Source organism: Rhizobium skierniewicense Ch11, assembly GCF_023757665.1.
In the GTDB taxonomy this organism is placed as follows: Bacteria; Pseudomonadota; Alphaproteobacteria; order Rhizobiales; family Rhizobiaceae; genus Agrobacterium; species Agrobacterium skierniewicense.
The window spans coordinates 170,044-226,379 of record NZ_RXPG01000029.1 but is presented as its reverse complement, the minus strand read 5'-3'; the positions used below and the strand labels follow the sequence as shown (position 1 = coordinate 226,379).

Genomic DNA, 56,336 nt, shown 5'->3' with positions numbered 1-56,336 from the left:
CCAACCTTCTGGAAGGGCTCGCCGGCGAAGAAGATATCGACCGTGTGAGGCTGCTGTTCGATGATCTCGAGCGCAAGGACAATCTGATCGAGGTCCTCAACCTGGCTGAAACCGGTTCGGGCGTCAGAATTTTCATCGGCTCGGAGAACAAGCTGTTTTCGCTGTCAGGTTCCTCGCTGATCGTTGCGCCCTACCGGGACGATGAAAACCGTGTCGTCGGTGCCGTCGGCGTGATCGGGCCGACGCGGCTCAATTACTCGCGCATCGTGCCGATGGTCGATTATACGGCCCAGATCATGGCCCGGCTGGCCGGCAAACGGCGCTGATCTCGAAAACCTGCTACCGAATAGGAGATGGTTTGCCCGCAAGCCTTGATTTTTGCATGGTAAACCTCGATATCGGGCTCAACCCATAACAGATGTAGAGCTGGAGAACGTCATGACCGACGATACCAAGAAAAACGGACCTGACGCAGACGTCGTAGACGAGGCACTCGAGGCAATGGCTGTCGAAGATGATGCGCCTGAAACGTCCGAGCCCGATCCGATCGACGTGCTGAAGGCTGAAAATGCTGATCTGCGCGACAAATTCCTGCGTCTTGCTGCCGAGATGGACAACCTGCGTCGCCGCACCGAGCGAGAGGTGAAGGATGCCAAGGCCTATTCCGTCGCAGGCTTTGCCCGCGACATGCTGGCCGTATCCGACAATCTTCGCCGCGCGCTCGACACGATCCCCGAAGAGCTGAAGACAAATTCGGAAGCAGGCATCGCGGGTCTCATCGAAGGTGTCGATATGACCGAACGTTCGATGCTGTCGGCGCTGGAGCGCCACGGCGTGCGCAAGATGGATGCGGAAGGCGAGAAGTTCGACCCGAACTTCCATCAGGCGATGTTTGAAATTCCCAACACGGCTGTTCCCAACAATACTGTCGTGCAGGTGGTTCAGGCCGGTTTCACGATCGGTGACCGTGTGCTGCGGCCCGCAATGGTGGGTGTTGCCAAGGGTGGACCGAAGGGTGATGCACCGGCCACAGCCGAGCCAGGCACGAGCAGCGTCAACGAAAAAGACGCATGATGGAGGCACTTCGGGTCACCTGAACGGCGGGTGACCCCAACACCTCCAGAGCGCTTCATCGTCTGACGGGTACGCCTCGCGCATAAGACGGGGCTTTGCTCTAAGACACGAAAAATAGCTATTTCCCCTCAGTACAACTTTCGCTATGGTTGCAGCGAGACCGGGCGTAACGGACCGGTCTTGGGGCATAGAAACCCCTCAAGTGACGGCCGGTGTCGGCCGTAATGACACCCCTCAGCCATAGTTTTGTGGCTGAGGCGGTCTATTGTTGCTATACGCAATTCCTCTGCCTTTCCTATGGCTGGGGAGGTCCTGACGTATGTCCAAGGCGCGAGCCTAAAGGTCAGGGCGGTCGTTCACTTGCGGCTTTCTAACTCCCCGGCCACCAGAGGTCCGTTTCCTCCGGTGGTCGATCTCCCGTTTCGACAGAATGGCCGGTTGCTGCGCGTTTTTCCGCGTGAGCACCATGTACGATGGGGAAATGTGATGGAATCCTACAGCTTCTTTGCCGATCTCTTACACACCTTCCGCATGATGTCCGATCAGGTGAAGGTGCTCGCGATCTATATGCCCTGCGTCTTCGCGCTGGGCTTTGCAGCGCTCTACCTCTATCATCTGCGCAAGACCAATCCGCCCGTGTGGAAGGAGCCGCAGCCTTACACACTTATGCCGCCCGACAACACGCCGCGCCACGAACTGGGTCTTCCAAGCCTTGAGCGGTTGCGCAGGCTGGATGACCGGATGGCCGAGATGAAAATCGAGCGGGACGTCGGGCAATAGACCGATTGTAGAGAAAGTCGGAACCGGTTTCGCATCCGCAATTGCGGAAAAACAAACAGATGGAGCGTTGCAGGTGATCCATGGATCGCCGGAAATGCTCTAGCCGAACGGCAAGACCAACGGACATGTCAGGCGGCGTTGGCCTGTTCCTGGTTGAGGAAGGTAAAGATCGCGGTGTCGGATTCGGTCGCGCGCAGTTTGGCGACCAGCTCGGGATCGCGCAGCACCCGCGCAATGCGCGACAGCGCCTTCAGGTGATCGGCACCGGCGCCTTCCGGTGCGAGCAGCAGAAACACCAGGTCGACGGGCTGATCGTCCAGGGCTTCGAAATCGACGGCATTTTCGAGACGTGCGAAAACGCCGACGATGTGGTCGATGCTGGCAAGCTTTCCGTGGGGAATGGCGATACCGTGACCGACGCCGGTCGAACCCAGCCGCTCACGTTGCAAGATGACGTCAAACACTTCCCGCTCGGCCACGCCTGTGATTCGTGAGGCTCGGGCCGCCAATTCCTGAAGAAGCTGCTTTTTGGAATTCACTCTGAGGGCGGGAATAATCGCATCCTGTTGCAGCAAATCTGCCAACGCCATTCTCTATATCCTTCATGCGATCGAAACGGGCCGGAGGTGCCGCCATGCGGCCGCACCCCCGGTGCCTTGTCAGACTGTTCAGTTCTTTATCGTCGCTGCATCGATCCAGCCGATGTTTCCATCGGTCCGACGGTAGACGATATTCAGTTCCTTGGCTGGGCTGCGAAACAGCAGCACCGGCTCATCTGTCATGTCGAGCGCCATGACGGCGCTTGCAACGGTCATGGTTTTGACCTGCTTGGAGGTTTCAGCAACGATGGTCGGAGCGAAATCTTCCGGCAGTTCGTCATCCTCATCCGGGACGGCATCCATGACGGTATAGGGAAACTCTTCCAGAATGCCGTTGGCCGACGCACCGTTGTGATGGTGGTCCTTCAATTTTCTCTTGTATCTGCGAAGCCGCTTTTCTATCCGCTGGGCTGCCGCATCGAAACTCGCCTGTGGATCATTGGCTTGTCCCGCTGCGTGCAAGACGACACCCGTATCGAGATGTATCTTGCAATCGGCTGCGAAACCCGCGCCGGATTTCTCCACGGTTACTTGACCAGAATACCCCCCATCAAAGTACTTGGTAATCGCCAGGCTAATGTTGTCCTCGATCCGCTGACGGAACGATTCGCCGATATCCATATGTTTACCAGATACACGCACACTCATGGAATTTTTCCTTTTTCAGTGATTTGCGTGTAACAGCTTACGTTAAGCCAGACGCTCATCCAAGCGTTTCGAGAGACTTTCAGTCTCATTCCTGTTTGGCGCCTCAGCGTGGCGTACACTTTTGCGTTGATCGGCATCCTGCCGTCTGTGCGGCGAGCTTCTAACGCTGGAGGGGTCAAGAGTCAAACGGGATTATTAACAAATTGAAATATATAAAGAATTCGTTACGCCGTCGCAACTTTTGCGATGGCTTTCTTTTCCCGGCGTCGTTGTACGGACGACGGAATATTCATCGCCTCACGATATTTTGCGACCGTTCGACGCGCCAGTTCGACACCGCTTTTCTTCAGATTATTGACGATATCGTCATCCGATAGAACGTCGTCGGGCGCTTCCTGCGCGATCATGATCTTGATGCGATGACGCACCGCTTCGGCCGAGTGGCTATCGCCGCCTTCGACAGCGCCAATCGAAACGCTGAAGAAATATTTCAGCTCGAAAAGTCCGCGTGGCGTCAGCATGTATTTTCGCGATGTGACCCGACTGACGGTCGATTCATGCATCTTGATCGCATCCGCCACCTGCTTGAGATTGAGCGGGCGCAAATGATCGACGCCATGGAGAAGAAACGCGTCCTGCTGGCGCACGATCTCGTTTGCGACCTTCATGATCGTTCTGGCGCGCTGGTCCAGGCTGCGGGTCAGCCAGCTGGCGGTCTGCATGCACTCGGACAGGAACTCTCCATCCTCGCCGTTGCGCGTCTTGACTTTGGACACTTCTGAAAAATAGGTCTGATTGACCAGAACACGTGGCAACGTCTCCGGGTTGAGCTCGATCAACCAGCCACCATCGATGGAGGGCCGCACGACGATGTCAGGGACAATGGTTTCCGAAATACCCGTCTCGAAACCAGCGCCCGGGCGTGGATTGAGAGCGCGGATCTCGGCCAGCATATCCAGAAGATCGTCCTCGCCAACACCGCAGAGCCGCTTGAGAGAGGCGAAATCACGCTTTGCCAGAAGCTCCAGATGACCGACAAACGCCTTCATCGCCGGATCGAGACGATCTTTCTGTGCAAGCTGAATGGAAAGGCACTCACTCAAGCTGCGCGCAAAAATGCCCGGGGGGTCAAGGGTCTGCAGCGCGTGAAGCACGCGTTCGATGTCGGCTTTCGAGGCGCTCAGACGGTCAGAAATATCGTCTATCGCATCGACAGGGAGATAGCCCGTCTCATCAAGGTGATCGAGCAAGGCATCCGCAATCATCCTGTCCTGCGGCACGGGCACGGTAAAGGGAAGTTGCTGGCCGATATGGTCTCGAAGGCTGGGTTTGCTCGCAACGAAATCGTCGAGATCGTAGGACTCGCCCGCCTCCGCTCCCGGCATGGACTTCCATTGCCCGACAAGCTCCGGCGCGTCGGCCTTTGCCGGCGCGGTATCATCCTGAAAGACGTTTTCGAAATTGGTGTCCAGCTGTTCGTTCAGCGTGCTTGCGCGGTCACCGTACCACTCGTCCGCCTCCTGTGACGGGTCCGAATTCGGCTCTGGCGGTTCGCTGTGCCGATCAAAGCCATCGTCCAGCGGGGCGGTGCCCAAATCGATATCGTTTGCCACTATTTCAAGCAGCGGGTTCTTCTCGACTTCCTGGGCGATGAATTGCGTCAGCTCAATATGCGTCATCTGAAGCAGCTGAATGGACTGCATCAGTTGTGGGGTCATGACCAGAGACTGGTTTTGACGCAACAAAAGACTGGCGGACAAGGCCATGGCGGACGCTAAACTCCCATAAACCCCTTTAGCGCCGCTTTTTTCACGATGTTTCGGCGCCAAAGTCTGACTTGGCCCAAAAATTGCTTTTTATTGAGGTTTGGTCAAGCTCACTTGCGGGCGGGGAGGCAGAATCTTTTCGGGGAAAGAGGCGCCCACGTCACTTTTATCGTGCATTCGTCACAGGCTGAAATTATTGCCCAGATAAAGGCGACGAACTTCGGCGTTGTTGACGATCTCCGATGCCCTGCCATGGGTCAGAACTTCACCCGCGTGGATAATATAGGCGCGGTCGATCAGGCCCAACGTTTCACGCACATTGTGGTCGGTGATCAACACACCGATGCCGCGGGCCGTCAGGTGACGCACGAGATTCTGGATGTCGCTGACCGAGATCGGGTCGACGCCGGCAAAAGGCTCGTCCAGCAGCATGAAGGTCGGATCTGTTGCCAGCGCTCTCGCGATTTCGAGACGACGACGCTCACCGCCCGAAAGGGCAACGGCAGGCGACTTGCGCAGGGCCGAAATGTGGAATTCTTCCAGCAGCTCATCGAGCTTGCGATTGCGCTTCTTTTCGTCGCGTTCATGAACTTCCAGAACAGCTCGAATATTGTCTTCCACGGTCAGTCCGCGAAAGATCGATGCTTCCTGGGGAAGGTAGCCCACGCCCAGCCGCGACCGGCGATACATCGGCATGTTGGTCACATCATTGCCGTTTATGGCGATCTTGCCGGCATCGACGGGTACGAGACCGGTAATCATGTAAAAACAGGTGGTCTTGCCAGCACCGTTCGGTCCCAGAAGTCCGACCGCTTCACCACGGCGCACGACAAGCGACACGCCATTGACAACGCGACGCGTATTGTAGGTCTTGGTCAGGCCCTGAGCGATCAGGGTACCCTCATAGCGCGCCTTGTCTTCGGACAGATTGTCCGTTTCCGATGCGCGCGACGAGCCTGCGCCAAACAGTTTTGAAATGGATTGGATTTTCACGGGCTAAAGACTACTGCTTTTTCTGCGATTTCGGGTCGAGCATGATGCGAACCGGTCCGCCACAGCTTTCCAGCTTTGCCTGACCCGTCGTCATGAAAACCGTCAGTTTGCAACCGGTGAAAACATTCGTGTCCTGCGACAGGACCACCTGTTTTCCCGAGAGAATGAAGGTCTGCGCCGCCATGTCGAACTCACCCTTGTCGGCTGTCGCCTTTTGCGTTCCGGACGTGAGGTAAACGGAGTTGTCGACGAAAATCTTTTCGATGTCGGCATTTCCGCCGGTGATCGAGGCATTTTCGGCTGTGTTCCCGTCCTTGCTCTTATAGAGCACGGTCATCTTGCCTGCCTGCAGGGTCGTCGTCCCCTGCACCACCTTCACATTGCCGGTGAAGTAAGCCTTGTGCTCCTGGTCGCGCACTTCCAGCTGATCACTTTCGATGGCAATAGGCTGGTCATTGGAAAGTTTGAGGCCTTCCATGTTGCTCGTGGTGGATTGCGCGGCTGCGGTGCCCGCAAGACATGCAATTGCAACGGCGGCAAAACAGGCGGCGTTGGTATGACGGGCTGTGCGCAAAATCTGCATCATCTGGGTCGGGCTCTCACTTGCCAGCGTTCTGGCCGGCGTTCTGAATGGTCGATGCAGCGATACGAGCTCGTACCTGCCCCGAAAATGTAATCGTTTTACCATTATCTGCAATGCGTAAACTTTCCGCATTGATCGAGCCTTCCTGGGTCTTCACGAAAACAGGCTTGTCCGTTTCCATCGTTCCCGCTTTCATATCGACATTTGCAGACTGGAACTTTGCTTGTAATCCATTGCTGAGATTGATGTCAAAGGGTGCCATCATTTGCAACTTATTTGTTGCACGGTCAAACAGACCTTCCTGCGCTACAACCTGCGCCACGATGTCGTTCATGGGCAATGCAGCCAAAACCTTCTCCAGCGTCATCAGGTTGGGGCTGGCGATATCCTGGAGCGCCCGCTCCGCATTCATCGAATAGTCGAAACCACTGTTGTTGCGCCCGGCAAGCGCGGGTTTTTCCATGACGAGCTTGCCGTTTTCCACCTTCGAACTTTCGAGCGTGACCTCGTCCGGTACCCATGTCCGCACGAGCGAAACCGCGATGAAGGACAGCGATATGATGGCGGCGCCCAGCGGAAGGATGACCTTGAGTTTTCGCACCCGGCCGGAATGGCGCAACGCCATGGCATAGGTATCGGCGTGTCCATGGGACGACGCGAAACTGGGACTTGGTTGGCTTAGTCGCTCAAGCATGTGCTAAAAATCCGGGTGTCGATACGGTACCATTCAATAAAATCGGGCGCCATCATTCGCTGCAACGTCGGGTGTGGCACGCGTGGCGTGCTCTGCCAATATGGTTTTTCTCGGAAACATCGCAAGGGCCACGATATTTTTATCAAAACGATGCTTTCCCGTTTGTTTCCTTGCAAGAGGTGGCTACAAGGCTCATATGGCGAACTTCAGACGCTGTGAACACTCTATAGCGAAGGCGGGTAAATGGATCAGATGGCAATCGCAGACCGCAGGCAGTTGCGACGCAAGCTGACCTTCTGGCGTGTCACGGTCGTCCTTCTTCTGGTTGTGGGTCTTTTTGCGCTCTACCGCTTCGCTTTGACGCCGCCACAGCAAAGCACTCGCCCGCACATTGCGCGTATCGAGATCACCGGTCTGATCCAGGACGATACCGAACTTCTGGAGCGGTTGCAAAAGATTGCCGATAGCGACAGCGCCAAGGGCCTGATCGTCTCGATTTCCTCGCCCGGTGGCACCACCTATGGCGGCGAGCGTATTTTCAAGGCCATCCGCGCCGTTGCCGAAAAGAAACCGGTTGTTTCAGATGTGCGCACCCTGGCTGCTTCCGCCGGTTACATGATCGCGACCGCAGCCGATACGATCGTTGCAGGCGACACCTCGATCACCGGTTCCATCGGCGTCATCTTCCAGTATCCGCAAGTCGGCCCGCTGCTGGACAAGCTCGGCGTATCGCTGCAGGAAATCAAATCATCGCCGATGAAGGCTGAACCGTCGCCCTTCCATGAGCCGCCGGAAGAGTCCAAAACCATGATCCGCAACATGATCATGGACAGCTACGGCTGGTTCGTCGATCTGGTGGCCGACCGTCGCAAGCTGCCGCGCGAGGACGTCTTGAAGCTTGCCGATGGCTCGATCTTCACTGGCCGCCAGGCGCTTGCGGTGAAATTGATCGATACCCTGGGCGGCGAAAAGGAAATTCGCGCCTATTTCGACAGCCGCAAGGTTGCCAAGGATCTCCCGATCGTGGAGTGGACCGCGCCGTCACAAAGATCGCCATTATCGCTCCTGAGCATTGCCGGTATCGCCAAGGTGCTCGGATATGACCAATTCCTGCCATTTAACGTGCCGCACCAGCTGGGCGCCGACAAGTTGTTTCTTGACGGTCTTGTTTCGGTTTGGCAGGTTGGCGAACGATAAAAATCCAATCCTTTCAGGGGGCAACCGTGATTAAGTCTGAACTGGTGCAGATCGTGGCTGCGCATAACCCGCACCTCTACCATCGCGACGTTGAAAATATCGTCAACGCCGTGCTCGATGAGATCACCGATGCACTGGCTGCCGGCAACCGCGTGGAGCTGCGCGGCTTCGGGGCCTTTTCGGTCAAGAACCGCCCTTCGCGCTCCGGTCGTAACCCGCGCACGGGAGAATCGGTTTTCGTTGAAGAGAAGTGGGTCCCCTTTTTCAAGACCGGCAAGGAACTGCGCGAGCGGCTCAATCCGGGCATGAGCGACGTCGAAGACGAAGACTGAGCGCACCGTGCGACGTGGTTTTGACCTTATGCGCTTTCAACAACGGTTGAGACTGAGCAATCGGCCTCCTATCTGACGTCCATGCAGGTTTGTCTGAAGGCCCCTAAAGACGGAGTATCGTTGGATGCCAAAAAAGATCATCAACCTCCTGGTCCTCGTGCCGCTCGCCATTATTCTGGTGGTGTTGTGCGTGGCCAACCGGCAGGCCGTGACGCTCGCGCTCAATCCGTTCAGACCTGATGACAGTCTTTTGTCGTTTTCCGCGCCATTCTTCGTCTTCATCTTCCTCTCGCTTATCCTGGGCATCGTTTTGGGGTCCATGGTCACCTGGTTTTCGCAGGGCAAATACCGCAAGCGGGCGCGCACCGAAGCCAAGGAAGCCGTACGCTGGCACGATGAGGCCAATCGCCACAAGGCCGCTGCCAATGCTGTTGTCGCCACAACGCCAACCACAACGCAGATCGCCTCCAAGTAAAATTCCGCGTGAAGCGATAGGTGTTTGAGGCGCAGCCCTTTGATAATGGCGCGCCTTGATGATATTCGCTGTCGCAACAGATGCGGTCAGACTTGGAAAGAACCCCGTTGAAGAAAAAAGACAATCGCCCGGGTGCCAAGCCGCGCGCAGGGCAGGAGCCCCGAAACAAGAGCGCTGGCAAACCGCCGAGGCCAAAAAATGCCGAAGCCCGCGGCCGCGCTGCCGACCATGTCCGCGCGCCGACGGCCGCACCGGTCAGGACCGGTTCCAGAGACAGCGTGAAGGATGCCGCCAAGGCAAAGACCAACGGGCCTGCCGCTGAGACGGAACAGGTTGCGCCACGCCCCTTGAAGGAGCGTACGGGCGCCCTGCCGAGTGAACGGGTGCCGGTCATCCTGGAATCGCTCGGGGCTGGCGACTTTCACCTGATCGACAGCGGGAATGCCTTGAAGCTGGAGCAATACGGTGATTACCGCATCGTTCGACCGGAAGCGCAGGCTCTGTGGCGACCCACTCTGCCGCAGCGTGTCTGGGACAATGCCGATTCCGTCTTTTCCGGCGATACGGACGAGGATGGCATGGGCCGCTGGCGCTTTCCCAAGGAGCCGCTGGGTGAAACCTGGCCGCTTTCTCTTCTAGGTGTCAACTTTCTCGGTCGTTTCACCGCCTTTCGCCATGTCGGTGTCTTTCCGGAACAGATCGTGCATTGGGAATGGCTTAAAGAAACCATCGAGGCTTCGGATCGTCCTTTGAAGGTGCTGAACCTCTTCGGTTATACCGGGGTCGCTTCGCTGGTGGCGGCTGCTGCCGGTGCGGAAGTAACCCATGTGGATGCCTCCAAGAAGGCCATTGGCTGGGCACGCGAAAATCAGGCACTGGCAGGTCTGGACAACGCGCCTATCCGCTGGATCTGCGAAGATGCGATGAAGTTTATTCTGCGGGAAGAACGGCGTGGCAACACCTACGACATCATTCTGACCGATCCGCCGAAATTCGGGCGTGGCACCCATGGCGAAATCTGGGAGCTGTTCGATCACCTGCCGCTGATGCTGGATGTCTGCCGCGATATTCTGTCGCCAAATGCGCTAGGGCTTGTGCTGACGGCCTATTCGATCCGCGCCAGTTTTTATTCGATGCATGAATTGATGCGTGAAACCATGCGTGGCGCAGGCGGCGAGGTTGCCTCCGGTGAACTCGTGATCCGCGAAGCTGGCCTTGATGGCAAGACCCAGGGGCGCGCCCTTTCCACCTCACTCTTCAGCCGCTGGGTGCCGAAATGACCGATGACCGCCGTGAAAACAGACCGGGCCGGGTAGGGCAGGTCAAGGAGGTCACCAGCCTCGCCAACCCCATCATCAAGGACATCAAGAATCTCACCCAGAAGAAGGGTCGGGAAGAGACCGGCACCTTCATGGCCGAGGGTCTGAAGCTGGTCATCGATGCGCTGGAGCTGGGCTGGACGATCCGCACGCTGGTCTACGCCAAGAATGCCAAGGGCAAATCGCTGGTCGAGCAGGTGGCCGCAAAGACGGTCGCCTCTGGCGGTCTTGTTCTGGAAGTCACCGAAAAAATTCTGTCCTCCATCACCCGTCGTGACAATCCGCAGATGGTCGTGGGAATTTTCGATCAGAAATGGACTGACCTCAACGATATCCGCCCCGACAGTGGCCAGACCTATATTGCGCTGGACAGGGTGCGCGATCCCGGCAATCTCGGCACCATCATCCGCACCGCCGATGCGGCTGGCGCATCCGGTGTCATCCTTCTGGGTGACTGCACAGACCCGTTTTCGCTGGAAACCGTGCGCGCCACCATGGGGTCGGTCTTTGCCATCGCCGTTGCGCACGCAACCGTGGACGCGTTCCTGAGCTGGAAAAAATCGGCAGGTGTCAGCGTCGTCGCCACCCATCTGGCCGGTTCGGTGGACTACAGGACCGTCGATTACAAAAAGAAGCCGACCGTGCTGTTGATGGGCAACGAGCAGGGCGGTCTGCCGCCGGAGCTTGCGTCCAAGGCAGACCAGCTGGCGCGCATTCCCCAGCAGGGCCGTGCCGACTCGCTCAATCTGGCGATTGCAACCGGTGTCATGCTGTTTGAAGCCCGCCGCCATCTTCTCGAACTTTCCCCGGTGACATGATGGCCAAGCCTGCCCTGTTTTCCAAACTCGCCCCCGCTGTTGCCCTGATCGTCATCGCACTGATTACCGACCAGGTCGTCAAGCTTCTGGTGGAAGCCTATCTGCCTCTTCAGGAAATGGTGCCCGTCGTGCCGTATCTGGCGCTCTACCGCACCTATAATCTCGGCGTGGCGTTTTCGATGCTGTCGGGAATGGAAGGCTGGTTCATTGTGACCATGCGGCTGCTCATCGTCTGTTTCGTCATCTGGCTGTGGCGAAAGACCGATTCCGATCGCACCTTTGCGCATCTGGGTTTCGCGCTGATCATTGCCGGTGCCGCCGGCAACATCTTCGACCGATTTTTGTATGGCCATGTCATCGATTACATTCTGTTTCACACGCAGACATGGTCGTTCGCGGTATTCAACCTGGCGGATTCCTTCATCACCATCGGTGCGGGCTGCGTCATTCTGGATGAAATTCTTCACGCCAAGGCGAAGAAAAGCTAAATTTTTAGCGTATTCGCCAAGTCAATCAAAACGGCTGCCATGCTAAGGCTGGCACCATGAGCGAACTGGCGAAACTGCAACACCGGCTGTCCGAAACGTTCGACCCTGTTGCGAAGGACGCAGCTCTGGTTGCGCCGCCCGCCGTCGAAGCGACGGCAGGGCAGCAGACGGCACGTTTTTACCTCCGCCTGCTTCGAGCCATGACGCTGTTTACGGCAGGGTGCGGGTTTGCCTTTGCGAGTGCCGTCTATCTGGGTGGAAACGTCGCGCTCTACATGGCGGCGCTCTCGGTCACGATCTGCGTGTCCTGCGGCTTTTACATGATGGTCCGGTCGTCCATGCTGCGTCAGGCCTCCCTGCGCGACGTGAAGATCGTTGATGCCCGCTACCGCCAGAACGTGGCCCTGATGGCGGAAATTCATGAGGCGATGGGCGATATCGTCGTCACGCGCGACATGGACCGGCGCATCCTCCACACCAATGCCGCCTTTTGCGAAATGACCGGCTGTACGGAGCCGCAGGGCAAAACCTGCGAAGAAATCGGCATCGCGTTCCGCCCCGGCGGCAAGGCGCATTGCTACGATGTCGAGATCGCCACACCCTATGGCCAGCGCATCTTTACCTGGCATGACGTGGTGGCAAACGACGCGGCCAGCAGCCGTCTGGTCATCAGCAGCCTCGCCCGCGATGTGACCGATGAGCGCGCCGCACTCAGAACCCGCGAGGATGCCAGACTGCGGGCGGAAAATGCCAACGCCGCCAAGGGCAGACTTCTGGCCACTGTCAGCCACGAAATTCGTCTGCCGCTATCAGGCATTCTGGGCATGAACCATCTTCTGTCGCAGACCAAACTCACACAGGAGCAGCACAACTATCTCGACGGAATGCGCCAGTCGGGGCAATCACTGGTGCAGCTCGTCGAGGATCTGCTCGATTTTTCCACGATGGAAGCCGGGCGGTTCAGGCTCAATCCGAGAGCCGAGAACCTGCGCCAGCTCATCGAAAGTGTGGTGGAAATGCTGGCCCATCGCGCCCACGAAAAGGGCATCGAAATCGCGTCCATCGTTTCGGCCGATGTTCCTGACTGTCTCGATTTCGATCCCGCACGTCTGCGCCAGGTGCTGTTCAACCTCATCGGCAATGCGGTGAAGTTCACGACCAGGGGCGGTGTGCTGGTGCGAGCATCCATGCTCGGCGACACGCTTTCGATTGCCGTGAACGACACCGGTCCCGGGATCGGGAAAGCAGAACAGGCCCGCATTTTCGGTGAGTTCGAACAGGCAGGCTCCGCATCGCACAGACATGCAGGCACGGGCCTTGGCCTTGCCATCTCCGCCCGCATCATCCGCGAATTCGGTGGGGCGCTGACGGTGGCGAGCAAGAAGGGAGAGGGCAGCGTCTTTACGGCAACCTTCAAGCCGGGCGCAGCACCGACCTCCAACGGGGTGTCCAGCCGCGCGGGCGCGCTCTGCAAGTCGAACGTCCTGTTGCTGGCACCGGCAGGCGTTGCTGCAACCGCCACCGGCGATATCATCCGGGGTCTGGGTGGCACTTGCACTTTGGTTTCGACACCGAGACAATTGAAGGCGGCGAGGCTTAACACCCCCAATAGTCTGGCTGACATCACCGACATCATCGTCGATCACCGGGTTGCCCCGCAGTTTCGCGAGGCGTTGGAAGGCTGGTCATCAAGATCTGACCGCACTGTCCGCCAGATTTTGCTGGTCAACCCGGAAGAGCGCGGCGCGCAGTCGCAGGAGGCGTTCGACGCCTGGCTGATCCGTCCCTTGCGTGAAAAGTCGCTGACCGACGTTCTGTGCGGTCGTCTGCGCGGGCTTGAGCGTCGCGATGCCATCAATGACAATCAGCATCCCGGTTTTGGTTTTTCCACGGCTCTGAATGAGGCGCCCTATGACCTTGATGTTCTCGTGGCCGAGGACGATCCTGTCAACGCCCGCATCTTGCGTGCCGTGCTGGAGAAATCCGGCTGTCAGGTGCGTATGGTCCACGACTTCGAAGCTCTGACGAAGGCTCTTTCGGTGGCTGGTGGACCTTTGCCGGATCTCGTTATTTCCGATCTCCATATGCCCCTTGGTGATGGGCTGGAGGTACTGCCACGCCTCAACGCGTTGCTGAAGGGTCGTAAAAACCTACCGATCATGGTGCTGAGCGGCGATACGACGCCTGAGACGAAATCCGTTCTGCTCAAGGCGGGCATCAGCACGGTGCTCGTCAAACCGGTGGAGCCGAAGCGTCTGATCGAGGATGTGTTGCGTCTGTTTCCACAAAAACGCACCGGCGCGTTTTGAATTGATCTCCTGCCCGTTACGCGGCTAACTGTCACTGTTGTGTCGTCAAGAAGTGATTTATGACAGCCAGAACGAAACGGTGGTGGGGCGATTCTCCATGGTCACGGAAACTCTTGAACATGACATTCGCGAGCGCAATGTCATTGCACATATCGCGCCCGTTTCGCCGCCGCGCAACGACGATGTGTTCGGTCGCATCGGCCCGCTGGAAACCCGGCTGGCCAGAAACGACCGTGAAATCGACGCGGCACAGCATGTCCGCTTCCGGGTCTTTGTGGAGGAGATGGGCGCGCGGCTTCCCGCCGACGCCATGCGCCGCAATCGTGATATCGATGCATTCGATGCCGTCTGCGACCATCTGCTGGTTCTGGACAATTCCATCGAAGGCGATCCGGAAGACCAGATCGTCGGCACCTACCGCCTGCTGCGCCAGGAAACGGCTTTTGCCTACAATGGTTTTTACTCGGCCAGCGAGTTCGATGTCGACGGGCTGATCGCCCGCCATCCGGGCAAGCGCTTCATGGAACTCGGCCGCTCCTGCGTTCTGCCGCAATATCGCACGAAAAGAACGGTCGAACTTCTGTGGCAGGGCAACTGGGCCTATGCCGTCCGCCACCGTATGGATGCCATGATCGGCTGCGCTTCGTTTCCCGGTGTGCAGCCGGAGGCGCATGCTCTGGCGCTTTCCTTCCTCCATCACAATTGCGGTGCGAAAGGCGAATGGTCTGCATCTGCCCTGCCCGAGCTTTACCGCGAGATGGACATGATGCCCACCGAAGCCATCAACCCGCGCCGTGCGCTTGTCGGTATGCCGCCGCTCATCAAGGCCTATATGCGCATCGGCGCCACATTCGGTTCCGGCGCCGTGGTCGACCATGCCTTCAACACGACGGATGTGCTGGTCATTCTACCGGTGTCATCCATCGCCGGACGATACATCACCTATTACGGCGGCGAAGGCTATCGTTTCAACGGTTAAGTCTGAAGCTTCCTGTGGGCAGGCGGGTCGACTGTGTTGTGGTAAAGGCGAGGGGCCGTTAGTCTGACGCTCGTTTCCCGCAACATACAACGATATTGAAAAGCCATTGACGGACGTTCATTCCACCGCCTCGCTCATTTCTGAACAGAGCCGCGCGTCGGCCACGCCGATGATGGAGCAATATATCGAGATCAAGGCGAACAACCCCGGTTCGCTGCTGTTCTATCGCATGGGCGATTTCTACGAACTGTTTTTCGACGATGCCGCAGAAGCCTCGCGTGCGCTCGGCATCACGCTGACGAAACGCGGCCAGCATCTGGGTCAGGACATTCCCATGTGCGGCGTCCCAGTGCATGCGGCGGATGATTACCTTCAAAAGCTGATCCTGCGCGGGTATCGCGTCGCCGTCTGCGAACAGACGGAAGACCCGGCGGAAGCCAAGAAGCGCGGCTCGAAATCGGTGGTGCGGCGCGATGTGGTGCGGCTCGTGACGCCGGGAACGCTGACCGAAGAAAAGCTGCTGTCGCCGGAGGAATCCAATTATCTGATGGCGCTCGCGCGGATCAGGGGCAGCGCCGAGGCGCAGTTCGCGCTCGCCTGGATCGATATTTCAACCGGCGTTTTTCGTCTGGCAGAGACGACGCTGACACGGCTTCTGGCCGATATCTGGCGCATCGATCCGCGCGAGCTGATCGTTGCCGACAGCCTGTTCCACGACGAGGAATTGAAGGCAGTTTTCGACGTACTGGGTCGCGTGACCGTGCCGCAGCCTGCCGTCCTGTTTGACAGCGCAACGGCAGAAGGCCGTGTTGCCCGCTATTTCGGTGTCACCACGCTGGATGGTTTTGGCACGTTCTCCCGCGTCGAGATGGCGGCGGCCGCCGCCGCGGTCGCCTATGTCGAGAAAACCCAGATTGCCGAACGCCCGCCCTTGGCGGCACCCGAGCGCGAAAGTGCCGCCTCCACGCTCTTCATCGATCCTGCCACGCGCGCCAATCTGGAGCTGACGAAGACGCTGTCGGGTGAACGCGACGGCTCGCTGCTGCACGCCATCAACCGCACGGTGACGGGCGGCGGGGCGCGACTTCTGGCAGAGCGGCTGATGTCGCCGCTGACCGATGCGGACAAGATCAATGCGCGGCTGGATGCGGTTGCCTATCTGCTGGACGATGTATCGCTCTCCGATGGCTTGCGCGATGCGCTGAAGCAGGTGGCCGACATGCCGCGCGCGCTATCGCGCCTGGCGCTCGATCGCGGCGGGCCACGCGACATCGGCGCCATCAGGCTGGGGCTTTCCGCCGCCGCCAATGTTGCGGAATTGCTCGATCAGGGCCTGTTGCCGGATGAGCTGGCCGACGCGCTTGCTGCGCTCAAAGCGCTTCCGACACCGCTGGAAGCGATGCTGAGCGCGACGCTTGCCGACGAATTGCCCTTGCTGAAACGGGATGGTGGATTCGTGCGGGAGGGTTCCAACACCGAGTTGGACGAGATCCGGGCGCTGCGGGACCAATCGCGCCGTGTCATCGCCGGGCTGCAACTGCAATATAGCGAAGAGACCGGCATCAAGTCTCTGAAGATCAAGCACAACAACGTGCTCGGCTATTTCATCGAGGTAACCGCGGGCAATGCCGATGTGATGATGACGGGCGACGAGGCCAAAGCCCGCTTCATCCACCGCCAGACCATGGCGGGTGCCATGCGCTTTACCACGACCGAACTCGCCGATCTGGAAAGCCGCATTGCCAACGCGGCCTCGCAGGCGCTGTCGATCGAGTTGCAGGCTTTCGAGCAGATGGTCCGGGCCATCGTTTCCCATGCCGAAGCCATCAAGGCTGGCGCCCTGGCACTCGCAAAGATCGACGTTGCCACAAGTCTTGCCCATCTTGCTGCGGAACAGGCCTATTGCCGCCCCGTCATCGACGGTTCGATGATGTTCAGCATCAAGGGCGGGCGGCATCCGGTGGTGGAGCAGGCGCTGCGCCGCCAGTCTTCCGGACCTTTCATCGCCAATCATTGCGATCTCTCGGCGGTCAACGGCAACCGCAACGGCGCTATCTGGCTGCTGACCGGCCCGAATATGGGCGGTAAATCGACCTTCCTGCGCCAGAACGCGTTGATTGCCATTCTGGGTCAGATCGGCTCCTTCGTTCCGGCGGATGCTGCCCATATCGGCATCGTCGACCGGCTGTTTTCCCGCGTCGGCGCGTCGGACGATCTGGCGCGGGGCCGCTCGACCTTCATGGTGGAGATGGTGGAGACGGCAGCGATCCTCAATCAGGCGACGGATCGCTCGCTCGTCATTCTGGACGAGATCGGTCGCGGTACGGCGACCTTCGACGGCCTTTCGATCGCATGGGCGGCGGTCGAACACCTGCACGAGGTCAACCGCTGCCGGGGCCTGTTTGCCACCCACTTCCACGAATTGACGGTGCTGTCCGAAAAGCTCGGTCGCTTGTCTAATGCCACCATGAAAGTGCGCGAGTGGGAAGGCGACGTGATCTTCTTGCACGAGGTCGGGCCGGGTGCTGCCGATCGTTCCTACGGTATCCAGGTCGCCAAGCTTGCGGGTCTTCCGGCCTCTGTGGTCGAGCGCGCGCGGGCGGTTCTGACCCAGCTCGAAGATGCCGACCGCAAGAACCCGGCGAGCCAGTTGATCGACGATCTGCCGCTGTTCCAGATCGCGGTGCGGCGCGAGGAAAGCCGCAACCATGGAAATTCGAAGGTGGATGAGGCACTGAAGGCACTGAACCCGGATGAAATGACCCCGCGTGAGGCGCTGGACGCGCTATACGCGCTCAAGAAACAACTTGGCAAGGCTTGAGCCCTATAGTGTCCTTGTGAAGGGGCACTGTCCTTTTTAGATGCGCATCGTGCCTGTCCTTCACGCCCGAAAATCGCTATAGGGCTATGCCAAAAGCAGAGCCCATATGAAATGGATAACGGCATCAATGGCCACAAAAGACCTGGATTTCTCAGCGATACTGGATGTCGACGCACTGAAACGGGAATGCGAATTCGTCTTTCAGGGTGATGAGCAGCGCGTTTCCGATCTGCGGGCCGATCTGTTGCCGATCTTCAAGAAGGCCAGTGCACAGGGCCGCGACAAGGCGCGCGAACTGCTGGATACGGAAGGCGGCGGTATCGATTGCGCACGCCGGATTTCCTGGCTTCAGGACCGCCTGATCGAGGTGCTCTACCAACTGGCCTGCCGCCATGTCTACCCCAACGACGCCCAGCAGATCGCAATCACCGCGGTTGGCGGGTACGGTCGCGGCACGCTGGCGCCAGGCTCCGACATTGATCTCCTGTTCCTGCTGCCCACCAAAAATACGCCTGACATGAACAAGGCCATCGAGTTCATCCTCTATATTCTGTGGGATATCGGCTTCAAGGTCGGCCATGCCACGCGCACGGTGGACGAGTGCATTCGCCTGTCGAAGGCGGATATGACGATCCGCACCGCCATTCTCGAAATGCGCTCCATCTGCGGCAAGCAGACGCTGGCCGATGAGCTTGAGCGTCGTTTCGAGACGGAAGTCGTGACCGGCAGTGGTCCGGAATTCATTGCCGCCAAACTGGCCGAGCGCGACCAGCGCCACCGCAAGGCAGGGGATACACGCTATCTGGTGGAGCCCAACGTCAAGGAAGGCAAGGGTGGCCTGCGTGACCTGCACACGCTGTTCTGGATCGCCAAATATTACTACCATGTTCGCGATACCGCCGAACTGGTAAAGCTTGGCGTACTCTCGAAACGCGAACTGAAGCTGTTCGAAAAGGCCGACGATTTCCTCTGGACCGTGCGGTGCCAGATGCATTTCATCACCGGCAAGGCGGAAGAGCGGCTGTCCTTCGACATACAGCGGGACATCGCCGCGGCCTTGAACTACCAGCCGCGCCCCGGCCTGTCCGCCGTCGAGCGCTTCATGAAACACTATTTCCTCGTCGCCAAGGATGTGGGAGATCTCACCCGCATTCTCTGCGCCGCATTGGAAGACAGGCAGGCCAAGGACGTCCCCGGTCTGTCGGGCGTGTTCAGCCGTTTTGCCCACCGTCTGCGCAAGATACCCGGCTCCGACGAATTCGTGGAAGATCGCGGCCGCATTGCGCTGGCCAATGCCGACGTGTTCCGCAACGATCCCGTCAGCATCATCAGGCTGTTTCATGTGGCCGACATCAACAATCTCGAACTGCACCCGGATGCGCTGCGCGTCGTCACACGATCCATGGCGCTGATCAACCACGACCTGCGCGAGAACGAAGAGGCCAACCGTCTCTTCCTCGCCATTCTCACATCCAGGCGTGATCCCGCGCTGACCTTGCGGCGCATGAACGAGGCGGGTGTGCTGGGCAAGTTCATTCCGGAATTCGGCAAGATCGTCGCGATGATGCAGTTCAACATGTACCACCACTACACGGTGGATGAGCATCTGATCCGCTCCATTGCGGTGCTTGCGGAAATCGAAAAGGGACAGGCGGTCGACACCCATCCGCTTGTCAATCAGCTGATACCCGGAGTGGAGGATCGCGAGGCTCTTTATGTGGCTGTGCTGCTGCATGATGTGGCCAAGGGTCGGCAGGAGGATCATTCGATTGCCGGTGCCCGCGTTGCGCGCAAGCTGTGCCAGCGTTTCCGGCTGAGCAGCAAGCAGACCGAGACCGTGTTCTGGCTGATCGAACAGCATTTGCTGATGTCGATGGTGGCGCAGACGCGCGATCTGCACGACCGCAAGACGATCACCGACTTTGCGGCCAAAGTGCAGTCGATGGAACGGCTGAAAATGCTGCTCATCCTCACCGTCTGCGACATCAGGGCGGTAGGCCCGGATGTGTGGAACGGCTGGAAAGGCCAGCTTCTGCGCACGCTCTATTACGAAACCGAGCTTCTTCTATCGGGTGGTTTCTCGGAGACGTCTCGCAAGGAACGCGCAAAGATCGCCCGTCAGGCGCTGTATGACGCGCTGACGGACTGGGGCCAGAAGGCACGGCGCAAATATACCGGCCTGCACTATGAGCCCTATCTTCTGTCGGTCGATCTGGACGATCAAATCCGCCACACGCGGTTTTTGCGCGAGGCCGACAAGCAGGAAAAAGCGCTGTCGACGATGGTGCGGACCCATTCCTTCCACGCCATCACCGAAATCACCGTGCTGGCCCCAGACCATCCGCGCCTCCTGTCGATCATCACCGGCGCCTGTGCGGCTGCCGGTGCCAACATTGCCGATGCGCAAATCTTCACCACGTCGGATGGCCGCGCGCTCGATACCATCCTCATCAATCGCGAGTTCCCCATCGACGAGGATGAGACGCGGCGCGCCAACAATATCGGCAAGATGATAGAGGAGGTGCTGGCGGGCAAAAAGCGGATCCCGGAAATCATCGCGACGCGCACCAAGAGCCGCAAGAAGAGCAAAACCTTCAACATTCCGCCCTCCGTGACCATCTCGAACGGCTTGTCCAACAAGTTTTCGGTGATCGAGGTGGAATGCCTCGACCGTACCGGCCTGCTCGCGGATATGACGGCGGTCCTGGCCGATCTCTCCCTCGACATCACCTCGGCGCGTATCACGACGTTCGGCGAAAAGGTCATCGATACCTTCTATGTGACCGATCTCTTCGGCCAGAAGGTCATGACCGACAACCGCCAGGCCAGCATCGCATCCCGTTTGAAAGCGGTGATGGCCGAACAGGAAGACGAATTGCGCGACCGAATGCCGTCGGGCATCATCGCCCATCCCGATGTCGCGGCTCTGCCCGCTGCACGCACCGCGAAGGCTTGACGAAACCATGGGTCTGATCGCGAAATTCGCAACCGTCGGCACCGCGACGCTGGGGAGCCGGCTTTTCGGCTTCGTTCGTGAAATGCTGATGGCGGCTGCCGTGGGAACTGGGCCGGTGGCCGACGCCTTCAACGCCGCCTTCCGGTTTCCCAATACCTTCCGCCGCCTGTTTGCCGAAGGTGCCTTCAACTCGGCCTTCGTGCCGCTGTTTGCCAAGGAAATCGAGGCCAACGGCATGGAGGGCGCGAAACGGTTTTCGGAGGAGGTCTTCGGTGTCCTCTTCACGGTGCTGATGGCGCTGACGATCCTCATGGAGCTGTCGATGCCGTTCATCGTCAGAACCGTCATTGCGCCGGGTTTTGTCGAGGACCCGACCAAGTTCGACAACACCGTGCGTCTCGCGACCATCATGTTTCCCTATCTCGCCTGCATGTCGCTGGCGGCCATGATGGGCGGCATGCTGAATTCGCTGCATCGTTACTTTGCAGCGGCTATCGCGCCCGTGTTCCTCAACATCATTCTCATCGGCGTGCTGGGTTTTGCCTGGTGGAAGAGCTTCGATCCGCTTCAGGTGGGCTATGCCTTGTCCTGGGGTGTGATGGCGGCCGGTTTCGTCCAGCTTGCCATCGTCTGGATTGCGGTGCGCAATGCCGGCATCAAGATCGGCTTTCGGCGCCCGCGCATGACCGGCAACGTCAAACGCCTGCTGGTGCTGGCGCTGCCCGCCGCCATTACCGGTGGCATTACCCAGATCAACCTGCTGATCAACACCAATATCGCATCCGGCAAGGAAGGCGTCATCTCGTCTCTCGCCTATGCGGACCGTATCTATCAGCTACCCCTTGGCGTCGTCGGCATTGCCGTGGCGACCGTGCTGTTGCCGGAGCTCGCCCGCGCGCTGCGTGGTGGACATCAGGTGGAAGCGGCCAATCTGCAGAACCGCTCGGTCGAATTCGTCATGTTTCTGACGCTGCCTGCCGCCGCCGCTCTTCTGGTGATGGCAGAACCTATCGTGCGGTTTCTGTATGAGCGCGGCAACTTCTCCGCGTCCGCCACTGGCACCGTGGCTGAAATTCTCGGCATCTACGGTCTCGGCCTGCCCGCCTTCGTGCTGATCAAGGCGTTCATTCCGGGCTTTTTCGCACGGGAAGACACCCGCACACCGATGATCTTTGCGGCCATTTCGGTTGTCGTCAACATATCGATGGCGCTCACGCTGTTTCCGACCCACGGCGGCCCGGGCATCGCGACAGCTGAAATCACAGCTGGTTGGGTCAATGCCGCGCTGCTGTTCGGCATGCTGCTCTGGCGAGGCCACTGGAAGCTCGATATTCCGCTTCTGACCCGCATTCCACGGCTTCTGTTTGCAGCAGCTGTCATGGCCATCGCCATCCACTATGCGCTCGCCTATCTCGCCTATGAGCTGTCGTCTGCGTCCTCCATCGCGGTCAGGGCCGGAACGCTGCTTGCTCTCGTCTTTGCGGCCATGGTGCTTTATTTCGGTCTGGCGTTTCTGTCAGGCGGTGCCAGTCTCGGCATGGTCAAAAGGGGATTGAAGCGAAAGTCGAAACCTGCGGAAAAAGAGCAGGAGGGCTGATGTCGGATTTTTCTTCTTCCAGACGCATCGCATTGGTAACGCTTGTCATCGACGATTATGACAGGGCGAAATCCTTTTACTGCGACCTGCTGGGCTTCGATTGCGTTTCCGACACGCCGCTTCCCGATGGAAAACGGTGGGTCGTGGTTGCGCCCAAGGCAAGTCAGGGCGCGGGTCTTTTGCTGGCGCAGGCAGATGGTCCGCAGCAAAACGACGTCATCGGAAAACAGACAGGAGGACGCGTTGGCTTCTTTCTCCATACGGATGATTTTGCCGGTGATTTTGCAGCGATGACCGCAAAGGGCATCCGGTTTCTGGAGGAGCCGCGTCACGAGGCCTATGGCTCGGTCGCGGTTTTTGAAGACTCCTATGGTAACAAATGGGATCTGTTGCAACCTGCGCGTTGAATTCATGCAAACCCCTTGATCGGATAGTTTTGCAGGTGCATAAGCGCGGCCAATTTGAAACAAGAGGCAAGGCCCTCCACAAGCCTTTTCGAGGATGATCATGGATACATTCAAGCCGCTGGTTTTCTCGGGCGTCCAGCCCACCGGAAACCTCCATCTGGGCAACTATCTTGGTGCCATCCGCAAGTTCGTCGCTTTGCAGGACAACAATGACTGCATCTATTGCGTCGTGGACATGCACGCCATTACCGCCCAGCTGGTCCATGCTGATCTGAAGGCGCAGACGCGCTCGATTGCGGCGGCCTTCATCGCGGCGGGCATCGATCCGGTCAAGCATATCGTCTTCAACCAGTCAGCCGTGCCGCAACATGCGGAGCTGGCCTGGGTGTTCAACTGCGTGGCGCGCATCGGCTGGATGGAGCGCATGACGCAGTTCAAGGACAAGTCCGGCAAGAATGCCGAGCAGGTCTCGCTGGGACTGCTGGCCTATCCAAGCCTCATGGCCGCCGACATACTGGTCTATCGTGCGACCCATGTTCCGGTTGGCGACGACCAGAAGCAGCATCTGGAACTGGCGCGCGACATCGCCCAGAAGTTCAACATCGATTTCAGCGACAATATTCGCAATGCCGGTCTCGGCATTGACATCACCGTCGGCAATGAACCGGTTCACGCCTACTTCCCGATGGTGGAACCGTTGATCGGCGGCCCTGCGCCGCGTGTCATGTCGTTGAAGGACGGCACCAAGAAGATGTCGAAATCCGACCCTTCCGATCTGTCGCGCATCAACCTGATGGACGATGTCGACACGCTGTCGCGCAAGATCAAGAAGGCCAAGACCGACCCGGACGCGCTGCCAGGTGAAATCGAGGGATTGAAAGGCCGCGCGGAAGCCGAAAATCTGGTCGGCATCTATGCGGCTCTGTCGGACAAGACCAAGGCGGACGTGCTGGCGGAATTCGGCGGCCAGCAGTTCTCGGCCTTCAAGCCCGCACTCGTCGATCTCGCGGTCAATGTTCTCGCTCCCATCAATAGCGAGATGCGCCGCCTGCTGGATGATGTCAGCCATATCGACGCGATCCTGAAACAGGGTGGCGAGCGAGCACGCGCAATCGCCGAAAAGACCATGAACGAGGTGCGCGACATCATCGGTTTCCTGCGCTGAGGCGACGAGATTTTCCTGCGCGCAAGAGCATGTTTTAATCCTGGAATTTGATATAAAGTCCGCCCGAGCCGTCGGGCGGCTTTGGCTATGACGGCGAAGACAGGAGAACGCAATGGTATCGAAACGGCTTTCGCGTCTCGAAGGACACCGCCGTAAGTTTCTGGTGGTCATCGATGGGACGCCCGAATGCGAAAGGGCCGTTCATTATGCCGGTCGCCGCGCAAAGAATTCCAATGGCGCGCTCGTGCTTCTCTATGTGATCCCGGACGGCGATTTCCAGCAATGGCTGGGTGTCGAGCAGATCATGCGTGCCGAAGCGCGTGAGGAAGCGGAGGCATCGCTGGCGAAGGTCGCACAAAAGGTGCGTGAAAATGTGGGGTCGGAGCCGGAAATGGTGATCCGCGAAGGCAATGCCGCCGAGCAGATTCACGGGCTGATCGAGGAAGACCGCGATATCGCCATTCTCGTTCTGGCAGCCGGTTCCACCAAGGAAGGTCCCGGCCCGCTGGTGTCGTCCATCGCCGGACGCGGTACGGCGTTTCCCATTCCGGTGACGGTTCTGCCGGATAGCTTGACCGACGAGGAAATCGACGCGCTGTGCTGAGGCCGACGATATCGGCTTGAACAGGATATGCTTATTTCTTGAATGGGTTTATCATGTCAGGACTTGAAGTCAGGCTTCGTCCGGCATACTTTGGAAGTATTCTAAATTCCGGGATGGCTCGTGCTCGTCCCGAGGGAGATCACTATGTTCATTCAGACGGAATCCACACCGAACCCGGCCACCCTGAAATTTCTTCCGGGCAAGGTCGTTCTGGAAAGCGGGACGGCGGAATTCCTGAACGCCGCGCAAGCGCAGGCCTCGCCGCTGGCCTCTGTGCTTTTTGAAATTCCGGGCGTCACCGGCGTCTATTACGGTTTCGATTTCATCACCGTGAGCAAGGACGGCGCCGAATGGCAGCACCTCAAGCCTGCGATTCTCGGTTCGATCATGGAGCACTTCATGTCCGGGCGCCCGTTGATGGGAACGGCGGTCTCGGCTGAGATATCGGATGAGGAAGAAGAGTTCTTCGAGGCTGGTGACGAAACAATCGTCGCCACCATCAAGGAACTTCTGGAAACGCGTGTGCGTCCCGCCGTTGCGCAGGATGGCGGCGATATCACCTTCCGCGGTTTTCGCGACGGTACGGTGTTCCTCAACATGAAGGGCGCCTGTTCGGGTTGCCCGTCTTCTACGGCGACGTTGAAGCACGGCGTTCAGAACCTGCTGCGCCACTTCGTTCCTGAAGTGCAAGAGGTCGAGGCTGTCTGATCAAGGGCAGCTTTCCTCATGCTGATTCTCTCCATCGATACATCCGGCGTGGATTGTTCTGCCTGTGTTTATGACAGTGCGGCGGACGCGGTGCTGGGTGAGGTGACAGAACACATCGGCAAGGGCCATGCGGAGCTTCTGATGGGCATCATCGACGGTGCCTTGAACGAGGCATCCGTGACGCTCGATGCCATAGAGCGGATCGCTGTGACCATTGGGCCCGGTTCCTTCACGGGCATCCGCGTCGGTGTTGCCGCAGCACGCGGCTTTGCGCTGTCTTTGGGTGTCGAGGCAGTGGGCATCACCACGCTGGAAACGCTCGCCGCCCATCACCTGTCTCAAAATCCCGGTCTGCCGGTTGCGGTCGGCCTCGATGCTAAGCGCGGTGAGGTCTATCTCCAGACGTTCGCGGCAGATGGCGCGCCCTCAAGCGATGCGGCATTGCTGTCTCTGGAGGACGCGAAAGCAGCCCTTTCAGGGTTCGCTGGCACTATCATCGGCTCGGCTCACCCGCTTTTGGCCGGTGGCGAGACCGGGTCAGGGCCGGATCGGTTCGCGATTGCGACCGTAGCCCGCGTGGCTGCGACAAAGCCGGTGGGCGTGCCCAAACCCGCGCCGCTCTACCTGCGCGGACCCGACGCCAAACCGCAGACAGGATTTGCACTGGAACGTCGCCCGGTAGCCTGATACGGGCAATTCATACCCTGATGCGGATGATTCCCTGACATGTTTGACGATTATCTCAGCTGGAAACCCTTTTTCGAAGTTCTTGCCATGGAGCACGCTGATTGCGCCGATGTGGCCACGCTCCACCATGAGCGGTTTCCGCGTCCATGGAGTGACGCAGAATTTGCCGGCCTGCTGGGACAATCGAGTGTGTTTGGTGCTGTCGCGCGCCAGACCAATGCATTCTTCAGCAAACCGATGGGCGGGTTCGTGCTGTCACGGGAGGCGGGCGGGGAGGCGGAAATCCTGACCCTTGCCGTTAGCCACAAGTTCGGTCGCTCCGGTCTGGGCTGGCGGCTGATGCAGTCGGTCATGCGCGAAGCGATGATGCGTGGCGCTGAAACCATGTTTCTGGAGGTGGATGGCGGCAACGCTGGTGCCATCGGTCTGTATAGAAAACTGGGCTTCGAAACGGTCGCCGAACGGCAGGCCTACTACACAGCCAAGGATGGCACGAAGTCGACGGCGCTTGTCATGCGGCGTGATCTTCGCTAGGTCGTGTAGAGACCAAGCACAGCGCCTCAGGGCGACCCAACGGAAGCAGTTGAAAGCCTAAACGACGTGATAGATATCTCGAAAACCCTGGAAGAACTGTGTGCCGAGCGCGGTATGCGCATGACCGACCAGCGTCGCGTGATTGCCCGCGTCATCCAGGAATCCGTTGATCATCCCGATGTCGAAGAGCTCTATCGCCGGTCTTCCGCAGTCGATCCGCGCATTTCCATTTCCACGGTCTATCGCACGGTCAAGCTGTTTGAGGATGCCGGTATCATCGAGCGGCACGATTTCCGCGATGGCCGCTCGCGCTACGAAACGATGCCGGAAGAACACCACGATCACCTGATCGACCTCAAGCATGGCGTGGTGATCGAGTTTCATTCGCCCGAGATCGAAGCCTTGCAGGAAAAAATCGCGCGTGAACATGGCTTCAGGCTGGTTGATCACCGTCTTGAGCTCTATGGTGTGCCTCTAAAGCCTGAAGACAATTGAAGCAGACAAGGCCACAAAGCGGATGAAGCGATGATGTGGTTGCGGGTGATCTATCTGACCGTCGTCCTGACGGTGGCGACACTTGTTCTTTTACCCGTGCAACTGATTGGTCTCTGCTTCGATCTCCCGCTCAGACGCCGCTTGCCACGATACTGGCACCGGATTGCGTGCCACGCGCTGGGCATCAAGGTGCATGTCCATGACAGGCTGGAAACCGCCAAGCCTCTTCTCCTGGTGGTCAACCATGTCTCATGGACCGATATCATGGTGTTGGGCAGCGTTGCCGATGTGGCGTTCATCGCCAAGACGGAAGTGCGCGACTGGCCGGTCTTCGGTGTTCTGGCGCGATTGCAGAAAACCATCTTCATTGCGCGGGAGCAGAAACGAAGCGCGGGCGCGCAGGTCAACGAGATTGCGCAACGTCTGGCGGACGGTGAAATCGTCGTGCTTTTTCCCGAGGGAACGACCTCTGACGGCAACCGGATTTTGCCCGTCAAATCCTCCCTCTTCGGCGCAGCGTCGAGTGCGGCCGAGCAGGTGCCGGGGGAGCTGGTACATGTCCAGCCGGTCACGATCGCCTATACCGGCATTTACGGCATGGCGATGGGTCGCTACCACCGCCCGGTCGCGGCCTGGCCGGGAACGGTCGGGCTGGTGCCGTCGCTGCTTGGCCTGTTGAAAGCCGGGGCCATCGATGTCGATGTGTCCTTTGGCGAGACGATCCCCTTTCGTCGTGGGGATAATCGAAAGGCATTGAGCGTTCAAGCGACGATGTCTCTTCGTGCGATGCTGGGCTTCAGCTTGCGCGGCGGCTGGCGAAAGCCACGTTGAGACCGGGATTTTCCGATGCTGCGATCCGGTTTTCGCTCAGACGTTCGCGATCGCGCATTTTTCTGTTTAATGTGGCGCTTAAAATCATTAGATAACGGCCATGACCCAGGAAACGATCGGCCTCGAGGCCGCCCCGACTGCTCTTCGCGAAGGTGCAAACAGCCGCAAGGTCTTTATCAAGACCTATGGCTGTCAGATGAATGTCTATGACAGCGTGCGCATGAGCGACGCGCTGGCCAAGGACGGCTATGTGCCGACCGAGGATATGGGTGAGGCGGATCTGGTTCTGCTCAACACCTGTCATATCAGGGAAAAGGCCGCCGAGAAGGTCTACTCCGCGCTTGGACGCCTGCGGGATATGAAGAAGTCCCGCGAAGAGCAGGGTCGCGAATTCGTGATCGGCGTTGCCGGTTGCGTGGCCCAGGCCGAGGGCGAGGAAATTCTGCGCCGTGCGCCGGCAGTCGACGTGGTGATCGGCCCACAGACTTACCATCGTCTGCCCGAAGCGCTGCGGCGGGTGCGCGGCGGCGAGCGCGTGATCGAGACCGAATATGCCGTCGAAGACAAGTTCGAGCACCTGCCGGTCGCCGAAACTGCGAAGATCCGGGCGCGTGGCGTCACCGCTTTTCTGACGGTTCAGGAAGGCTGCGACAAGTTCTGTACCTTCTGCGTGGTGCCCTACACGCGTGGTTCGGAAGTTTCGCGGCCCGTACAGCAGATTGTCGATGAAGCGACGCGGCTGGCGCAGTCCGGTGTGCGCGAAATCACGCTGCTGGGCCAGAACGTCAATGCGTGGCGCTCGACGGGACCGAAGGGCGAGCAATGGGGCCTTGCCGAATTGCTCTACCGGTTGGCCGAGATCCCCGGTATCGCCCGCCTGCGTTATACGACCAGCCACCCGCGCGACATGGACGACCGGCTCATCGAGGCGCATCGCGATCTGCGCGTTTTGATGCCTTATCTTCACCTTCCGGTGCAATCCGGCTCCGACCGGATCCTCAAGGCCATGAACCGCCGACACACCGGCGAGGAGTATATTAGGCTGATCGAAAAAATTCGCAGTGCCCGCCCTGATATTGCCATGTCCGGAGACTTTATTGTTGGTTTCCCCGGCGAGACGGATCGTGATTTCGACGATACGCTGGCGCTGGTGGAAGAGGTGAAATACGCGCAGGCCTTTTCGTTCAAATATTCGACACGTCCCGGCACGCCGGGAGCGGATCTGACCGATCAGGTACCCGAAGACGTGAAGGCCGAAAGGCTGGAGCGACTACAGGCTCTCCTGCTGAAACAGCAGCACGAATTTGCCGGATCGCTGGTCGGCAAGACCATGGATGTGCTGCTGGAAAAGCCGGGTCGGATGCCCGGCCAGTTGATTGGACGATCTCCTTGGCTGCAATCTGTGAATCTTGATGCAAATGACATGAAAATCGGCGACATTATTCATGTACGAATCACCGCAACGGGTCCAAACAGCTTGTTTGCCGAGGTGGCATAAAGCTAGAGTGAGGAACCGACACTGATTAGGACGGGAGCCTGACCGCTTGAACGCACACGAATTGGTATCACCCTCATCGCGCCAGCCACGCCCAGCCGCGACCGACGCCAATCACTTCGTCCTCACGTTCGAGAATAACAGGATAGCCGGAGAGCTATTCGGTCAGTTCGATCAGAACCTCAAATTGCTGGAACAGCGTCTGAAGATTGACGCGCGCCCTCGCGGCAACTCCGTTGCCATCACCGGTGAACTCGTCGCCACCAATCAGGCGCGCCGCGCACTCGACACCCTTTACGAGCGCCTGCAAAAAGGCGGGACGGTCGAGGTGTCTGACGTGGAAGGGGCCATTCGGATGGCCATGGCAGCCGACGACCAGCTGATCTTGCCAACCATGGAGCGCAAGGCCAAGGTCTCCATGGCGCAGATCTCCACCCGCAAGAAGACAATCGCTGCCCGCACGCCGACGCAGGATGTCTATATGCGGGCGCTGGAACAGTCGGAGCTCGTCTTCGGCGTTGGACCGGCCGGTACCGGCAAGACCTATCTGGCTGTGGCGCACGCGGCGCAATTGCTGGAGCGCGGTGTCGTGGATCGGATCATCCTGTCACGTCCGGCGGTCGAAGCCGGTGAGCGCCTGGGCTTCTTGCCCGGCGACATGAAGGAGAAGGTCGATCCTTACCTGCGTCCACTTTACGACGCCCTTTACGACATGATGCCCGGTGACAAGGTGGAGCGTGCCATTCAGGCGGGCGTCATCGAAATCGCGCCGCTGGCCTTCATGCGCGGACGCACGCTGGCCAATTCGGTCGTCATTCTCGACGAAGCGCAGAACACCACGACGATGCAGATGAAGATGTTTTTGACGCGTCTGGGTGAAAACGGCCGCATGATCGTGACGGGCGACCCGAGCCAGGTGGATTTGCCGCGCGGCATGAAGTCCGGCCTTGTGGACGCGTTGCAAATCCTCACGGATGTCGAAGGCGTGTCCGTGGTGCGCTTCAAGGACGTGGACGTCGTTCGCCACCCGATGGTCGCACGGATCGTCCGCGCCTATGAAGCCCAGACGGCGGTACCGGACGAGAGCCTGCCAAGAGGCATTTGACGCAAGACATGACCGCACTGGATATACAGATCAGCGTCGAGGCTGAGGCCTGGCCATCGGAAGACGAGCTGTTCGCCTTTGTCAGCCGGGTCCTGGACCCGGCTGTCGATTTTTTGAAAGCGGAAGAACAGCAGCCGTTTCCCAAGGATACCACAGAGCTGTCGCTGGTCTTTACCGACGACGCGTCGATCCGGGAAATCAATGCGGAGTGGCGCGAAAAGGACAAGCCAACGAATGTGCTGTCCTTCCCGGCCTATCCGCTGGAGCCCGGCGGCATGCCGGGGCCGATGCTGGGTGATATCGTCATCGCGCGTGAAACCGTGGAGCGTGAAGCGCTTGATCTCGAGAAGAGTTTCGATGATCATCTGACCCATCTTCTGGTGCATGGATTTCTGCATCTTTTCGGTTACGATCACATCGACGCCGAGGATGCCGAAGAAATGGAAGAGCTTGAGACTCGCATTTTGGCCAAGCTTGGTCTATCTGATCCCTATGCGGGACAGGAACCGCTTTGATTAAACAGTCTGGGACCATGAACGAACATTCGGCACGACCGCCCCTCGAGGGCAAAGATACCGGGGAACAATCCTCATCGGAGGAAGGCAGTAGTCCCTCACGATCCGAGTATCATTTTAAACCCAGGGCATCCCTCTGGTCTCGAATCTCGCGGCTCTTGAAGCCGTCGCAAGGCGAGCGTCTCCGGGAAGACATTACCGACGCGCTGATGACGGACACCGAAATCGGTGCAGCCTTCACGCCCGAAGAGCGGGCGATGCTCAACAATATCCTGCGGTTCCGCGAAGTTCACGTCGAAGACATCATGATTCCGCGTGTCGATATCGACGGGCTGGATCAGGATATGACGGTCGGCGAAGCGATGATTCTCTTTGAAGAGACGGGCCGCTCGCGCATGCCGGTTTATGACGAGACGCTGGACAACCCCAAAGGCATGATCCACATCCGCGACCTGCTGGCCTTCATTGGCAAGCAGGCCCGCAACAAGCGTCGCGCCGGCTCGCGCGCTGCGGCGGTCGAGGGAACGCGGGCGGCAAAATCCCCACGGGCGAATTTTGATCTGGCTCGCGTCGATCTGGAGCAGACGCTTGCAGATGCCGGTCTCGTCCGCAAAATCCTCTTCGTGCCGTCATCCATGCTCGCGTCGACCCTGTTGAAGACCATGCAGGCACAGCGCACGCAGCTTGCTCTCGTCATCGACGAATATGGCGGGACGGATGGCCTCGTCAGCCACGAAGACATCGTTGAAATGGTGGTGGGCGACATTGACGACGAGCATGACAAGGACGAGACGATGTTCTCGCGCCTGTCGGATGATGTTCTGATAGCCGATGCGCGCGCCGAATTGACCGAGCTTGCCGATGTCATCGGGCATGATTTCGATGTTCGCGAACATATAGAGGAAATCGATACGCTGGGCGGACTGATCTTCTTTGCGCTGGGCCGCATTCCGGTCAAGGGCGAAGTGGTTCGTGCCGTCCCGGGTTTCGAGTTCCATATTCTCGACGCCGATTCCCGACGCATCAAGGGTGTCCGCATCGTGCGCAACCAGTCTTCCGAGGGCGAGGACGACCAGGCACCCGCCGATGCGGCGAGCCAGGTGGTGCTGGCGCTGCCATCTCCGAGCCGTGCGGATAACGCGCCGGTCTAAGCGGATCACGGCCATTTGAAACGACGAAGACCGCAGGGCAAATCACCTGCGGTCTTCGTTGTTTCAGGCCTTGCGCATCTGCATCGAGCGCAGTGGACGCGCGGCGTCTTTTGCAGTAAGTCCCGTTGGGCACACGGTGTCGTTTCCCCGGTCATGAGTGTTAGACGGTACCTCTTTATAAGGTGGAAACTGCATGGAACGACTGGCGGGCAAGATCATGTTGGGCAGTGGTTTTGGCCGGATCTGCGTCGCAGTTCTTGCGGGCGCATTCGGTGCGCTCGCCCTGCCGCCCATCGGTTTTTTTGCCGCCCTTTTCGTATCCTTCACGCTGCTCGTCTGGCTGATCGACGGCACCACCGGTCATCCCGAGGGCGGTGGCTGGTCGCGTGGCTGGAAAACCTTCATCGTCGGCTGGCTGTTCGGTTTCGGGTATTTCGTGGCCGGTCTCTGGTGGCTCGGCAATGCCTTGTTGCTGGAAGCCGACGAATTCGCCTGGGCGTTACCCCTCGCCATTTTCGGACTGCCCGCCTGCCTTGCCATTTTCTACGGCGTGGCCACCATGCTGGCCAACCTGTTGTGGTCCGATGGCTGGGGCCGCATCGCAGCGCTGGCCGCCGCGTTCGGGCTGATGGAATGGCTGCGCAGCTTCATTTTGACCGGTTTTCCGTGGAATGCCGTCGGCTATGGCATCATGCCGATCCCGATCATGATGCAGACGTCCAATCTCATCGGTATTTTCGGCATGTCGATGTTGGCAGTCTTTGTGTTTTCCAGTCCAGCATTGCTGGGCACGAAAAAAGGACTTCTCCCAGGACTGTCGATTGCAGCCACCATGATGGCGTTGCACCTGGGCTATGGCGCTTACCGCCTGAACCAGCCACCGCCGCCTGTCACCGACGACCTGACGGTCAGGATCGTCCAGCCGGGGATCGACCAGTCGGTGAAGATGCTCAACACCGATCGGACGGAAATCTTCAACGCGCATTTGCGCCTATCTTCCTTGCCGCCATCGCCGGGCCACAAGCGGCCCGATATCATCGTCTGGCCGGAAACATCCGTTCCCTTTATCCTGACGCAAAACCCCGACGCCTTGGCCGAAATCGCCAAGACGCTGGAAGACGGCCAGATCCTGTTGACGGGTGCCGTGCGAATGGAAGATGCTGGGACGGGGCTCGCACCACGCTATTACAACTCCGTCTATGCCATCGACAGCGAAGGCCAGATCATCGGTGCGACCGACAAGGTCCATCTCGTCCCGTTCGGGGAATACGTGCCGTTCGAGGACGTGCTGCGCAAGATCGGGATCAACAATCTCATCAGCCTGCCGGGCGGTTTTTCGCCTGCCGTGACCAGAAACCCGATTACGCTTCCCTCGGGCAAGAAGCTTCATTCTTTCATCTGCTACGAAATCATCTTCCCTGGCGACGTGCCTGATGATATCGCGACATCCGCAGCGATCGTCAACGTGACCAACGACGGCTGGTTCGGCAACACGCCCGGTCCCTATCAGCATCTTCAGCAGGCCAGAATCCGTGCCGTCGAGACCGGCATCCCTGTGATTCGCGCAGCCAATACCGGCATTTCGGCCTTCATAAACCCCATGGGACAAATTGTCGCAGGTCTGGACTACGGTCAAAAAGGAATAATCGATTCTACTTTAGGTCGTGCCGCTACTGGCGCAATCACCACAGATATGAGACAACTTCACTTTTGGTTGTTCTTTTTCACGTTACTCGTTATCGCGATAATTGCGCGGCTCGGTTTGTTTGATCGTAAGAATTGACCAAAAACCCCTAAAATTGCATAGTGCTTGTGTTAGGTTACACAACGCACATGATATGTTGCTAATAATGACAATCCTGTGGTTCAGGACCGCAAGGCTGTGTGATCGTTAACCCCGCAGATTTTTTTGAATGTCAGGACAACAACATGACAGAAAACAAGAAAAAGCCGAACCCGATTGACATTCATGTCGGGAGCCGAATTCGCCTCCGCCGTACGATGCTGGGGATGAGCCAGGAGAAGCTGGGCGAAAGCCTTGGCATCACCTTCCAGCAGATCCAGAAGTACGAAAAAGGGACGAACCGCGTCGGTGCCAGCCGCTTGCAGAACATCTCCAGCATCCTGAACGTCCCCGTCTCCTTCTTCTTTGAAGATGCGCCAGGCGACCAAGGTGTCAGCGTCACCGGCATGGCGGAAGCCAACAGCTCCAACTATGTCGTTGACTTCCTGTCCTCTTCCGAAGGTTTGCAGCTCAACCGCGCATTCGTGAAGATCAACGATCCCAAGGTTCGCCGTCGGATCGTCGATCTGGTCAAGGCGCTCGCCGCCGAAGGCGACGCGGAATAAACGATCGAAACAGTTTCGAGAAGCGACAAACGGTCCTTCGGGGCCGTTTTTTGTTGCGTAAGGATGATTTAGGAATTCCGATATAAAGATATATTTATGTCGTTGTGTCCTTGTTTTTTTCGAGCAATGTGACTAACAACGATGACCATTTTTTTGAGGGGAATCCCGCATGCGTGCCAATTACCTATTCACCAGCGAGTCCGTTGCTGAAGGTCACCCTGACAAGGTTTGTGACCGCATTTCCGATGAAATCGTTGATCTGATCTACCGCGAAGCCGCCAAGACCGGGGTCGATCCCTGGACGGTGCGCATCGCCTGCGAGACGCTTGCAACAACGAATCGCGTGGTTATCGCTGGCGAAGTACGGGTTCCCGACACGCTTTTGAAGAAGGCCAAGGACGGTTCAGTGTTCAAGGATGCGAGCGGCCATCCCGTCATCAACCCTGCCAAGTTCAAGGCCGCCGCCCGCAAGGCCATCCGCGACATCGGCTACGAGCAGGACGGTTTCCACTGGAAGACGGCCAGGATCGACGTGCTGCTTCACCCACAGTCTGCCGACATTGCACAGGGCGTCGATAACGCCTCCGACAAGCAGGGCGACGAAGGTGCTGGCGACCAGGGCATCATGTTCGGTTACGCCTGCAAGGAAACGCCGGACCTGATGCCGGCTCCGATCTATTATTCACACCGCATTCTCCAGCTTCTGGCCACCGCCCGCAAAAGCGGCGAAGGCGAAGCCGCCAAGCTCGGTCCCGATGCCAAGAGCCAGGTGACCGTGCGTTACGTTGATGGCAAGGCATCCGAAGCCGTCTCCATCGTGCTTTCAACGCAGCATCTGGATGCCAGCTGGGACTCCAAGAAGGTCCGCTCCGTCGTGGAGCCCTATATCCGCGAAGCGCTTGGTGAGTTGAAGATAGCCGACGATTGCCAGTGGTACATCAACCCGACCGGCAAGTTCGTGATCGGTGGTCCTGATGGTGACGCTGGCCTGACGGGCCGCAAGATTATCGTGGACACCTACGGCGGGGCAGCCCCGCACGGCGGCGGTGCATTCTCCGGCAAGGACACGACGAAGGTCGACCGTTCCGCTGCTTACGCGGCCCGCTACATCGCCAAGAATGTCGTTGCCGCAGGGTTGGCAGAGCGCTGCACGATCCAGCTCTCCTACGCCATCGGCGTTGCGCAGCCCTTGTCGGTCTATGTCGATTTCCACCAGACAGGGACAATGGGCGAAGATGAGGTCGAATCCGCGATCCGCAAGGTCATCGACCTCTCGCCATCGGGCATTCGCCGTCATCTCGACCTCAACAAGCCGATCTATGCCAAGACATCGTCCTACGGCCATTTCGGTCGCAAGGCTGGGCGTGACGGCTCGTTCTCCTGGGAGAAGCTGGATCTGGTCAAGCCGCTCAAGGATGCACTGAAAGCCGCATAAGGCTTGTCAATCATCGCCGATTGAGAGATACGGTCTGAAAAGTTTGAAACCCGCACAGCGCAATAAACAGGCGCGGTGCGGGTTATCCACATGTGCGAGAGTGTAGAAATGACGGAAGAGCGGCGTTCGCGCGCAACGGAAGCGTTTTTTGGTCGGCGCAAGGGCAAGCCACTGCGCAACCAGCAGGTCGATACGATCGAAAACCTTTTGCCGTTGCTGAAGGTGGACCTCGACACTCAGCCGCCGAAAAACCTCGCGGCACTCTTTCCAGCCGACGTGAAGTCCATTCGCCTCGAAATCGGCTTTGGTGGTGGAGAGCACCTAATCCACCGCGCATCCGAAAACCCAGCCACCGGCTTCATCGGCGTCGAGCCCTTCGTCAATTCCATGGCGAAGCTTTTGGGCAGCGTGCGCGAACGTGAGCTGATGAACATCCGTCTTTATGATGACGACGCCACGCAATTGCTGGACTGGCTGCCGGATGCGTCGATCGATCATATCGATCTCCTCTATCCCGATCCGTGGCCGAAAAAGAAGCACTGGAAGCGTCGCTTCGTGTCGGATGTCAATCTGGCCCGGTTTCACCGGGTCCTGAAACCGGGTGCCAAGTTCTGCTTCGCCTCGGATATCGACACCTACATCAACTGGACGCTTCAGCATTGCGCGGCGCATGGCGGCTTTGAATGGACGGCACAGACATCCGCCGACTGGAACACGCCCTTCGATACCTGGCCGGGCACGCGTTACGAGAACAAGGCGAAGCGCGAGGGTCGCAGCTCCGCCTATCTCACCTTCATCCGAACCTGAGTTTTTAGATTTTAGAGCGCTTCATTGTTAAATGGGAGCGTTCTGCCGGAGCAGGTTTTCGTCAGGGCAAAGGCGATTGGCGAAGGGCATACCCTAAGGTACGGTCGAGCCGATCGCCTTTGATCCTGGCGCAAAGATGCCCGGCCCTTCGGGTTGGTTGAAACGGGACCCTGCGATTGCTCGGACGGCTTGGCCGTATGCTATGGCTACGGCACGCGCCGTCCGAACAACCGGATGATCCCGTTTGAACCAACAGAACTGCTTCCATTTAACAATGAAGCGCTCTAGCATCCACCTCGGATGCGACTGGGATAGACGGCTGTGCGCCGGACCGCGTACAGGCCAGCGAACCGGCAACGGCTGCACGACGGAGTGCTGCTTCGAAATCGAGACCGGCATCAAGGCTGGCCGCCAGATAGCCGCAGAACGTATCACCCGCACCGACCGTATCGACGGGCTCGATCTTCAGGCCCTTGGCCTTGACGAGCTTGCCCTTGCGGATGGCGACGACGCCTTCGGCACCCAGCGTGACGATCAGGGTCTGGCCGGTCTTGTCATGAAGGGCAGCGAGTTCCTTTTCCCGCTCATCAGCCGACAGCCGGTCCTTGCCGATCAGCAATTCGAACTCGGTCTCATTGGAAATGACGACATCCGCCAACCGCGACAGCCGCTGCGCGTCAGACGTCAGCGGGGCGGTGTTGATGATGGTTGTCACGCGCCTTGCCTTGGCCGCTTCGAGCGCCGCCTCGATGGCGTCGCTTGGTACCTCGAACTGCAACATCAGAATATCGCCTTCCGCCATCTCGGAAACCGCACGGTCTGCATCGGCTTCCGATACCTCGCCATTGGCGGCGGGGATGACTGAAATCATGTTCTCACCGCCCTCGCCGATCAGGATGACGGCGGTTCCGGTGGGTACGGCGACAGTCTTGACAAGCGAGAGATCCGCCCGCGCATCACGAAGCAGGGTGAGGGCCGGGGCTGAGAAGGCATCATCGCCGACGGCGCCCGCCATCTTCACTGTTGCGCCCGCGCGGCGCGCCGCCAGCGCCTGATTGGCGCCCTTACCACCGGCGGCGGTCGAAAAGGTCTTGCCGGTCACGGTTTCACCCGGCTTCGGCAGGCGGTCGGAAATGGCAACGAGGTCCATGTTGATGGAGCCGAAAACTGTGATCATGCGGGTCATTCCATAAGGGGCGAAAACAAAAGCGAAACAGGCATCGACTGTGCCGAGTGGATCACTCGTCGTCAACCACCCTCAGCTTGGCCGCACCGGCGCGTCCGTCCGACACCCGGCGCAACTGCTCGGCTTCCAGATGAGCGATTTCCTTTTGCGACGGAGCAAAATCGAGGCTTTCGATCTTGATACCGCGCGCCAGCACCTTGTCGGACGAGGTCAGCATCATGTCCACGTCCTTTTGGACCAGCCCGAAATGCGCCTGCAATTTTCGGGTCCGCTCGTCCAGACGCCGCACATCGTCCATCAGCATGGCGACCTCGCCTTGAATGAGATGCGCCTGTTCGCGCATACGCTGGTCCTTGAGAACAGACTGAATGACCTGAACGGACAGCATCAGCAGCGAAGGCGAGACGATGACGACGCGGGAACGTTGCGCGCGCTGCACCAGATTTTCGAAATGCTGGTGGATATCGGCGAAGATGGATTCCGAGGGAACGAAGATGAAGGCGGTGTCCTGGGTTTCGCCGGAGATGAGATATTTGTCTGCGACATCGCGAATATGCACTTCCATGTCCCGTCGGAACTGCTGGGTGGCGGCCCGTTTCGCTTCCGGCGCGTCATCCGCCTTCAGCGCATTCCAGGCTTCCAGCGGAAACTTCGCATCGATGACCAGAGGCGGCGCATTGTTCGGCATTCGGATGGTGCAATCGGGACGAAAGCCGTTCGAAAGTGTCGGCTGCAAACTATAGGCACCGGAGGGCAGGGCGTCGGCAATCAGTGCCTCCATCCGCGCCTGTCCAAAGGCGCCGCGTGTCTGTTTGTTGTTGAGGATGGCCTGCAAGCCGATCACATCCTTGGCCAGATCCTGAATATTGCCCTGGGCCGCATCGATCACGGCAAGGCGTTCCTGCAATTTGCTGAGGTTTTCGTGGGTCGAGCGGGTCTGCTCCGTCAAGGTGGTGCCGATGCGCTGTGACATGCCGTCCAGCCGGTCGTTCAGCGTCTGGCTCATTTCGTTCTGGCGGGCGCTGAGGCTCTCTGTCATGGCGGCGATACGGCCATGCAGTTCCGATTGGGTTCTCAAAAGCTCGGTGATTTCCTCGCGCGACTGATCGACAACAGCCGGTTTTCGCCAGATGAAGGCTGCGGCGATGAAGCACCCTGCAATCAAAAAACCGAGCACAGCGCCGACCGAGATGGGAAGGCTGCCGAGCATGAAGGCTGTCGTACCAAGCGCATTGAAATCGATGTTCATATCCAAATCTAACAGATTTCGTGTGATTCGTCAGATCAAAACAAGAACATTTATCGGGCGTAAATGAGTCCGGTTTGTTGCCGATGCGGTCGCTAATATTGGCCTTTATTTTTTGTTTCCTCCAAAGATGAGATGCGTTATGGGGAAGCCATGACGATCAAACCTCTTATTATTTTGCCTGATCCACTGCTTCGCCAGCAATCCAAGCCCATCGAACAGGTGGATGCCGAGATCACGCGTCTGGCCGATGACATGCTGGACACGATGTATGATGCGCCGGGCATTGGCCTTGCCGCGATCCAGATTGGTGTGCCGCGCCGTATGCTGGTCATCGACATCTCGCGCGAAGACGAAGACCGCAATCCGGTTGTGTTCATCAACCCGGAAATTCTCAAAGTGTCGGACGATGTGTCGGCCTATGAAGAGGGCTGTCTGTCCATTCCCGATTATTATGCCGAGGTGGAACGTCCAGCTTCGCTGACGGTTGGCTATATCGACCGCGATGGCAAAAAGCAGACGGTGGAGGCCGATGGTTTGCTCGCCACCTGTCTGCAACACGAAATGGACCATTTGAACGGTGTTCTGTTCATCGACCACATTTCTCGCCTGAAACGGGATATGGTCATCAAGAAATTCACCAAGGCGGCCCGCGCTAAAATCTGATCTACCCCGTGTCTATGGGTTGGCGGATCGGCCGGCAGGGCAGGGGGCGAACATGGCACTGCGCATCATCTTCATGGGAACGCCCGAGTTTTCCGTTCCCACGCTTCGCGCGCTGGTCGATGCGGGCCACGAGATATCGGCCGTCTACACGCAGCCACCCCGTCCGGGCGGGCGTCGCGGGCTGGATCTTCAGAAGTCACCCGTGCATCAGGCGGCCGAACTGCTCGGCATCCCGGTTCTGACGCCGCTCAATTTCAAGGCCGAAGAGGATAGGGCGGAATTCAAGTCCTTCAACGCAGATGTGGCCGTCGTCGTCGCTTACGGCCTGTTGTTGCCGGAAGCTATCCTCAACGGTACCCGCCTTGGCTGCTACAACGGTCATGCCTCCTTGTTGCCGCGCTGGCGCGGTGCCGCTCCCATTCAACGTGCGATCATGGCCGGTGATACCGAAACCGGCATGATGGTGATGCAGATGGAAAAGGGGCTGGACACCGGCCCCGTGGCGCTGACGGCAAAAATTGCCATTGGCCCCAATATGACGGCTGGCGAATTGCACGACAGCCTGATGCTGGCGGGGGCGCGGCTGATGCGCGAGGCGATGTTGAAGCTGGAAGATGGCGATCTGCCGTTGACGCCGCAGGCGCAAGACGGCGTCGTCTATGCCGCCAAGATCGACAAGGCCGAGACCCGTATCAATTTTTCCTGGGCAAGCCAGGATGTGCACAACCACATTCGCGGCCTGTCGCCCTTTCCGGGTGCCTGGTTCGAAATGGACATCGGCGGAAAAGTCGAGCGCGTGAAGGTTCTGGAAACGGAAATGGCCAGTGGCATGGGCGAAGCGGGTTCTGTTCTGGACAATGATCTGACCATTGCCTGCGGCAACGGCGCCGTGCGGCTGGTGCGTCTGCAAAAGGCCGGCGGCAAACCGATGCTGGCCCAGGATTTTCTGCGCGGCACACCGGTGTCCGTCGGAACGAGGCTCGGCTGATGCCACGCTTCCGCATGACCATCGAATATGACGGGTCTCCCTATTATGGCTGGCAGCGGCAAAACAACGGACCGTCCGTGCAACTGGCACTGGAAGCGGCTGTCCTGTCGCTGACCAGGGAAACCGTCAGTTTTCGTGGTGCGGGCCGCACCGATTCCGGCGTTCACGCCAGGGGACAGGTCGCGCATGTCGATCTGTCTCGGGACTGGCAACCCTACAAGCTGCGCAACGCGTTGAACGCGCATCTGGCCATGGCAGGCGAGGCGGTGTCGGTTCTGGATGTCAAAGCCGTGACCGAGGATTTCGACGCGCGTTTTTCCGCCCTTCGCCGCCATTATCTCTACCGCATCATTGCCCGCAAATCGCGGCTGACGCTGGAGCACAAGCGGGCATGGTGGGTCTCCAAGGACCTTGATCATGACGCCATGCATGCGGCGGCCCAGGTGCTGGTGGGGCGACATGATTTCACGACCTTCCGCTCCGTCCACTGCCAGGCCAAGAGCCCGGTGCGAACGCTCGACCGGCTGGATATAACGCGCGATGGCGACCTGATCGAGATAAGGGCCACGGCACAGAGCTTCCTGCACAACCAGATCCGCTCTTTTGCGGGTACGCTGAAATTGGCGGGAGAGGGGGCAACCACCCCGGATGACGTGAAACATGCTCTTGAAGCGCGTGACCGCAAGGCCTGCGGCCCGGTGGCACCGCCCGAAGGTCTTTATTTCATGCAGGTCGATTATCCCGATGTGATACAGCCACGCAGGCCGGGAACGGAGAAAATGGATGACGGTGACGATTCGTCATAAAACCGCCTGCGCAAGCCTCAGCTCGGATAGACGCCTAAAAAGCGTTGCAGCAGTTCCGACAGGATCATGCCGGGAATGAGGAGCGTCATCACCAGCGCCGCGACGAGCAGAGGCTGTTCCCGCACGAAGAATTTCACGATCCGGGAAAAGCAGAATACCAGGGTCAGCAGCAGCGAAAACCACAGGATGGCGATCAGCCCCTGTAAAGACGGCGCCAGCAGCGCGATCAGGATCAGCGTCGCGTAGGCATAGGAAAACGGCAGCGACAACCAGTTGGCGACAACGACGAGGGCTGGAAATTTCTGTCGCGCGCCGAATGCCATCAAGAGAAAACCGATGAGGATCAGCGGCGCCATCCAGCAGATGGCTTCGACCATCGCCAGGCGAACGAAGAAGATGGCACCGGTGCCGACACCTTCCGGCAAGACGGAAACATAGGCCTCATGCCACCAGTACCAGGACAGCGCCATGGACGGCAGGCACCACAGCGCCGCATAAAACGACCGCGTCATGCCGCGATCTGTCAGGTCCAGCAATCGGCCGCCTGCAGGGTCGCCCAGAAGCAGCAACCAGAGGCCCCTGACGTATAGGGTTATCTCGTTATACGACGGCATGGCTGAACCAGCGTTCGATGAAGACCTCGTAGATGCGGGTCAGCGTTTCCAGGTCTGCGACGGCCACGCGCTCGTCCACCATGTGCATGGTCTGGCCAACGAGGCCGAATTCCACCACCGGGCAATAGTCCTTGATGAAACGGGCATCCGATGTGCCGCCGGTGGTCGATAGTTTCGGCTCTTGGCCGGTGACGTCTGCCACCGCACCGGACAGCGACGAAATCAACGCGTTGTTGCGGGTTAGGAAAACATGGGCGGGACGATCGGCCCAGACGATGTCGTATCTGACCGGCGAACGATCCGGGCGCAGCGCGCCATCGGCTGCGGCCTCGTCCAGACGGCGGATGATCTCGGCGCGCAGCGTCTCTGCCGTCCATGTGTCGTTGAAACGGATGTTGAAGGCAGCGGTCACCCTGGCCGGGATGACATTGGTCGCAGCATTGCCGGTGTCGATGGTCGTCACTTCGAGATTGGACGGCTGGAAGGTATCGGTACCGGTGTCAAAAGGCGGATCCATCAGCGCATGGGTCAGTTGCAACATGCCGCGAAGCGGATTGTCGGCCAGATGCGGATAGGCGGCGTGACCCTGAACGCCATGGACCGTGATGCGGCCCGACAGCGAACCGCGACGACCGATCTTGATCATGTCGCCGAGTTTGTCCGGGTTGGTGGGTTCGCCCACCACGCAGGCGTCCCATGTTTCGCCCTTGGCGGCGGCCCATTCGAGAAGTTTTGAGGTGCCGTTGATCGATGGACCTTCTTCATCGCCGGTGATGAGGAAGGAGACCGAACCCTCGGGCTTTCCATGCTTTTCGATATGGCGGGCGATGGCCGCGACGAAACAGGCGATACCGCCCTTCATATCGACGGCACCGCGTCCGAACATCTCTCCGCCTGAAATCTCGGCGGAAAATGGTGGATGGCTCCATGATGCTTCGTCGCCCACTGGCACGACATCGGTATGACCCGCAAACATCAGATGCGGACCGTCAGTGCCAAGCCGGGCGTAGAGGTTTTCGACGTCAGGCGTTCCCTCTTCCGTCGCCATCACACGCTCGACCGCAAAGCCGAGCGGCGTCAGCAGGGTATCGAGAAGTGTCAGCGCGCCGCCTTCTGCTGGTGTCACCGACGGGCAACGGATGAGAGCGGCAAGATTGGCGACGGGATCGGTGGCATTCATGGGTCAGTCTACTCTTGTCAGTCGCGCAGCAACTCGTTGATGCCGGTCTTGGAGCGGGTCTTCTCGTCGACCGTCTTGACGATGACGGCGCAATAGAGGCTCGGGCCCATCTCACCATTCGGGAAGGGCTTGCCTGGCATGGTACCGGCCACGACGACGGAGTAAGGCGGGACTTCGCCATAGGTGATCGAGCCGGTGGCGCGGTCCACGATCTTGGTGGATTTACCGATGAAGACGCCCATGCCAAGAACCGCACCTTCGCGGATGATGCAGCCTTCAACGACTTCGGAGCGTGCGCCGATGAAGCAATTGTCTTCGATGATGGTCGGACCCGCCTGAAGCGGCTCCAGAACACCGCCGATGCCAACGCCGCCGGAGAGATGGACGTTCTTGCCAATCTGCGCGCAGGAGCCGACGGTTGCCCAGGTATCGACCATGGTGCCTTCATCGACATAGGCGCCGAGATTGACGAAGGACGGCATCAAGACGACGTTCCTGGCAACGTAAGCCGAGCGGCGCACGACGGCATTCGGCACGGCGCGGAAGCCTGCGGCGCGGAACTGGTTCTCACCCCAGTTCTCGAATTTGGAGGGGACCTTGTCCCACCATGTGGATTCGCCAGGGCCACCGGTGACGATGTCCATGTCGTTCAGGCGGAAGGATAAAAGCACAGCCTTCTTCAGCCATTGGTTCACGGTCCAGTTGCCATCGGCCTGCTTCTCGGCAACGCGCACCTGTCCGCCATCGAGCAGGTTCAGCGCGGTCTCGACGGCCTCGCGAACCTCGCCTTTGGTCGATATGTTGACGCTATCGCGATTATCGAATGCGGCTTCGATGATTGTTTCAAGGGAGCCGAGATCGGGGATGCTCATGAGAATTCCTTAAACTTCGCTGACTATCGTCACATACAGGGAAATATCCGCACCGCTGGCCGGACATGGTCAATTGCTCTAAGCGAGTGTTTCAAGGGCGTCAATGTGATTTGGCGCGGGCAGACGAAAGGCATGGACAATGGCAAAACTGAAAAATGGCAAGTTGCATCGCAAGGATGGCGTCTGGGATCCGTTGAAATCCAGTTCGGATGACAAGCGCCAGGCCGAAGGCTTGCCCAAGACCCCGCAATCGGCATCGCCATCCTACCGTCTGGCCTATGCCGATACCGATTTTCTGTGCCGGGAAGAATTGCGGCCCATCCGGTTGCAGCTGGAGCTGATGAAGCCGGAGATGATCCTGACAGAGCGGGGCATCAAGTCGACCGTCGTGCTGTTTGGCGGTGCGCGCATTCCCGAACCGGGCGGTGAGGCCTGGGCGGCCCGCAATGAAACACAGAGAAAGAACCTGGAAGCCGCATCGGTTTATTACGACGAGGCCCGCAAGTTTGCGAAACTTTGCGCAGGCGAATCGCAAAAGCACGATCACCGTGAATATGTCGTGATGACGGGTGGTGGACCCGGTGTGATGGAGGCGGGCAATCGCGGTGCATCGGAAGCCGGTGCCCCATCGATTGGCCTCAACATCCTGTTGCCGCACGAGCAGGCACCCAACCCGCATGTCACGCCGGAACTCAGCTTCAACTTCCACTATTTCGCGATCCGCAAGATGCACTTTCTGATGCGTGCGAAGGCCGTCGTGGTCTTTCCTGGCGGCTTCGGCACCATGGACGAGCTGTTTGAAACGCTGACGTTGATCCAGACCAAGCGCATGGCACCCATCCCGCTCATCCTGTTCGGGGAAGCCTTCTGGCGATCCATCATCAATTTCGAAGCGCTGGCCGATTTTGGCACGATTGCGCCAGATGATATGGAGCTGCTGCACTTTACCGAAACCGCCGACGATGCCTGGAAGATCGTCGCGGATTTCTATGAGCTTTGAGCAGGGTGCCAACCTGCCTTCGTCACCCCGCATCAAGTGCGGGGTGACGAAAGAAAAGAATCAAATCCGCGCAAAGCGCTCGGTCAGCAACGCGAAGAAACCGTCGGCGTCCACATCGCGCATGACGCGCGCGTTTGGTTCGCGACCGGTCACCTTCCACCAGTCGACAACCGTCATGCCGATGGTGAGCTCGGAATTGACCTCGATCTCGACATTGCAGTCGCGACCCTCGAACAGGTCCGGCTTGATCAGATAGGCGATGACGGTGGGGTCATGCAGCGGTCCGCCGTCCGAGCCGTATTTCTCCACGTCGAACCGTTCGAAAAACTCCAGCATCTCGGCCATGGCAATCGCCGGGCGGGTGCCGATATCGCGGATGGCGGCAACGCGGGCCTTGGTGGTCAAAAGCTTGTGCGTGACGTCGAGCGGCATCATGACCAGCGGGATACCTGAACGGAAGACGATGTCGGCAGCATGCGGATCGACATAGATGTTGAATTCGGCGGCGGGCGTGATGTTGCCACCCTCGAAGAAACCGCCGCCCATCAACACCAGTTCCTTGACGCGCGGCGCAATGTCGGGTGCTTTTTGCAAGGCGGTGGCAATGTTCGTCAGTGCACCCAGCGTGCACAGCGTAATCGTGCCTGACGGCTCGCGGCGGATCGTCTCGATGATGAAGTCGATGGCATCTTGCGATTGCGCTTCGAGAACCGGCTCAGGCAAGGTCGGGCCATCAAGGCCGGTGCTGCCGTGAACGTGCTCGGCGGTGATCGGCGCGCGCACCAGCGGGCGTTCACAACCTTCATAGACGGGGATTTCGGTGCGGTTGCACAGTTCCAGCATGATGCGGATGTTGCGGCTGGTGAGTTTCAGCGGCACGTTACCGGCGACGGCACACAGACCGAGGATTTCGATTTCGTCCGGGCTTGCCAAAGCCAGCATGATGGCGGCTGCGTCGTCCTGCCCCGGATCGGTGTCGATGATGATTTTTCTGCGCTCGGTCATGATTGTCCTGCTGTTTCTATGACACGCCTTTTCAGGCCTGTTTCCAAGGCTTGTCAAGCACGTGGCGGTTCAGACTTTTCCCGGCATGACGTTCTTGCGTTGCAAACACCATATTCCCATATGAACACTTGCCGCCGCAAACGGGGCACACGTTCGTCGCTTGGGTACAAGGACTGAAAGATATGAGCCGAATGACACCCTTCACGCACCCGCTGATGCTGGGCTTCGATGCCATGGAAAAAACGCTGGAGCGGATGGCGAAGGCGAATGACGGTTATCCCCCCTACAATATAGAGCGACTGGTCGCAGATGGCGAACGCCCGGAGCGTTTGCGCATTACCATTGCGGTTGCCGGATTTTCTGAAGACGAGCTCGATGTGACGACAGCCGACAACCAGCTCGTCATTCGCGGTCGCCAGCAGGAACAGGATGCGCGCGACTACCTTTATCGCGGCATCGCTGCACGCCAGTTCCAGCGGGTTTTCGTGCTCGCGGACGGCATGCAGGTCAATGATGCGCGCCTTCGCAACGGTTTGCTGTCCATTGATCTCACACGGCCCGAAATCTCCAGCGTGGTGAAAAAAATTAACATTTCCGTTTCACAATAGGATTCTGCACGCCAAGCGACGCACCGCGGCGCGACGTCTGAAGAATATGGAGACCGAAATATGCTCTTGAAAGAAGCGCATGCGCGTTTGACCAAGTCCCAGCTGGCTCACATCGGTGCAGGCGAAGTCGGATACATCAGAAAGATGCGCGCCGATGAAGTGACACGTTGCTTTCCGGAAGCCCCCAAGATTGATGCGGGTCTTGATCTTTGGGCGTTGTTCGGTGCCGATGGCACGCCGATCCTCCTGACGGACAATCGGTCCAGCACCTTCTTCAAGGCAGCAGAAGACGAGCTGCGCACCATCAGCGTGCACTGACAAGTCTTCCATCGGACAGTTTGAAGGCGCCTTACGGGCGCCTTTTGCATGTGGCCTACATGATGTCTTCCGGTGGTCTGCCGGGACGCGGGCGGTAGCGCGGAAAGGTCCAGCCGAAAATCAGCGCACCGCTTCGGATGGCGAATGCGGTGAGGACCCCGGCTCCCGACGCGATGAGAAGCGGAAGGCCGATGGCGTGGGCTGCGGTGAACACGCAAGCGCCCGCCAAGGCGCAGCTGATATAGACCTCGGGTCGCAGCAGTACGGAGGGTTCACCCGCCAGAATATCGCGCAACACGCCGCCGAAGGTCGCGGTCATGGTGCCGGTGACGATGGCGACAGTCGGAGAGCCGCTGACGGCAAGACCTTTCGCGGCTCCCATGACGCAATAGGCCGAAAGACCGACTGCATCCAGCCAGATCAGCAGCCTGTAGCGGGATTCCAGCAGATGGGCAGTGAGATACACGAGCGCCGCGATAACGACGCAGACGAGGATATAGGTGGGATTGACGACCCAAAAGACTGGCGCGCGGCCCAGTACGAGATCGCGCAACGTACCACCGCCGATGCCGGTGACCGATGCGAAAAACAGAAAGCCGATGAAATCCAGTTGTTTGCGCGACGCTGCAAGCGCGCCTGTGGCGGCAAAAACGGCGACGCCAGCATAATCGAGAAAGGCCAGAAGGGTCATGGAAGGGCGCTCCTCGAATGTTTGCGCGCGGTCAGTGTCACGCAAGGACGGCTCGATATGATCCACCGCCGGATCAAGGACGGCACGCCCATGCTGCCGCATCCATAGCGGAAACAGACCCAAAGGAAAATGCCGTGAGACGCCTTCTCTTCGTTACGCTTCAAGCGCTGGTTTTTCTGGCTGTTCCGATGATGGCGCAGGCCCAGCAGCAGCTGGTCAGCGACCCTGAAATCTACGAGAAGGACCACTTTCGTCAGGAGTGCAAGGTCGCGGAGTTCGGCGAGGGTTTCATCACCCGGCTTGACATCAACAATGACGGGATTATGGACGCGATCACCAATCGCGGCGAACTGACCTGCGATGGCGAGAAGGCGCGCAGTTGCAACGACGATGGCTGCCCGTATAATTTCTATGTGCAGGTCAAGGAAGGCGGCTATCTGATGATCGCCACCGCAACGATCTACAGCTATGAGTTCGTTCAGCGTTTCGGCAACATGGTGTTCGAATTCAAGATGCATCCCCGCTATTGCGAGCGCACCGACAGCGCGCCCTGCGTCATGACAGTGCGTGTGCGTGGCACCAAGTTCGTTACGATTTCCGCCAAGTAACGCTCACGGCAATCGGTCTTTGCGGGTTACGATACTGGATTGAAACCGGCGGCTGAGCGACCGTGGCATCACAAGACTTGCAAGCGCGACGACAAACACCAGCAGGCTGACCACGAGCAGGGCGAAACCGGGGAGCCGCTGTGCCAGAACGGCACCCGCAACGGCACCGATGAGCATGCCAATCCACGGAACCAGTTGAATGGTCCAGCCCAGCTTGCGTTCGCCCAGCAGAAAACGGCCGATACCGCGACCGAAGCGGGAGAGCGCTCCCGTGACATAGGTAAGTCCGATGGGCAGGCCCTCGACATGTTCCACCGCCGCATTGATCACGCCCATGGCAAAGACGACCAGATAGAACTGGCTGAGCGTCATGCCCTGCGTTTGCAGCACGGCGGCACAGGCCAAGACGAGGCTGACCGCACTCAAGACTGAGAAGAGCCGTCTCTCGGATGTGTGTGCGACGACGATGCCGACGGCATTGCCGGCAACGAAGGTGAGAACCGCGAGCAGCAGGGTGACGGCATGACCAAGATCACCGGCTTGCAGGGACAGTGCGGCACGCGTGGTGTTTCCGGTCATGAAGGACACGAAATCTCCAGACATCGTGAGGCCGATGGCATCCGTCATTCCCGCAATGAAGGAAATGGCGGCGACCAGCGAAACGCCGGTTGCTGTGCGCGTGGCGCGGATGAGTCTGCGGCGTCTCTGCCTGGTCATTGGATCTCGCAAGAATGGGTCGGACGGAGCCAGTCGGCATGTCCGCAACGGATGCGACTGTAAGCCAGCCGCAGCGGAGAATTCAATGGTGGCGTCGCCATATGGCTAAGCGTAACGGGGGATGGTATCAGGCATTCAATCAACAGGACGAACGAACGTATGACTGATGCCCCCCGTATCCCGGAAAAATCGCTGCATGAGCGCATTACGGGCGATGTGGAAGGGCGCATTCTCTCAGGCGAATGGCCCCCGGGCCATCGCATACCCTTCGAACATGAGCTGACGCTGGACTACGGCTGCTCACGAATGACGGTGAATAAAGCTCTCGGTGAACTGGTGAAGAAGGGTCTGATCGAGCGTCGTCGTCGCTCCGGCAGCTTCGTGACCCAGCCGCACGCCCAATCCGCCGTTCTGGAAATTCAGGACATTCAGCGCGAGGTGCAGGCGCTGGGCCTGATCTATGCCTACAGGCTCGATCGTCGTGAGATGAGATCGTCCAACGTTTCCGACCAGACGACGCTGGGCGTTGAACCGGGTGCGCCGGTTCTGGCCCTGACCTGCCGTCATTTCGCGACTGACGTTCCCTTCTGCCTTGAAGAACGTGTCATCAACGTTGCCACCGTTCCTGAAGCTGTTGCCGCCGATTTCAACGAAACGGGGCCTGGTTCCTGGCTTTTGAAGATGGTGCCGTGGAGTGCTGCGGAACATCGGATCCGGGCGATCCCAGCCGATAAGCGCGTGGCCGAAGCGCTGGCGATCCCCAATGGAACCGCCTGTCTGGTGATCGAGAGACGGACCTGGAACGGCCAGACCTATATCACCCATGTCAAGGTGACTTATCCCGGAGATCGTCACGAACTGGTGGCGCAATTTATGCCGTCGCAGCAGATGTGAGGCTCTTTCCGCCCTTCTTTTTGCATAAGAAGAGTTTACAGATCATATTTTCCCGATGTATTAGTTGTCTTTTCTACTCAACTTTGTTAGCGAGGCGCGCGGCCGCGTTCGCATCTGGGTTTTCTAAGAGATGCGGATTGTGGCTGTCAAAATCGACGCTTGTTACGGGATCCGGGAACAACATGATGGCACTTGAAACGTCGACCTTTTCGTCAAACTCTCATGCTGTGTCGCGCAAGCGGTGCGGGTCTGCCGCCATCATGCTGTCACTGGTGGCCTGCCTTGGGACAAGCCCTGTGTTTGCCCAAACAACGCCGCCAGCGCCGGCAAACGAGACAGCTCCGGCCGCGCAAAATGCGGCACCTCCGGCACCGCAACAGGCCCAGCCTGCGCCTGCGGGCGCTGCACCGGCGACAGCAGTCCAGCCACCGCTTCAGCCGACATTGGCCGAGCCTGTTGTAACGCCGCCCGCCACCACGCCGGAAAAGCGCGCGGATATTCCGCACAACCTGTCGCCATGGGGCATGTTCATGGCCGCCGACTGGGTGGTCAAGACGGTGATGATCGGGCTTGCCATCGCGTCGCTGATCACATGGACAGTCTGGGTCGCAAAGACCATCGAGCTGGCAGGTGCGCGCATTCGCGCCAAGTCCATCCTCAAGATCGTCCACAAGGCCAAGACCCTGTCGGAAGCCACCGATGCGGTGGACAAGAAGGGTGGGCCCAGCGCTGTGATGTTGCGCATGGCGACGCATGAAATGCAGCTTTCGGACGCCGTGGTGGCACACACCGATGGCGGCGGCATCAAGGAACGCGTGTCGTCCGTTCTGGGTCGCATCGAAACCCATGCGGGCCGCCGCATGTCGCGCGGCACCGGCATTCTGGCGACGATCGGTTCCGTATCGCCCTTCGTCGGCCTGTTCGGCACGGTCTGGGGCATCATGAACTCCTTCATCAGCATATCGGAATCGCAAACGACGAATCTCGCTGTCGTCGCGCCCGGTATCGCCGAAGCGCTTCTGGCAACGGCCATCGGTCTCGTCGCCGCCATTCCTGCCGTGGTAATCTACAACGTGTTTGCCCGCTCCATCACCGGCTATCGCCACCTGTTGGCCGATGTCGCCGCAGGCGTCGAGCGTCTGGTCAGCCGTGACCTCGATTTCCGTCGCATTCCGCCCGGTAATGCGGCCAAGCCACCTGTTTCCCTCGTGGGGCGCTGATCATGGCGGGCGGTATTCGCGACAGCGGGGGAGACGAACTCTCCGAAAACCATGAGATCAACGTCACGCCTTTCATCGACGTGATGCTGGTTCTGCTCATCATCTTCATGGTGGCGGCGCCCTTGGCGACGGTCGATGTGAATGTCGATCTGCCCGCATCCAGTGCCAAGCCTGCAGAACGCCCCGAAGAGCCGCTCTATCTCACGGTCAAGGACGACCTCTCTCTCAACCTTGGAAATGACGCTGTTGCCAGGGACGCGCTGACGGCGAGCCTTGATGCGCGCACCGGTGGCAACAAGGATACCCGCATTTTTCTGCGCGCCGACAAGGCCGTGGATTACGGGCATTTCATGGAAATCATGAACATGCTGCGGGACAGCGGTTATCTCAAGATCGCGCTCGTGGGGCTTGAGAATGCGGCGGCTGTGAGCCAGCCTCCAACAGCGGCACCATCCTCTCAGCCGCAGACCACGCCATTGGGCACATCAGCGCCTGGCGGAGCGGCTCCATGAACGAGACCGCTTTTCGCACCGGACGCTCCCGGCTGGGAGAAGTGGCCTTGTGGACGACGGCTGCGGTCCTGACGATTTCGGTGCATGCCGGTGCCGCATACTACCTTTTGCAGCAACCACCTGAGCCTCCCGCAGATAATGGACCGCCAGCGGCCATTATGATCGAGCTTGCCGCTCTCCCTGAGGCTGTCAATACTGAAGAGACGGTGGAGGCCGACGACGTCGTCGATACCGAAGAGGTGAAAACCGTCGAACCTGAAAAGGTGGAAGAAGTCCCACCGGAAGAACCGGTTCAGCCGCCACCCGAGCCCGTTGCCGAGGAAACGTCACCACCGCCGGAACCTCTGCCAGAGCCTGAACCGATGCCTGAGCCGCCGCCAGAGGTGGCCGAGCCGTTGCCGGAAGAACCGCCGCCACCTGTGGAAGAAGTGGATCCCGTTCAGCAGCAGCAGATGGCAGAGCTTGAAAATGTCGAGGTGCCGCTGCCCGTGCTGCGGCCGCCGCCACCGCCACCGCCACCTGTCGAGAAGCAGGTGGAAAAGAAAGACAAGCCCGACACGAAGAAGGCCGAACGCAAGGTTGCGCCACCGCCATCGGAAGCCAGACAGGCTGCCCGCTCGGAAACCACACAGTCCAACCGCACCGCAGCACCAAAAACAAGTTCAGGGCTGTTCTCCTCATCCGTATCGCCCGCCAAGTGGAATTCCAAGGTCCGCTCTGCCGTCTCCCGTCGTGTCGTGAGGCTCGCAGACAAGGGCACGGCCGTCACGGTTGCTTTCAGTGTCGATGCAGGCGGCTCCATATCCAGAGCGCGTATCCTGAGCTCCACAGGAGATGCGCAGATCGACAGCAAGGTCCTGAGCGCGTTGCAGCGTGTTTCGGTATCGGCACCACCGGAAGGGGCCGAAACGACATTTCAGGTCAGAATTCTGTTGGAGTGATCGCCCATTATTTGCGGTGATTGGACTTTTTGTTCGCGCGCGATTGAGGTACGGCTGTCTTCTCACCGGGAAGCATTCGACATCATGAAATTCAGTATTGAACAGGCGGAAGACTTCGTGTCTTCCATTTTCGAAAAAGATGGCGTTTTGCCAACCACTGCGCGTTCGGTCGCCCGCGCACTGGTCGCGGCGGAAGCCGCAGGTCAAAGCGGCCACGGCTTCAGACGCATTCCCGTCTACATCAAGCAGGTGCGTGTGGGAAAAGTGGATGCCAAGGCGGTCGCGGTCGCGACGCGTGTGCGCCCGGCCGTCCTGTCCATCGATGCCCATCTTGGTTATGCTTACCCGGCTATCGATCTCGCTGTCGACCAGCTTCCGGCCATTGCCCGCGAACAGGGTATCGCGCTTGCCGTGATCGGTCGGTCTCACCATGCCGGCGTCATGGCGCTGACGGTTGAGCGCTTCGCGGAACAGGGTCTCGTCGCCTTCATGGTGGCCAATGCACCCGCATCGATGGCGCCCTGGGGTGGCATCAAGCCATTGTATGGAACCAACCCGATTGCCTTTGCGGCTCCCGTCGAGGGGTCCGATCCATTGGTCATCGACCTTGCCTTGTCCAAGGTGGCGCGCGGAAAGATCATGGCTGCGCGCCAGAAGGGGCAAAGCATTCCCGAGGGATGGGCGCTGGATGCCAGCGGTCAGGCGACCACCGATCCGCATGAGGCGATCAATGGCACCATGGTTCCAGCCGGCGATGCCAAAGGCGCGGCACTGGCGCTGATGGTGGAGGTGATGGCGGCGGGTTTGACAGGTGGCAATTTCGGCTTTCAGGCTTCGTCCCTGCTGGATGATACCGGAACCGCGCCCTCGCTCGGCCATACGCTGATCGCAATCGATCCAAGTCTTGCCGGCGACACTGTCTTTGCCAAGCGTTTGGCCCTGATGGCCAGCGAAATCGAGGGGCAGGAGAACGCGCGGCTGCCTGGGCGCCGCAGTCAGGGTGTTCGCAAACAAGCGGCGGAAGACGGCATCGTCATCGATGACGACATACTGGTCGAAATCGAGGCTCTGTGATTATCGGCTGTGGCGGATTGTCTCTTCGAGAACGTCCGCCAGCATCTTGCCAGAGTGTTCCAGCGCGCCGCTATTGTCGATTGTCGTCACATCGAAATTTCCGCAGACTTCGATGGAGCCTCGCTGGAGCCGTCGCAGAATGTCGTCCCGGCTTTCGCGCCCGCGGCTTTGCAACCGCTCCGCCAGCACCTCCGGAGATGCGATGACGTTGATGACCTTCAGCGAGGGGAACGTCGCCTTGAAAAGAGACAGTGCCGAGCGTGAACCGTTAGCCACGACGATCTGACCCTCTTCAAGCCTGTCCAATACCGATGCGGGAATTCCATAGCTCAAACCGTGAGCCCGCCAGGAGATGCAGAAAGCGCCTGCGCCTTGTCGCCTGTCGAACTCCTCCTGGCTTACCGCATCGTGGTTTTCGCCGCCCGCATCGCTGTCTCGGGTGATCACGCGACGGGCGAAATACAGTCTGTCGCTTTGGCCGAATTGCGTTGCGGCAAACTGCATCAGCGTGTCCTTGCCAGCACCGCTCGGTCCCACCACCACAATCATGACGCCGTGGGTCTGTGACGCGGACCTGACACGCTGTGGGGCGTTCTCACTCATGCGACACGCCTTCCTTGCCGCCAGACGGAACGTACCACGGGCACACCATCATCACGGTGGACGCGCACGAGATCGGCGCGCAGGCCCGGTGCGATACGACCGCGATCATCGAGGCTCACGGTGCGCGCGGGCGTGGCCGTGACCATGGAAATCGCCTTGGGAAGCGTCATCCCCTCGACCTGGTCGACAAGCAGAAACGGTGCGTAGAGCAGGCTAAAGGGAACGTAATCCGAAGACAGGACATCAAGGACCCCGAGTTCGGCGAGGTCGCGCGCTGCGATATTGCCGGAATGGGACTTGCCGCGAACGATGTTCGGCGCACCCATCAGAACGCTCATACCGGCACTGTGCGATGCTTTTGCGGCCTCGACGCTGGTGGGAAACTCCGCCAGCTTCACCCCGTGACCAATGGCTTCCTCGACATGCGCATCCGTCGCATCATCATGGCTGGCCACGGTGATACCGTGCTCGGCGCAGCGGGCAGCGAGAAAATCCCGGTGTTGTGCCGAGTATTTCTGGGATGCGGACACGCGGCGATCGACGAAGGCCTTGAAGACCTCGTCGCTCAAGCCGCGTTTCTTCTGGTAGAACATGATGTACTGATCCATGGTCTGGAACTGTCGTTGACCCGGGGAGTGGTCCATTAGGGAGATCAGCCTGACCTTGGGGTCATCTTCGAAATCTTCGAAATGATCCAGCACATCAGCCGCCGCCACTTCGCAACGCAGGTGCAGCAGGTGGTCGGCGCGCAGCCGGTTCTCGCTCTGGGCGTGCTCGATGGCATCCGCCATATCCCGCATCTCGCCCTTTTTGAAGCCGCCATCCTCGTCCGAACCCAGACGCAGGCAATCGAACACCGTGGTGATGCCCGATGACGCGACCTGCGCATCGTGCGCCTGAATGGCCGCCGTCTTGTTCCAGGTCACTCCGGGACGCGGAGAATAATGCTGCTCCAGATGGTCGGTGTGCAGTTCGACGAGACCGGGGATCAGGAAGTCGCCCTCCATATCCTCGCCCGCCCTCGACGAACCGTCACTGATATCGACAATCAGGCCATCGCGAACAAGCAGAGAGCCCTTGATGATCTGGTCTTCAAGAACAATGCGAGCGTTGGAAAAAACATGTTCGGTCATGGGTATCAGTCTTTCGTGTCGTTGGCGCTATCGGCGCCGTGCGTCTGTCCGGCAGATCCGGTCAGGGGCAACCAGGTGTGGACGGTAAAATCGTCGCCGCGCGTCGGCTCAACAAAAAGCCCAAGCCCCGAGATCGTCAAAGGGCGGCCGGTAAATTCGGCGAATTTGCGGTGCAGAACGCTTGCCACGTCCGAACGGTGGTTTTCCGGTACCGGGCCGGTCAGAGTCATGTGGAAGCGAAAATCATCCATGACATGCGGGTAACCCCATCGCGTCAGGTTCTGCCTCTCGCTTTCCGTCAGATTTTGCGGCCTGCGTCGTGCAATATCGCTCTCTGAAAGGGGCGCGCGGAAGGGTTCGAAATAGCGGACAACATCTGCGGCGAAATCCTGTAGCGGCTGATGGACCCTGTCGGGCACGAAGGCAAAAAAAGGGCCAAGCGTGCCGATGACGGCAGTGGGGATAGCAAAGGCTTGACGGTTGCCGGCAAAGGCGCGGAAAGCCGTCAGAAGATCGGTCTCGCTGCGGTCAGCGGCAAGCTCGAAGGGTGCTTTCAACGTCGCATGAAATCCGTAGCGGCACGGGTCAGCGGTGATGTTGGCATAGGCTGCGTGTTCATCGTGGCGAGCACCCGTGAACGCATCTCGCCCGAGCCATCGCGACGCCGTTTCAGTAAGGGGATCGTCTTTCGCGGGTGTGAAATAAATGGCGTAACGCACAGGGCAGCACTTTCGATAG

59 protein-coding genes (1 of these 59 running past the window's edge) are annotated in these 56,336 nt (G+C 59.0%); 42 read left to right on the top strand and 17 right to left on the bottom strand.

What is annotated here, in order from left to right; genetic code table 11:
- The 3 genes from hrcA to EKM04_RS19490 form a co-directional block, all read left to right on the top strand.
- On the top strand, positions 1-326 hold the final stretch of the coding sequence (gene hrcA, locus EKM04_RS19500) for a heat-inducible transcriptional repressor HrcA (RefSeq protein ID WP_174151764.1). It extends 766 nt beyond the left edge of the window; the window shows 326 of its 1,092 coding nt (coding positions 767-1,092); its start codon lies off the left edge, out of view; the stop codon is at positions 324-326.
- Between the two features lie 112 nt (positions 327-438).
- Entirely contained in the window at positions 439-1,074 is a 636-nt protein-coding gene (grpE, locus tag EKM04_RS19495) for a nucleotide exchange factor GrpE (RefSeq protein WP_174151765.1), read from the top strand.
- 486 nt (positions 1,075-1,560) lie between these two features.
- A complete protein-coding gene (locus EKM04_RS19490) occupies positions 1,561-1,854 on the top strand; it encodes a hypothetical protein (protein WP_174151766.1) in 294 nt (97 codons plus the stop codon).
- Between the two features lie 128 nt (positions 1,855-1,982).
- Here EKM04_RS19490 and ptsN read toward each other — a convergent pair whose 3' ends face one another.
- The 6 genes from ptsN to lptC form a co-directional block, all read right to left on the bottom strand.
- On the bottom strand, positions 1,983-2,444 hold the full coding sequence (gene ptsN, locus EKM04_RS19485; protein ID WP_174151767.1) for a PTS IIA-like nitrogen regulatory protein PtsN: 462 nt from the start codon (positions 2,442-2,444) through the stop codon (positions 1,983-1,985).
- A 78-nt stretch (positions 2,445-2,522) separates the two neighbouring features.
- Positions 2,523-3,101 (bottom strand): ribosome hibernation-promoting factor, HPF/YfiA family, encoded by a 579-nt coding sequence (hpf, locus tag EKM04_RS19480; RefSeq protein ID WP_045230146.1) that lies wholly within the window; start codon positions 3,099-3,101, stop codon positions 2,523-2,525.
- A gap of 224 nt (positions 3,102-3,325) precedes the next feature.
- Positions 3,326-4,867: an RNA polymerase factor sigma-54 gene (gene rpoN / locus EKM04_RS19475; RefSeq protein ID WP_183896745.1), complete on the bottom strand. Its 1,542-nt coding sequence runs from the start codon at positions 4,865-4,867 to the stop codon at positions 3,326-3,328.
- Positions 4,868-5,047: 180 nt separating this feature from the next.
- Positions 5,048-5,836, bottom strand: coding sequence for an LPS export ABC transporter ATP-binding protein (lptB, locus tag EKM04_RS19470; protein WP_174151935.1), 789 nt, complete (start codon positions 5,834-5,836; stop codon positions 5,048-5,050).
- Between the two features lie 34 nt (positions 5,837-5,870).
- Positions 5,871-6,446, bottom strand: a complete 576-nt coding sequence (locus EKM04_RS19465; protein WP_183896744.1) for an LptA/OstA family protein — start codon at positions 6,444-6,446, stop codon at positions 5,871-5,873.
- 13 nt (positions 6,447-6,459) lie between these two features.
- Positions 6,460-7,137, bottom strand: a complete 678-nt coding sequence (gene lptC, locus EKM04_RS19460) for an LPS export ABC transporter periplasmic protein LptC (protein WP_174151770.1) — start codon at positions 7,135-7,137, stop codon at positions 6,460-6,462.
- A gap of 243 nt (positions 7,138-7,380) precedes the next feature.
- Between lptC and sppA the strand changes: the two genes are divergently transcribed.
- From sppA to trmB, 27 genes are all read left to right on the top strand, one after another.
- Positions 7,381-8,334 (top strand): signal peptide peptidase SppA, encoded by a 954-nt coding sequence (gene sppA, locus EKM04_RS19455; RefSeq protein WP_174151771.1) that lies wholly within the window; start codon positions 7,381-7,383, stop codon positions 8,332-8,334.
- A 26-nt stretch (positions 8,335-8,360) separates the two neighbouring features.
- Positions 8,361-8,666: an integration host factor subunit beta gene (locus EKM04_RS19450; protein ID WP_042616207.1), complete on the top strand. Its 306-nt coding sequence runs from the start codon at positions 8,361-8,363 to the stop codon at positions 8,664-8,666.
- A gap of 124 nt (positions 8,667-8,790) precedes the next feature.
- A complete protein-coding gene (locus tag EKM04_RS19445; protein WP_174151772.1) occupies positions 8,791-9,141 on the top strand; it encodes a lipopolysaccharide assembly protein LapA domain-containing protein in 351 nt (116 codons plus the stop codon).
- A 107-nt stretch (positions 9,142-9,248) separates the two neighbouring features.
- Complete coding sequence (locus tag EKM04_RS19440) at positions 9,249-10,421, top strand: class I SAM-dependent methyltransferase (RefSeq protein WP_183896743.1); 1,173 nt, start codon at positions 9,249-9,251, stop codon at positions 10,419-10,421.
- Entirely contained in the window at positions 10,418-11,278 is an 861-nt protein-coding gene (locus EKM04_RS19435; RefSeq protein ID WP_183896742.1) for a TrmH family RNA methyltransferase, read from the top strand. The genes EKM04_RS19440 and EKM04_RS19435 overlap by 4 nt, the downstream gene beginning before the upstream one ends.
- A complete protein-coding gene (lspA, locus tag EKM04_RS19430) occupies positions 11,278-11,766 on the top strand; it encodes a signal peptidase II (RefSeq protein WP_183896741.1) in 489 nt (162 codons plus the stop codon). The genes EKM04_RS19435 and lspA overlap by 1 nt, the downstream gene beginning before the upstream one ends.
- 56 nt (positions 11,767-11,822) lie before the next feature.
- Positions 11,823-14,075 carry a hybrid sensor histidine kinase/response regulator gene (locus EKM04_RS19425; RefSeq protein WP_183896740.1) on the top strand — a complete coding sequence of 751 codons (2,253 nt, stop codon included), beginning with the start codon at positions 11,823-11,825 and terminating at the stop codon, positions 14,073-14,075.
- 97 nt (positions 14,076-14,172) lie between these two features.
- Complete coding sequence (olsB, locus tag EKM04_RS19420; protein WP_183896739.1) at positions 14,173-15,054, top strand: l-ornithine N(alpha)-acyltransferase; 882 nt, start codon at positions 14,173-14,175, stop codon at positions 15,052-15,054.
- Between the two features lie 169 nt (positions 15,055-15,223).
- Positions 15,224-17,875, top strand: coding sequence for a DNA mismatch repair protein MutS (gene mutS / locus EKM04_RS19415; RefSeq protein ID WP_183896812.1), 2,652 nt, complete (start codon positions 15,224-15,226; stop codon positions 17,873-17,875).
- 127 nt (positions 17,876-18,002) lie between these two features.
- Positions 18,003-20,831 carry a [protein-PII] uridylyltransferase gene (locus EKM04_RS19410; protein ID WP_183896738.1) on the top strand — a complete coding sequence of 943 codons (2,829 nt, stop codon included), beginning with the start codon at positions 18,003-18,005 and terminating at the stop codon, positions 20,829-20,831.
- A 7-nt stretch (positions 20,832-20,838) separates the two neighbouring features.
- On the top strand, positions 20,839-22,428 hold the full coding sequence (murJ, locus tag EKM04_RS19405) for a murein biosynthesis integral membrane protein MurJ (RefSeq protein ID WP_183896737.1): 1,590 nt from the start codon (positions 20,839-20,841) through the stop codon (positions 22,426-22,428).
- Positions 22,428-22,835, top strand: coding sequence for a VOC family protein (locus EKM04_RS19400; RefSeq protein WP_183896736.1), 408 nt, complete (start codon positions 22,428-22,430; stop codon positions 22,833-22,835). The genes murJ and EKM04_RS19400 overlap by 1 nt, the downstream gene beginning before the upstream one ends.
- A gap of 100 nt (positions 22,836-22,935) precedes the next feature.
- The gene (trpS, locus tag EKM04_RS19395) at positions 22,936-24,000 is read left to right on the top strand and encodes a tryptophan--tRNA ligase (RefSeq protein ID WP_183896735.1); all 1,065 of its coding nucleotides are present in this window, start codon (positions 22,936-22,938) and stop codon (positions 23,998-24,000) included.
- Positions 24,001-24,112: 112 nt separating this feature from the next.
- Positions 24,113-24,604: a universal stress protein gene (locus tag EKM04_RS19390; protein WP_174151783.1), complete on the top strand. Its 492-nt coding sequence runs from the start codon at positions 24,113-24,115 to the stop codon at positions 24,602-24,604.
- A gap of 144 nt (positions 24,605-24,748) precedes the next feature.
- A complete protein-coding gene (locus tag EKM04_RS19385; RefSeq protein WP_174151784.1) occupies positions 24,749-25,312 on the top strand; it encodes a NifU family protein in 564 nt (187 codons plus the stop codon).
- An 18-nt stretch (positions 25,313-25,330) separates the two neighbouring features.
- The gene (gene tsaB / locus EKM04_RS19380; protein WP_183896734.1) at positions 25,331-25,999 is read left to right on the top strand and encodes a tRNA (adenosine(37)-N6)-threonylcarbamoyltransferase complex dimerization subunit type 1 TsaB; all 669 of its coding nucleotides are present in this window, start codon (positions 25,331-25,333) and stop codon (positions 25,997-25,999) included.
- Positions 26,000-26,038: 39 nt separating this feature from the next.
- Entirely contained in the window at positions 26,039-26,533 is a 495-nt protein-coding gene (locus EKM04_RS19375) for a GNAT family N-acetyltransferase (protein ID WP_183896733.1), read from the top strand.
- Positions 26,534-26,599: 66 nt separating this feature from the next.
- Positions 26,600-27,028, top strand: a complete 429-nt coding sequence (locus EKM04_RS19370; protein ID WP_174151787.1) for a Fur family transcriptional regulator — start codon at positions 26,600-26,602, stop codon at positions 27,026-27,028.
- A gap of 30 nt (positions 27,029-27,058) precedes the next feature.
- Positions 27,059-27,859, top strand: a complete 801-nt coding sequence (gene olsA / locus EKM04_RS19365) for a lyso-ornithine lipid O-acyltransferase (RefSeq protein ID WP_183896732.1) — start codon at positions 27,059-27,061, stop codon at positions 27,857-27,859.
- Positions 27,860-27,959: 100 nt separating this feature from the next.
- The gene (miaB, locus tag EKM04_RS19360) at positions 27,960-29,357 is read left to right on the top strand and encodes a tRNA (N6-isopentenyl adenosine(37)-C2)-methylthiotransferase MiaB (RefSeq protein WP_183896731.1); all 1,398 of its coding nucleotides are present in this window, start codon (positions 27,960-27,962) and stop codon (positions 29,355-29,357) included.
- 46 nt (positions 29,358-29,403) lie between these two features.
- Positions 29,404-30,459, top strand: coding sequence for a PhoH family protein (locus EKM04_RS19355; RefSeq protein WP_174151790.1), 1,056 nt, complete (start codon positions 29,404-29,406; stop codon positions 30,457-30,459).
- Between the two features lie 8 nt (positions 30,460-30,467).
- The gene (gene ybeY / locus EKM04_RS19350) at positions 30,468-30,974 is read left to right on the top strand and encodes an rRNA maturation RNase YbeY (RefSeq protein WP_174151791.1); all 507 of its coding nucleotides are present in this window, start codon (positions 30,468-30,470) and stop codon (positions 30,972-30,974) included.
- 17 nt (positions 30,975-30,991) lie between these two features.
- Positions 30,992-32,125: a hemolysin family protein gene (locus EKM04_RS19345; RefSeq protein ID WP_174151936.1), complete on the top strand. Its 1,134-nt coding sequence runs from the start codon at positions 30,992-30,994 to the stop codon at positions 32,123-32,125.
- Positions 32,126-32,318: 193 nt separating this feature from the next.
- Positions 32,319-33,908, top strand: a complete 1,590-nt coding sequence (gene lnt, locus EKM04_RS19340) for an apolipoprotein N-acyltransferase (RefSeq protein ID WP_183896730.1) — start codon at positions 32,319-32,321, stop codon at positions 33,906-33,908.
- A gap of 146 nt (positions 33,909-34,054) precedes the next feature.
- On the top strand, positions 34,055-34,474 hold the full coding sequence (locus tag EKM04_RS19335) for a helix-turn-helix domain-containing protein (RefSeq protein WP_174151793.1): 420 nt from the start codon (positions 34,055-34,057) through the stop codon (positions 34,472-34,474).
- A gap of 169 nt (positions 34,475-34,643) precedes the next feature.
- Positions 34,644-35,909 (top strand): methionine adenosyltransferase, encoded by a 1,266-nt coding sequence (metK, locus tag EKM04_RS19330; protein WP_183896729.1) that lies wholly within the window; start codon positions 34,644-34,646, stop codon positions 35,907-35,909.
- Positions 35,910-36,017: 108 nt separating this feature from the next.
- Positions 36,018-36,716 (top strand): tRNA (guanosine(46)-N7)-methyltransferase TrmB, encoded by a 699-nt coding sequence (gene trmB / locus EKM04_RS19325; protein ID WP_183896811.1) that lies wholly within the window; start codon positions 36,018-36,020, stop codon positions 36,714-36,716.
- Positions 36,717-36,984: 268 nt separating this feature from the next.
- On the opposite strand, the gene EKM04_RS19320 is transcribed toward trmB, so the two are convergent.
- Together EKM04_RS19320 and EKM04_RS19315 are read right to left on the bottom strand one after the other, a co-directional pair.
- Entirely contained in the window at positions 36,985-37,893 is a 909-nt protein-coding gene (locus EKM04_RS19320) for a ribokinase (protein WP_174151795.1), read from the bottom strand.
- A 61-nt stretch (positions 37,894-37,954) separates the two neighbouring features.
- A complete protein-coding gene (locus tag EKM04_RS19315; RefSeq protein WP_183896728.1) occupies positions 37,955-39,151 on the bottom strand; it encodes a DNA recombination protein RmuC in 1,197 nt (398 codons plus the stop codon).
- 150 nt (positions 39,152-39,301) lie between these two features.
- Here EKM04_RS19315 and def point away from each other — a divergent pair, with 150 nt between their 5' ends.
- From def to truA, 3 genes are read left to right on the top strand one after another with little or no spacing between them, the layout of a single operon-like run.
- A complete protein-coding gene (gene def / locus EKM04_RS19310) occupies positions 39,302-39,814 on the top strand; it encodes a peptide deformylase (protein ID WP_045230237.1) in 513 nt (170 codons plus the stop codon).
- Positions 39,815-39,866: 52 nt separating this feature from the next.
- Positions 39,867-40,802 (top strand): methionyl-tRNA formyltransferase, encoded by a 936-nt coding sequence (gene fmt / locus EKM04_RS19305; RefSeq protein ID WP_183896727.1) that lies wholly within the window; start codon positions 39,867-39,869, stop codon positions 40,800-40,802.
- The gene (gene truA / locus EKM04_RS19300; RefSeq protein WP_183896726.1) at positions 40,802-41,608 is read left to right on the top strand and encodes a tRNA pseudouridine(38-40) synthase TruA; all 807 of its coding nucleotides are present in this window, start codon (positions 40,802-40,804) and stop codon (positions 41,606-41,608) included. The genes fmt and truA overlap by 1 nt, the downstream gene beginning before the upstream one ends.
- Positions 41,609-41,625: 17 nt before the next feature.
- Here truA and EKM04_RS19295 read toward each other — a convergent pair whose 3' ends face one another.
- The 3 genes from EKM04_RS19295 to dapD are packed head-to-tail and all read right to left on the bottom strand — an operon-like array spanning position 41,626 to position 44,274.
- Positions 41,626-42,177: a hypothetical protein gene (locus EKM04_RS19295; RefSeq protein ID WP_234910962.1), complete on the bottom strand. Its 552-nt coding sequence runs from the start codon at positions 42,175-42,177 to the stop codon at positions 41,626-41,628.
- Between the two features lie 31 nt (positions 42,178-42,208).
- Positions 42,209-43,402 (bottom strand): succinyl-diaminopimelate desuccinylase, encoded by a 1,194-nt coding sequence (dapE, locus tag EKM04_RS19290; RefSeq protein WP_183896724.1) that lies wholly within the window; start codon positions 43,400-43,402, stop codon positions 42,209-42,211.
- 17 nt (positions 43,403-43,419) lie between these two features.
- The gene (dapD, locus tag EKM04_RS19285; protein ID WP_183896723.1) at positions 43,420-44,274 is read right to left on the bottom strand and encodes a 2,3,4,5-tetrahydropyridine-2,6-dicarboxylate N-succinyltransferase; all 855 of its coding nucleotides are present in this window, start codon (positions 44,272-44,274) and stop codon (positions 43,420-43,422) included.
- A gap of 139 nt (positions 44,275-44,413) precedes the next feature.
- On the opposite strand from dapD, the gene EKM04_RS19280 reads away from it, so the two are divergent.
- Positions 44,414-45,274, top strand: a complete 861-nt coding sequence (locus EKM04_RS19280; protein WP_183896722.1) for an LOG family protein — start codon at positions 44,414-44,416, stop codon at positions 45,272-45,274.
- A gap of 60 nt (positions 45,275-45,334) precedes the next feature.
- On the opposite strand, the gene EKM04_RS19275 is transcribed toward EKM04_RS19280, so the two are convergent.
- Entirely contained in the window at positions 45,335-46,279 is a 945-nt protein-coding gene (locus EKM04_RS19275) for a nucleoside hydrolase (RefSeq protein WP_174151804.1), read from the bottom strand.
- 182 nt (positions 46,280-46,461) lie between these two features.
- On the opposite strand from EKM04_RS19275, the gene EKM04_RS19270 reads away from it, so the two are divergent.
- Both EKM04_RS19270 and EKM04_RS19265 read left to right on the top strand, forming a co-directional pair.
- Positions 46,462-46,887, top strand: coding sequence for an Hsp20 family protein (locus EKM04_RS19270; RefSeq protein ID WP_183896721.1), 426 nt, complete (start codon positions 46,462-46,464; stop codon positions 46,885-46,887).
- A gap of 60 nt (positions 46,888-46,947) precedes the next feature.
- Positions 46,948-47,205, top strand: a complete 258-nt coding sequence (locus EKM04_RS19265; protein ID WP_174151806.1) for a BQ00720 family protein — start codon at positions 46,948-46,950, stop codon at positions 47,203-47,205.
- Positions 47,206-47,260: 55 nt separating this feature from the next.
- On the opposite strand, the gene EKM04_RS19260 is transcribed toward EKM04_RS19265, so the two are convergent.
- Entirely contained in the window at positions 47,261-47,896 is a 636-nt protein-coding gene (locus EKM04_RS19260; protein WP_183896720.1) for a trimeric intracellular cation channel family protein, read from the bottom strand.
- Positions 47,897-48,030: 134 nt separating this feature from the next.
- Between EKM04_RS19260 and EKM04_RS19255 the strand changes: the two genes are divergently transcribed.
- Positions 48,031-48,504: a hypothetical protein gene (locus EKM04_RS19255; RefSeq protein ID WP_412762979.1), complete on the top strand. Its 474-nt coding sequence runs from the start codon at positions 48,031-48,033 to the stop codon at positions 48,502-48,504.
- A 3-nt stretch (positions 48,505-48,507) separates the two neighbouring features.
- Here EKM04_RS19255 and EKM04_RS19250 read toward each other — a convergent pair whose 3' ends face one another.
- Positions 48,508-49,221 carry a YoaK family protein gene (locus EKM04_RS19250; RefSeq protein WP_183896719.1) on the bottom strand — a complete coding sequence of 238 codons (714 nt, stop codon included), beginning with the start codon at positions 49,219-49,221 and terminating at the stop codon, positions 48,508-48,510.
- Between the two features lie 159 nt (positions 49,222-49,380).
- On the opposite strand from EKM04_RS19250, the gene hutC reads away from it, so the two are divergent.
- The 5 genes from hutC (at position 49,381) to EKM04_RS19225 (ending at position 53,862) form a co-directional block, all read left to right on the top strand.
- Complete coding sequence (gene hutC, locus EKM04_RS19245) at positions 49,381-50,115, top strand: histidine utilization transcriptional repressor HutC (protein ID WP_183896718.1); 735 nt, start codon at positions 49,381-49,383, stop codon at positions 50,113-50,115.
- A gap of 185 nt (positions 50,116-50,300) precedes the next feature.
- On the top strand, positions 50,301-51,335 hold the full coding sequence (gene exbB / locus EKM04_RS19240; RefSeq protein ID WP_183896717.1) for a tonB-system energizer ExbB: 1,035 nt from the start codon (positions 50,301-50,303) through the stop codon (positions 51,333-51,335).
- A gap of 2 nt (positions 51,336-51,337) precedes the next feature.
- Positions 51,338-51,847 carry a TonB system transport protein ExbD gene (exbD, locus tag EKM04_RS19235; RefSeq protein WP_174151811.1) on the top strand — a complete coding sequence of 170 codons (510 nt, stop codon included), beginning with the start codon at positions 51,338-51,340 and terminating at the stop codon, positions 51,845-51,847.
- On the top strand, positions 51,844-52,788 hold the full coding sequence (locus EKM04_RS19230) for an energy transducer TonB family protein (RefSeq protein WP_183896716.1): 945 nt from the start codon (positions 51,844-51,846) through the stop codon (positions 52,786-52,788). Before exbD ends, EKM04_RS19230 begins: the two co-directional genes overlap by 4 nt.
- Positions 52,789-52,872: 84 nt before the next feature.
- The gene (locus tag EKM04_RS19225) at positions 52,873-53,862 is read left to right on the top strand and encodes an Ldh family oxidoreductase (RefSeq protein ID WP_174151813.1); all 990 of its coding nucleotides are present in this window, start codon (positions 52,873-52,875) and stop codon (positions 53,860-53,862) included.
- Here EKM04_RS19225 and phnN read toward each other — a convergent pair whose 3' ends face one another.
- The 3 genes from phnN to EKM04_RS19210 are packed head-to-tail and all read right to left on the bottom strand — an operon-like array spanning position 53,863 to position 56,317.
- Entirely contained in the window at positions 53,863-54,465 is a 603-nt protein-coding gene (gene phnN, locus EKM04_RS19220) for a phosphonate metabolism protein/1,5-bisphosphokinase (PRPP-forming) PhnN (protein WP_183896715.1), read from the bottom strand. It abuts the gene before it with no gap.
- Complete coding sequence (locus EKM04_RS19215; RefSeq protein ID WP_183896714.1) at positions 54,462-55,598, bottom strand: alpha-D-ribose 1-methylphosphonate 5-triphosphate diphosphatase; 1,137 nt, start codon at positions 55,596-55,598, stop codon at positions 54,462-54,464. Before EKM04_RS19215 ends, phnN begins: the two co-directional genes overlap by 4 nt.
- A gap of 5 nt (positions 55,599-55,603) precedes the next feature.
- Positions 55,604-56,317 carry a DUF1045 domain-containing protein gene (locus EKM04_RS19210; RefSeq protein ID WP_183896713.1) on the bottom strand — a complete coding sequence of 238 codons (714 nt, stop codon included), beginning with the start codon at positions 56,315-56,317 and terminating at the stop codon, positions 55,604-55,606.
- Between the last annotated feature and the right edge of the window lie 19 nt (positions 56,318-56,336).

What these genes read in the sequence shown, in the direction of transcription:
- phnN (WP_183896715.1), bottom strand. Translation starts at nt 54,465, where the DNA reads ATGAGTGAGAACGCCCCACAGCGTGTCAGGTCCGCGTCACAGACCCAC.
- EKM04_RS19410 (WP_183896738.1), top strand. Translation starts at nt 18,003, where the DNA reads ATGGCCACAAAAGACCTGGATTTCTCAGCGATACTGGATGTCGACGCA.
- EKM04_RS19425 (WP_183896740.1), top strand. Translation starts at nt 11,823, where the DNA reads ATGAGCGAACTGGCGAAACTGCAACACCGGCTGTCCGAAACGTTCGAC.
- EKM04_RS19335 (WP_174151793.1), top strand. Translation starts at nt 34,055, where the DNA reads ATGACAGAAAACAAGAAAAAGCCGAACCCGATTGACATTCATGTCGGG.
- tsaB (WP_183896734.1), top strand. Translation starts at nt 25,331, where the DNA reads ATGCTGATTCTCTCCATCGATACATCCGGCGTGGATTGTTCTGCCTGT.
- hutC (WP_183896718.1), top strand. Translation starts at nt 49,381, where the DNA reads ATGACTGATGCCCCCCGTATCCCGGAAAAATCGCTGCATGAGCGCATT.
- def (WP_045230237.1), top strand. Translation starts at nt 39,302, where the DNA reads ATGACGATCAAACCTCTTATTATTTTGCCTGATCCACTGCTTCGCCAG.
- grpE (WP_174151765.1), top strand. Translation starts at nt 439, where the DNA reads ATGACCGACGATACCAAGAAAAACGGACCTGACGCAGACGTCGTAGAC.
- miaB (WP_183896731.1), top strand. Translation starts at nt 27,960, where the DNA reads ATGACCCAGGAAACGATCGGCCTCGAGGCCGCCCCGACTGCTCTTCGC.
- EKM04_RS19270 (WP_183896721.1), top strand. Translation starts at nt 46,462, where the DNA reads ATGAGCCGAATGACACCCTTCACGCACCCGCTGATGCTGGGCTTCGAT.
- EKM04_RS19250 (WP_183896719.1), bottom strand. Translation starts at nt 49,221, where the DNA reads ATGACCAGGCAGAGACGCCGCAGACTCATCCGCGCCACGCGCACAGCA.
- EKM04_RS19375 (WP_183896733.1), top strand. Translation starts at nt 26,039, where the DNA reads ATGTTTGACGATTATCTCAGCTGGAAACCCTTTTTCGAAGTTCTTGCC.
- dapD (WP_183896723.1), bottom strand. Translation starts at nt 44,274, where the DNA reads ATGAGCATCCCCGATCTCGGCTCCCTTGAAACAATCATCGAAGCCGCA.
- EKM04_RS19225 (WP_174151813.1), top strand. Translation starts at nt 52,873, where the DNA reads ATGAAATTCAGTATTGAACAGGCGGAAGACTTCGTGTCTTCCATTTTC.
- EKM04_RS19275 (WP_174151804.1), bottom strand. Translation starts at nt 46,279, where the DNA reads ATGACCGAGCGCAGAAAAATCATCATCGACACCGATCCGGGGCAGGAC.
- olsA (WP_183896732.1), top strand. Translation starts at nt 27,059, where the DNA reads ATGATGTGGTTGCGGGTGATCTATCTGACCGTCGTCCTGACGGTGGCG.
- EKM04_RS19260 (WP_183896720.1), bottom strand. Translation starts at nt 47,896, where the DNA reads ATGACCCTTCTGGCCTTTCTCGATTATGCTGGCGTCGCCGTTTTTGCC.
- EKM04_RS19280 (WP_183896722.1), top strand. Translation starts at nt 44,414, where the DNA reads ATGGCAAAACTGAAAAATGGCAAGTTGCATCGCAAGGATGGCGTCTGG.
- EKM04_RS19390 (WP_174151783.1), top strand. Translation starts at nt 24,113, where the DNA reads ATGGTATCGAAACGGCTTTCGCGTCTCGAAGGACACCGCCGTAAGTTT.
- mutS (WP_183896812.1), top strand. Translation starts at nt 15,224, where the DNA reads ATGATGGAGCAATATATCGAGATCAAGGCGAACAACCCCGGTTCGCTG.
- ptsN (WP_174151767.1), bottom strand. Translation starts at nt 2,444, where the DNA reads ATGGCGTTGGCAGATTTGCTGCAACAGGATGCGATTATTCCCGCCCTC.
- EKM04_RS19215 (WP_183896714.1), bottom strand. Translation starts at nt 55,598, where the DNA reads ATGACCGAACATGTTTTTTCCAACGCTCGCATTGTTCTTGAAGACCAG.
- olsB (WP_183896739.1), top strand. Translation starts at nt 14,173, where the DNA reads ATGGTCACGGAAACTCTTGAACATGACATTCGCGAGCGCAATGTCATT.
- EKM04_RS19315 (WP_183896728.1), bottom strand. Translation starts at nt 39,151, where the DNA reads ATGAACATCGATTTCAATGCGCTTGGTACGACAGCCTTCATGCTCGGC.
- hpf (WP_045230146.1), bottom strand. Translation starts at nt 3,101, where the DNA reads ATGAGTGTGCGTGTATCTGGTAAACATATGGATATCGGCGAATCGTTC.
- rpoN (WP_183896745.1), bottom strand. Translation starts at nt 4,867, where the DNA reads ATGGCCTTGTCCGCCAGTCTTTTGTTGCGTCAAAACCAGTCTCTGGTC.
- EKM04_RS19435 (WP_183896742.1), top strand. Translation starts at nt 10,418, where the DNA reads ATGACCGATGACCGCCGTGAAAACAGACCGGGCCGGGTAGGGCAGGTC.
- exbB (WP_183896717.1), top strand. Translation starts at nt 50,301, where the DNA reads ATGGCACTTGAAACGTCGACCTTTTCGTCAAACTCTCATGCTGTGTCG.
- metK (WP_183896729.1), top strand. Translation starts at nt 34,644, where the DNA reads ATGCGTGCCAATTACCTATTCACCAGCGAGTCCGTTGCTGAAGGTCAC.
- truA (WP_183896726.1), top strand. Translation starts at nt 40,802, where the DNA reads ATGCCACGCTTCCGCATGACCATCGAATATGACGGGTCTCCCTATTAT.
- EKM04_RS19345 (WP_174151936.1), top strand. Translation starts at nt 30,992, where the DNA reads ATGAACGAACATTCGGCACGACCGCCCCTCGAGGGCAAAGATACCGGG.
- trpS (WP_183896735.1), top strand. Translation starts at nt 22,936, where the DNA reads ATGGATACATTCAAGCCGCTGGTTTTCTCGGGCGTCCAGCCCACCGGA.
- EKM04_RS19465 (WP_183896744.1), bottom strand. Translation starts at nt 6,446, where the DNA reads ATGATGCAGATTTTGCGCACAGCCCGTCATACCAACGCCGCCTGTTTT.
- EKM04_RS19230 (WP_183896716.1), top strand. Translation starts at nt 51,844, where the DNA reads ATGAACGAGACCGCTTTTCGCACCGGACGCTCCCGGCTGGGAGAAGTG.
- sppA (WP_174151771.1), top strand. Translation starts at nt 7,381, where the DNA reads ATGGATCAGATGGCAATCGCAGACCGCAGGCAGTTGCGACGCAAGCTG.
- murJ (WP_183896737.1), top strand. Translation starts at nt 20,839, where the DNA reads ATGGGTCTGATCGCGAAATTCGCAACCGTCGGCACCGCGACGCTGGGG.
- EKM04_RS19265 (WP_174151806.1), top strand. Translation starts at nt 46,948, where the DNA reads ATGCTCTTGAAAGAAGCGCATGCGCGTTTGACCAAGTCCCAGCTGGCT.
- lnt (WP_183896730.1), top strand. Translation starts at nt 32,319, where the DNA reads ATGGAACGACTGGCGGGCAAGATCATGTTGGGCAGTGGTTTTGGCCGG.
- EKM04_RS19385 (WP_174151784.1), top strand. Translation starts at nt 24,749, where the DNA reads ATGTTCATTCAGACGGAATCCACACCGAACCCGGCCACCCTGAAATTT.
- ybeY (WP_174151791.1), top strand. Translation starts at nt 30,468, where the DNA reads ATGACCGCACTGGATATACAGATCAGCGTCGAGGCTGAGGCCTGGCCA.
- fmt (WP_183896727.1), top strand. Translation starts at nt 39,867, where the DNA reads ATGGCACTGCGCATCATCTTCATGGGAACGCCCGAGTTTTCCGTTCCC.
- EKM04_RS19490 (WP_174151766.1), top strand. Translation starts at nt 1,561, where the DNA reads ATGGAATCCTACAGCTTCTTTGCCGATCTCTTACACACCTTCCGCATG.
- lspA (WP_183896741.1), top strand. Translation starts at nt 11,278, where the DNA reads ATGGCCAAGCCTGCCCTGTTTTCCAAACTCGCCCCCGCTGTTGCCCTG.
- trmB (WP_183896811.1), top strand. Translation starts at nt 36,018, where the DNA reads ATGACGGAAGAGCGGCGTTCGCGCGCAACGGAAGCGTTTTTTGGTCGG.
- dapE (WP_183896724.1), bottom strand. Translation starts at nt 43,402, where the DNA reads ATGAATGCCACCGATCCCGTCGCCAATCTTGCCGCTCTCATCCGTTGC.
- lptC (WP_174151770.1), bottom strand. Translation starts at nt 7,137, where the DNA reads ATGCTTGAGCGACTAAGCCAACCAAGTCCCAGTTTCGCGTCGTCCCAT.
- exbD (WP_174151811.1), top strand. Translation starts at nt 51,338, where the DNA reads ATGGCGGGCGGTATTCGCGACAGCGGGGGAGACGAACTCTCCGAAAAC.
- EKM04_RS19445 (WP_174151772.1), top strand. Translation starts at nt 8,791, where the DNA reads ATGCCAAAAAAGATCATCAACCTCCTGGTCCTCGTGCCGCTCGCCATT.
- EKM04_RS19400 (WP_183896736.1), top strand. Translation starts at nt 22,428, where the DNA reads ATGTCGGATTTTTCTTCTTCCAGACGCATCGCATTGGTAACGCTTGTC.
- EKM04_RS19320 (WP_174151795.1), bottom strand. Translation starts at nt 37,893, where the DNA reads ATGATCACAGTTTTCGGCTCCATCAACATGGACCTCGTTGCCATTTCC.